At 46.6% G+C, this 57,671-nt stretch carries 54 protein-coding genes (2 of these 54 only partly in view); 42 read left to right on the forward strand and 12 right to left on the reverse strand.

What is annotated here, in order from left to right; genetic code table 11:
• The 4 genes from qcrB to FHS17_RS01540 form a co-directional block, all read left to right on the forward strand.
• Window positions 1–505, forward strand: partial view of a menaquinol-cytochrome c reductase cytochrome b subunit gene (qcrB, locus tag FHS17_RS01525; protein ID WP_015844031.1) — the 3' portion only. It extends 167 nt beyond the left edge of the window; the window shows 505 of its 672 coding nt (coding positions 168–672); the start codon falls outside the window, past its left edge; it ends in the stop codon at window positions 503–505.
• Window positions 506–523: 18 nt separating this feature from the next.
• On the forward strand, window positions 524–1,399 hold the full coding sequence (locus tag FHS17_RS01530) for a menaquinol-cytochrome c reductase cytochrome b/c subunit (protein ID WP_167273156.1): 876 nt from the start codon (window positions 524–526) through the stop codon (window positions 1,397–1,399).
• Between the two features lie 95 nt (window positions 1,400–1,494).
• Window positions 1,495–2,133, forward strand: coding sequence for a DUF1405 domain-containing protein (locus FHS17_RS01535; protein WP_167273160.1), 639 nt, complete (start codon window positions 1,495–1,497; stop codon window positions 2,131–2,133).
• A 396-nt stretch (window positions 2,134–2,529) separates the two neighbouring features.
• On the forward strand, window positions 2,530–3,393 hold the full coding sequence (locus tag FHS17_RS01540; protein ID WP_167273164.1) for a sporulation protein YpjB: 864 nt from the start codon (window positions 2,530–2,532) through the stop codon (window positions 3,391–3,393).
• A gap of 3 nt (window positions 3,394–3,396) precedes the next feature.
• Here the strand turns inward: FHS17_RS01540 and FHS17_RS01545 are convergent, their stop codons facing one another.
• Entirely contained in the window at window positions 3,397–4,263 is an 867-nt protein-coding gene (locus FHS17_RS01545; protein ID WP_167273168.1) for a YitT family protein, read from the reverse strand.
• Between the two features lie 144 nt (window positions 4,264–4,407).
• Between FHS17_RS01545 and FHS17_RS01550 the strand changes: the two genes are divergently transcribed.
• From FHS17_RS01550 to FHS17_RS01650, 21 genes are all read left to right on the forward strand, one after another.
• Window positions 4,408–4,743 (forward strand): nucleotide pyrophosphohydrolase, encoded by a 336-nt coding sequence (locus FHS17_RS01550; RefSeq protein WP_167273170.1) that lies wholly within the window; start codon window positions 4,408–4,410, stop codon window positions 4,741–4,743.
• Between the two features lie 54 nt (window positions 4,744–4,797).
• Window positions 4,798–5,340, forward strand: coding sequence for a tetratricopeptide repeat protein (locus tag FHS17_RS01555; protein WP_167273172.1), 543 nt, complete (start codon window positions 4,798–4,800; stop codon window positions 5,338–5,340).
• A gap of 48 nt (window positions 5,341–5,388) precedes the next feature.
• Entirely contained in the window at window positions 5,389–6,147 is a 759-nt protein-coding gene (gene dapB, locus FHS17_RS01560) for a 4-hydroxy-tetrahydrodipicolinate reductase (RefSeq protein ID WP_208420228.1), read from the forward strand.
• A gap of 35 nt (window positions 6,148–6,182) precedes the next feature.
• The gene (locus FHS17_RS01565; protein WP_167273175.1) at window positions 6,183–6,608 is read left to right on the forward strand and encodes a methylglyoxal synthase; all 426 of its coding nucleotides are present in this window, start codon (window positions 6,183–6,185) and stop codon (window positions 6,606–6,608) included.
• Window positions 6,605–7,303 (forward strand): bacillithiol biosynthesis deacetylase BshB1, encoded by a 699-nt coding sequence (gene bshB1 / locus FHS17_RS01570; protein WP_167273178.1) that lies wholly within the window; start codon window positions 6,605–6,607, stop codon window positions 7,301–7,303. The genes FHS17_RS01565 and bshB1 overlap by 4 nt, the downstream gene beginning before the upstream one ends.
• 88 nt (window positions 7,304–7,391) lie before the next feature.
• Window positions 7,392–8,555, forward strand: a complete 1,164-nt coding sequence (bshA, locus tag FHS17_RS01575) for an N-acetyl-alpha-D-glucosaminyl L-malate synthase BshA (protein ID WP_167273182.1) — start codon at window positions 7,392–7,394, stop codon at window positions 8,553–8,555.
• Window positions 8,556–8,580: 25 nt separating this feature from the next.
• Window positions 8,581–9,849 (forward strand): CCA tRNA nucleotidyltransferase, encoded by a 1,269-nt coding sequence (locus tag FHS17_RS01580; RefSeq protein ID WP_167273187.1) that lies wholly within the window; start codon window positions 8,581–8,583, stop codon window positions 9,847–9,849.
• 5 nt (window positions 9,850–9,854) lie between these two features.
• A complete protein-coding gene (locus FHS17_RS01585; protein ID WP_167273191.1) occupies window positions 9,855–10,835 on the forward strand; it encodes a biotin--[acetyl-CoA-carboxylase] ligase in 981 nt (326 codons plus the stop codon).
• Window positions 10,836–11,081: 246 nt separating this feature from the next.
• The gene (panB, locus tag FHS17_RS01590) at window positions 11,082–12,002 is read left to right on the forward strand and encodes a 3-methyl-2-oxobutanoate hydroxymethyltransferase (protein ID WP_167273196.1); all 921 of its coding nucleotides are present in this window, start codon (window positions 11,082–11,084) and stop codon (window positions 12,000–12,002) included.
• Window positions 11,977–12,876, forward strand: coding sequence for a pantoate--beta-alanine ligase (gene panC, locus FHS17_RS01595; RefSeq protein WP_167273200.1), 900 nt, complete (start codon window positions 11,977–11,979; stop codon window positions 12,874–12,876). Before panB ends, panC begins: the two co-directional genes overlap by 26 nt.
• Window positions 12,869–13,252, forward strand: a complete 384-nt coding sequence (gene panD, locus FHS17_RS01600; protein WP_167273205.1) for an aspartate 1-decarboxylase — start codon at window positions 12,869–12,871, stop codon at window positions 13,250–13,252. The genes panC and panD overlap by 8 nt, the downstream gene beginning before the upstream one ends.
• A gap of 102 nt (window positions 13,253–13,354) precedes the next feature.
• Window positions 13,355–14,161 (forward strand): tetratricopeptide repeat protein, encoded by an 807-nt coding sequence (locus FHS17_RS01605; protein WP_167273208.1) that lies wholly within the window; start codon window positions 13,355–13,357, stop codon window positions 14,159–14,161.
• A 15-nt stretch (window positions 14,162–14,176) separates the two neighbouring features.
• Window positions 14,177–17,038 carry an ATP-dependent DNA helicase DinG gene (dinG, locus tag FHS17_RS01610; protein ID WP_167273213.1) on the forward strand — a complete coding sequence of 954 codons (2,862 nt, stop codon included), beginning with the start codon at window positions 14,177–14,179 and terminating at the stop codon, window positions 17,036–17,038.
• Window positions 17,035–17,694, forward strand: a complete 660-nt coding sequence (locus FHS17_RS01615; protein WP_167273217.1) for a redox-sensing transcriptional repressor Rex — start codon at window positions 17,035–17,037, stop codon at window positions 17,692–17,694. Before dinG ends, FHS17_RS01615 begins: the two co-directional genes overlap by 4 nt.
• A complete protein-coding gene (locus tag FHS17_RS01620; protein WP_167273221.1) occupies window positions 17,675–18,976 on the forward strand; it encodes an amidohydrolase in 1,302 nt (433 codons plus the stop codon). Before FHS17_RS01615 ends, FHS17_RS01620 begins: the two co-directional genes overlap by 20 nt.
• Window positions 18,976–19,509 carry a cell wall elongation regulator TseB-like domain-containing protein gene (locus FHS17_RS01625; RefSeq protein WP_167273225.1) on the forward strand — a complete coding sequence of 178 codons (534 nt, stop codon included), beginning with the start codon at window positions 18,976–18,978 and terminating at the stop codon, window positions 19,507–19,509. The genes FHS17_RS01620 and FHS17_RS01625 overlap by 1 nt, the downstream gene beginning before the upstream one ends.
• Window positions 19,510–19,635: 126 nt before the next feature.
• On the forward strand, window positions 19,636–20,175 hold the full coding sequence (locus FHS17_RS01630) for a hypothetical protein (protein WP_167273229.1): 540 nt from the start codon (window positions 19,636–19,638) through the stop codon (window positions 20,173–20,175).
• The gene (locus FHS17_RS01635; protein ID WP_167273233.1) at window positions 20,168–21,664 is read left to right on the forward strand and encodes an AAA family ATPase; all 1,497 of its coding nucleotides are present in this window, start codon (window positions 20,168–20,170) and stop codon (window positions 21,662–21,664) included. The genes FHS17_RS01630 and FHS17_RS01635 overlap by 8 nt, the downstream gene beginning before the upstream one ends.
• Window positions 21,665–21,869: 205 nt before the next feature.
• Window positions 21,870–22,742: a 3-hydroxyacyl-CoA dehydrogenase family protein gene (locus FHS17_RS01640; protein ID WP_167273237.1), complete on the forward strand. Its 873-nt coding sequence runs from the start codon at window positions 21,870–21,872 to the stop codon at window positions 22,740–22,742.
• Window positions 22,742–23,950, forward strand: a complete 1,209-nt coding sequence (locus tag FHS17_RS01645) for an acetate/propionate family kinase (RefSeq protein WP_167273240.1) — start codon at window positions 22,742–22,744, stop codon at window positions 23,948–23,950. Before FHS17_RS01640 ends, FHS17_RS01645 begins: the two co-directional genes overlap by 1 nt.
• Before the next feature lie 37 nt (window positions 23,951–23,987).
• Window positions 23,988–24,668 carry a DnaD domain protein gene (locus FHS17_RS01650; protein ID WP_167273245.1) on the forward strand — a complete coding sequence of 227 codons (681 nt, stop codon included), beginning with the start codon at window positions 23,988–23,990 and terminating at the stop codon, window positions 24,666–24,668.
• Window positions 24,669–24,745: 77 nt separating this feature from the next.
• On the opposite strand, the gene FHS17_RS01655 is transcribed toward FHS17_RS01650, so the two are convergent.
• Together FHS17_RS01655 and FHS17_RS01660 are read right to left on the reverse strand one after the other, a co-directional pair.
• On the reverse strand, window positions 24,746–25,483 hold the full coding sequence (locus FHS17_RS01655) for a hypothetical protein (protein ID WP_167273248.1): 738 nt from the start codon (window positions 25,481–25,483) through the stop codon (window positions 24,746–24,748).
• Window positions 25,484–25,509: 26 nt separating this feature from the next.
• Window positions 25,510–26,376: a helix-turn-helix domain-containing protein gene (locus FHS17_RS01660; RefSeq protein ID WP_167273252.1), complete on the reverse strand. Its 867-nt coding sequence runs from the start codon at window positions 26,374–26,376 to the stop codon at window positions 25,510–25,512.
• Between the two features lie 137 nt (window positions 26,377–26,513).
• Here FHS17_RS01660 and FHS17_RS01665 point away from each other — a divergent pair, with 137 nt between their 5' ends.
• From FHS17_RS01665 to FHS17_RS01700, 7 genes are all read left to right on the forward strand, one after another.
• The gene (locus tag FHS17_RS01665) at window positions 26,514–28,487 is read left to right on the forward strand and encodes a glycoside hydrolase family 127 protein (RefSeq protein WP_167273256.1); all 1,974 of its coding nucleotides are present in this window, start codon (window positions 26,514–26,516) and stop codon (window positions 28,485–28,487) included.
• Window positions 28,488–28,800: 313 nt separating this feature from the next.
• Window positions 28,801–30,198, forward strand: coding sequence for an ADP-ribosylglycohydrolase family protein (locus FHS17_RS01670; protein ID WP_167273260.1), 1,398 nt, complete (start codon window positions 28,801–28,803; stop codon window positions 30,196–30,198).
• Between the two features lie 105 nt (window positions 30,199–30,303).
• Window positions 30,304–31,155, forward strand: coding sequence for an AraC family transcriptional regulator (locus tag FHS17_RS01675; protein ID WP_167273264.1), 852 nt, complete (start codon window positions 30,304–30,306; stop codon window positions 31,153–31,155).
• A gap of 819 nt (window positions 31,156–31,974) precedes the next feature.
• The gene (locus tag FHS17_RS01685) at window positions 31,975–32,448 is read left to right on the forward strand and encodes a DUF1572 family protein (RefSeq protein WP_167273268.1); all 474 of its coding nucleotides are present in this window, start codon (window positions 31,975–31,977) and stop codon (window positions 32,446–32,448) included.
• 13 nt (window positions 32,449–32,461) lie between these two features.
• The gene (locus FHS17_RS01690) at window positions 32,462–32,911 is read left to right on the forward strand and encodes an NUDIX hydrolase (protein ID WP_167273272.1); all 450 of its coding nucleotides are present in this window, start codon (window positions 32,462–32,464) and stop codon (window positions 32,909–32,911) included.
• Window positions 32,912–32,967: 56 nt separating this feature from the next.
• Complete coding sequence (gene pyrE / locus FHS17_RS01695) at window positions 32,968–33,504, forward strand: orotate phosphoribosyltransferase (RefSeq protein WP_167273276.1); 537 nt, start codon at window positions 32,968–32,970, stop codon at window positions 33,502–33,504.
• Window positions 33,505–33,624: 120 nt separating this feature from the next.
• Window positions 33,625–34,368: a hypothetical protein gene (locus FHS17_RS01700; RefSeq protein ID WP_167273280.1), complete on the forward strand. Its 744-nt coding sequence runs from the start codon at window positions 33,625–33,627 to the stop codon at window positions 34,366–34,368.
• Window positions 34,369–34,429: 61 nt separating this feature from the next.
• On the opposite strand, the gene mtnB is transcribed toward FHS17_RS01700, so the two are convergent.
• The 8 genes from mtnB to FHS17_RS01740 all read right to left on the reverse strand — a co-directional run bounded on the left by mtnB (window position 34,430) and on the right by FHS17_RS01740 (window position 42,559).
• Entirely contained in the window at window positions 34,430–35,080 is a 651-nt protein-coding gene (gene mtnB / locus FHS17_RS01705; protein ID WP_167273283.1) for a methylthioribulose 1-phosphate dehydratase, read from the reverse strand.
• A 1-nt stretch (window position 35,081) separates the two neighbouring features.
• A complete protein-coding gene (locus tag FHS17_RS01710; protein WP_167273287.1) occupies window positions 35,082–35,750 on the reverse strand; it encodes a 2-hydroxy-3-keto-5-methylthiopentenyl-1-phosphate phosphatase in 669 nt (222 codons plus the stop codon).
• A complete protein-coding gene (locus FHS17_RS01715; RefSeq protein ID WP_167273290.1) occupies window positions 35,750–36,970 on the reverse strand; it encodes a 2,3-diketo-5-methylthiopentyl-1-phosphate enolase in 1,221 nt (406 codons plus the stop codon). Before FHS17_RS01715 ends, FHS17_RS01710 begins: the two co-directional genes overlap by 1 nt.
• The gene (gene proC, locus FHS17_RS01720; protein ID WP_167273295.1) at window positions 36,970–37,851 is read right to left on the reverse strand and encodes a pyrroline-5-carboxylate reductase; all 882 of its coding nucleotides are present in this window, start codon (window positions 37,849–37,851) and stop codon (window positions 36,970–36,972) included. Before proC ends, FHS17_RS01715 begins: the two co-directional genes overlap by 1 nt.
• A 31-nt stretch (window positions 37,852–37,882) precedes the next feature.
• Window positions 37,883–39,133, reverse strand: coding sequence for a glutamate-5-semialdehyde dehydrogenase (locus tag FHS17_RS01725; protein ID WP_167273299.1), 1,251 nt, complete (start codon window positions 39,131–39,133; stop codon window positions 37,883–37,885).
• A gap of 85 nt (window positions 39,134–39,218) precedes the next feature.
• Window positions 39,219–40,325: a glutamate 5-kinase gene (proB, locus tag FHS17_RS01730; RefSeq protein ID WP_167273303.1), complete on the reverse strand. Its 1,107-nt coding sequence runs from the start codon at window positions 40,323–40,325 to the stop codon at window positions 39,219–39,221.
• Window positions 40,326–40,690: 365 nt separating this feature from the next.
• On the reverse strand, window positions 40,691–41,881 hold the full coding sequence (locus FHS17_RS01735) for a pyridoxal phosphate-dependent aminotransferase (RefSeq protein ID WP_167273306.1): 1,191 nt from the start codon (window positions 41,879–41,881) through the stop codon (window positions 40,691–40,693).
• Window positions 41,882–42,112: 231 nt separating this feature from the next.
• Complete coding sequence (locus FHS17_RS01740; RefSeq protein WP_167273309.1) at window positions 42,113–42,559, reverse strand: hypothetical protein; 447 nt, start codon at window positions 42,557–42,559, stop codon at window positions 42,113–42,115.
• 135 nt (window positions 42,560–42,694) lie between these two features.
• On the opposite strand from FHS17_RS01740, the gene FHS17_RS01745 reads away from it, so the two are divergent.
• Window positions 42,695–43,489 (forward strand): carbon-nitrogen family hydrolase, encoded by a 795-nt coding sequence (locus FHS17_RS01745; RefSeq protein WP_167273314.1) that lies wholly within the window; start codon window positions 42,695–42,697, stop codon window positions 43,487–43,489.
• Between the two features lie 11 nt (window positions 43,490–43,500).
• Here the strand turns inward: FHS17_RS01745 and FHS17_RS01750 are convergent, their stop codons facing one another.
• The gene (locus FHS17_RS01750; protein WP_167273317.1) at window positions 43,501–44,394 is read right to left on the reverse strand and encodes a LysR family transcriptional regulator; all 894 of its coding nucleotides are present in this window, start codon (window positions 44,392–44,394) and stop codon (window positions 43,501–43,503) included.
• A 168-nt stretch (window positions 44,395–44,562) separates the two neighbouring features.
• On the opposite strand from FHS17_RS01750, the gene leuC reads away from it, so the two are divergent.
• The 9 genes from leuC to FHS17_RS01795 form a co-directional block, all read left to right on the forward strand.
• The gene (leuC, locus tag FHS17_RS01755; protein WP_167273320.1) at window positions 44,563–45,978 is read left to right on the forward strand and encodes a 3-isopropylmalate dehydratase large subunit; all 1,416 of its coding nucleotides are present in this window, start codon (window positions 44,563–44,565) and stop codon (window positions 45,976–45,978) included.
• 30 nt (window positions 45,979–46,008) lie between these two features.
• Complete coding sequence (gene leuD, locus FHS17_RS01760; protein WP_167273323.1) at window positions 46,009–46,608, forward strand: 3-isopropylmalate dehydratase small subunit; 600 nt, start codon at window positions 46,009–46,011, stop codon at window positions 46,606–46,608.
• Between the two features lie 159 nt (window positions 46,609–46,767).
• On the forward strand, window positions 46,768–48,195 hold the full coding sequence (locus FHS17_RS01765; RefSeq protein WP_167273327.1) for an N-acetylmuramoyl-L-alanine amidase family protein: 1,428 nt from the start codon (window positions 46,768–46,770) through the stop codon (window positions 48,193–48,195).
• A gap of 19 nt (window positions 48,196–48,214) precedes the next feature.
• The gene (locus FHS17_RS01770; RefSeq protein ID WP_167273330.1) at window positions 48,215–48,826 is read left to right on the forward strand and encodes a GerMN domain-containing protein; all 612 of its coding nucleotides are present in this window, start codon (window positions 48,215–48,217) and stop codon (window positions 48,824–48,826) included.
• 27 nt (window positions 48,827–48,853) lie between these two features.
• Window positions 48,854–51,337 (forward strand): S-layer homology domain-containing protein, encoded by a 2,484-nt coding sequence (locus FHS17_RS01775; RefSeq protein ID WP_167273335.1) that lies wholly within the window; start codon window positions 48,854–48,856, stop codon window positions 51,335–51,337.
• Window positions 51,338–51,492: 155 nt separating this feature from the next.
• Window positions 51,493–52,194: an endonuclease III gene (gene nth / locus FHS17_RS01780; protein ID WP_167273337.1), complete on the forward strand. Its 702-nt coding sequence runs from the start codon at window positions 51,493–51,495 to the stop codon at window positions 52,192–52,194.
• Between the two features lie 6 nt (window positions 52,195–52,200).
• Entirely contained in the window at window positions 52,201–52,470 is a 270-nt protein-coding gene (locus tag FHS17_RS01785; protein ID WP_167273340.1) for an NAD/NADP transhydrogenase alpha subunit, read from the forward strand.
• 3 nt (window positions 52,471–52,473) lie between these two features.
• On the forward strand, window positions 52,474–56,148 hold the full coding sequence (locus tag FHS17_RS01790) for a dynamin family protein (RefSeq protein ID WP_167273343.1): 3,675 nt from the start codon (window positions 52,474–52,476) through the stop codon (window positions 56,146–56,148).
• Between the two features lie 368 nt (window positions 56,149–56,516).
• Window positions 56,517–57,671, forward strand: the 5' end (the start) of a protein-coding gene (locus FHS17_RS01795; protein ID WP_167273347.1) for a rhamnogalacturonan lyase. Its footprint extends 1,413 nt past the window's final position; 1,155 of the gene's 2,568 nt are visible here — the first part of the coding sequence; the start codon lies at window positions 56,517–56,519; its stop codon lies beyond the right edge, outside the window.

Genomic DNA, 57,671 nt, shown 5'->3' on the forward strand with positions numbered 1-57,671 from the left:
TTTGTCCGGCATGTTCCTTACCATGTACTATGTACCGGACATCATCAATGCTTATGCAAGTGTTGACTATTTGAACCATAAAGTAGCATTTGGCGGGATTGTTCGCGGGATGCATCACTTTGGAGCAAGTTTAGTTATCGTTATGATGTTTTTACATACCTTGCGTGTATTCTTCACCGGTTCGTATAAAGCTCCGCGTGAAATGAACTGGGTCGTAGGGATGCTGATTTTCTTCATTATGTTAGGCCTCGGCTTTACAGGTTACCTGCTGCCTTGGGATAACAAAGCTTACTTCGCGACGAAGGTTGGCGTACAGATTGCAGAATCTGTTCCGTATATCGGACCTTATATCGGTGAATTCCTGTACGGCGGCGACATCGTTGGCGCGCAAACGCTAACACGGTTCTTCGCGATTCACGTATTCTTCTTGCCTGGCGCTCTGATCGCAATGCTCGCAGCGCATTTCCTGATGATCCGGAAGCAAGGCATCTCTGGACCACTTTAAGCGAAGGGAGGATTTATTATGGCGCACGGTCATAAATCGAACGAGAAGGTCGTTTATGTTGGCGACTCACGGGTGAAGAAAAGCAATCATCCAAACATTCCGCCAGATTATACGTCCTACCCCGGTAAATCGGAAGCGTTCATACCGAACTTCCTGCTTAAGGAATGGATGGTCGGATGTGTCGTTCTAGTCGGGTTCCTGACATGGACAATTGCTGAGGGTGCACCGCTTGGTTATCCAGCGGATCCTACAAACGCAGCTTTTATCCCAATGCCAGACTGGTATTTCTTGTTCCTGTATCAGTTCCTGAAATATCCATGGGTATCTGGTGACTATATCGTACTTGGTACAATGGGTGTTCCAGCTGTTATGTTCGGCGGTTTACTGCTTGCTCCATTCCTGGATACAGGTAAAGAGCGCCGCTTCTATCGTCGTCCAATTGCTTCATCTCTTATGTTCCTGTCATTAATTTCCTGTGTGTATTTGACCGTTATTTCTTGGAATCACTACACGCATGAAATGGAAGCTACGAACTCGATCCCTGAGCATCATGTTCGTGAAGAGAAAGCACGTGAGGCCCACGAAAAAGGCCAAGAAGTACCAAGCGCAACGAAGCAGGAAGATAAGGCTGTTGCACTTGTTGATGCTAATGATCCAGCGATGGATATTGCAAAGAAAGCGCAATGTGTAACTTGTCACGCAGCTGATCTGAAAGGCAATCCACCGCAAATCCCAGCTTTGACTGGTGTTGGCGATCGTTTGTCGAAGGAAGAACTAGTTGAGACGGTTACGAATGGTCGCGGCGGCATGCCATCCTTCAAAGGCACACTGACTGCAGAAGAGATTGACCAATTAACAACTTGGCTGTCGAAGCAAAAAGCGCCAGCTGAATAATAGCAGCACCTTGAAAACCTGATCGTATTTATGCGATCAGGTTTTTTTCGAAGTTTTCCTTACTATATGGGTAAAATGGAGGGACGTACATTCCAATGGGGTTACCGATATCTTGGTTTTGGAGCAGATCGTTTCTGTTGAATCGCCTTTTTTTATGGCTGATGTTTATTTGTAATTTCCTTGGTACCGTATATGGGTACATTTGGTATGGAAATCAAATTGAAGATACTCTCAGCAACCATCCGCTATGGCAAATTGTTTTTGTGCCGGATAGTCCGACGGCAAGCTTGTTTTTCACTATCACCTTACTGTATTGGCTGTTTCCACCGCGTGGTAACTCCAAATTTGTTAATGGCGCAAGGATGATAATTGAGGGTCTGGCGGTCGTTACCTCTATTAAATATGGGATCTGGGCTGTATCCATGATTGTTGCGGGCAGTATGCAGGGAGATCCGCTGCATTGGGAGCATTGGATGTTAATGTGTTCTCATTCGGCAATGGCTATTGAGGTGCTTTTATACGCTAGGTTTATGAAGGCTAGAGTAGGGGCTGCTGTTATCGGTACCTTATGGCTTTTGCTTAATGATACGGTGGATTATACATATGATGTCTTCCCATGGCTGTCAGATTCCCTCATGGATAACTTGACACAGGTGAAGTGGTTTACGTATAGCTTAACGATCTTCAGTTTTATTGTTGGAGGTTTAGCTTTAAAGGCAAAAAAACAGACATAAGGATGGACATCCCTTCATAAAGTGGTCATAGCAGATGCTTACGAAGTAAGAATCACCGCATGAGCCAAGCTGGACTTGGCCCATTGTGCGGCAATTCTTAAGCAGATGCTTACGATGTAAGAATCACCGCATGAGCCAAGCTGGACTTGCCCATTGTGCGGCAATTCTTAAGTAGATGCTTACGAAGTAAGAATCACCACATGAGCCAAGCTGGACTTGCCCATTGTGCGGCAATTCTTAAGTAGATGCTTACGAAGTAAGAATCACCGCATGGGCAAGCTGGACTTGGCCCATTGTGCGGCAATTCTTAAGTAGATGCTTACGAAGTAAGAATCACCGCATGGGCAAGCTGGACTTGGCCCATTGTGCGGCAATTCTTTGTAGGAGGGGATGTCCATGAAGATACGAATTGTACTGCCCTTATTCTTATGTATCGTCATGACCGTCTGTTCGGTTACGGTTGCTAAAGCCTTTCCTTCGGAACTGATTGGGACTGGCCATGCTAACGAGTCACGGAGTGAGCTGATTCGTCTGGACGAGACGGCGACAGCTTTATACGAAGCTGCTTACAAGAACAATCGCCAAGCTGGCTATAAATATGTGCAGCAGCTCGCCAAGCTTGTGGACAAACAAGAAGTTCGGCAAGCCGGACAAGCTGCTGGATGGATGTTGATGGAGGATAGTATCTCTTCTATCGCATTCACGCTAAAGAACGGTAAGATGACTTCGGATTGGTTAACAGCTTCGGCGCGTATCCATCTCACAACTGATGCGCTGCTGCGTCCGGAACATGCCTTATGGCTGCAGTATGAGAAAGTAATGCTGGAGGATTTGGAGCGTGTAAACCGTTCATGGAACAGACAGACAGATGACGGTGCTACTGCAGCCCGCGCTGCGATGAACAGCTTCAATGAACACCTGCTGCGGATTGAAGTTGCTGCTTCGATGCAGCGGCCGGCGGATCGGATTGAGGAATTAAGGGAACGCATGCATTATACCAATGTCCTTCTTGAAGCGGGGATGAAAGGTCAGACAAAGCAGGACTGGACGGACAATTCGATTCAGGATTTGGAATATTCTCTAAATCGGTTATTCGATAACGGTCATTCTGAAGAAGAAGAACCGGTCATCGCCCCACCAGGTGAGGCGAATCCGATTAGCTGGATCTTGCTGCTAGGCGCGATCATTATGGCCGTTCTTACGTACATAGGCTGGCGCAAATATAAGCAGCAGCCATATGGCGTAAAGCCGCTCTCCTAAATCTCATTCTTCTTTGAAGCCTTCACCAAGTACATCATGAACTTCGCTAATTACAGTAAAAGCTCTGGGGTCGATACGGCGTATAATGTTCTTAAGCCGGCGCATTTCTTGCCGCTGAACAACGCAGTAGACGACCTCTTTTGATTGCCCGGAAAAAGCGCCGAGTGCTGGCATTAAAGTAACACCTCGGTCAAGCTCGGATGTGATCTGGGCAGCCATTTCCTTGCCATGCTCGGTAATAATCGAGAAAGATTTGGCCGCATAAGCGCCATCTTGAATAAAGTCGATCAGCTTGGATGCGACAAAGACAGTAACAAGGGTGTACAGTACTTTCTCAATCGGAATATAGAAAAGGGAGATGCCAATGATAATGGCATCAGTAAGTAAAATAAACTGCCCCATACTGAAAGCTTTACGTCGGGAAGCAATTCTGGCGATGATATCGACGCCTCCGGTTGTTCCTCCTGCCCGAAAGACGATACCTAATCCGCCGCCTAACGTCACACCTGCATAAAGAGCAGCTAGCAGGTAGTCGTGGGAATTGCTTAGCGTAACGATCCAGCCCTTGTCAATCAACCATTCCATCAATGCAAGGAAACCGGATAGTGAGATAACACCAACAAGGGTATAGGCCATTTCGCCAAGGCCTAGCTTCCTCCAGCCAATCACAAAGAGCGGAATATTCAGAATCAGGGTTGAGATTGAGAGCGGCCAGCCGGCAGCGTAGTTTAGCAGGACGGCGATCCCGGTCACGCCGCCTTCCATCAGTTGGTTTGGTATCACGAAATAATGAAGCCCAAAGGCATAGATGGCTGTACCCAATAGAATGGGTAATATGGTTCGAAGTTGAAGCATGTATTTCCGCGGCATATGAGGAACTCCTTTTAGGTTCATGAACAAGCTATTTAAGTATTATAGCTTAATGAACGGCTCAAAAAACATTGTTTTCAGTGCTTCTTTACGTTAACATAGGTGATATTAGCGTTATACATAAGAAAGAAAGGGTCATCAGCAATGACAGATAAATCGTTAGCCGATATCCAGCGCGAAGTAGATGCCTATATCGGTCAATTTAAAGAAGGCTATTTCAGCCCATTAGCTCTTATGGCGCGAATAAGTGAAGAAGTAGGCGAGCTCGCCAGAGAAGTGAATCACTATTATGGTGAGAAGCCGAAAAAGCCCAATGAAGAAGAAAACTCCATTGAGATGGAGCTTGGCGATATTTTATTTATTTTGTCCTGCTTTGCGAATTCCCTCAACATTGATCTGACGGAAGCGCATAACAAAGTCATGAATAAATTCAATACTCGGGACGCTGATCGCTGGACTAGAAAAAACGCCGAACAGTAGAACACCCTCCTACATATGCTGTACCATCAACCTGTGTACAAGGAGGATGGGCATATGGACGGGGAAAGCTGCGTGAAGAAGGCGTATGAGTTTATTCTAAATAGTGATTTCGAACAGGCGATTTATTGGTTCGAGCAAGCGATAGCGGCAGAACCTCTAAATGCGAGCTATCAACATAAATGTGCGGTTTCATGCGCCAGAAGCGGCAAATGGAGCAAAGCGCATCAATATGCGAAGCAAGCAATAGAGCTTGAAGGTAATCATCCCGAATATTTATACCATCTGCATACGATTGAGTCGAAACTCTTGGTATCCTCGGCAGAGCTTAAGCTTGCTGAAGAGCCATCGCGGTACCTGGATGCACTGCCCCTGCTTCAACAGGCGGCTGAGCTTGATCCACTTAGCTTCGAGGCCTTTTATTTACTTGCCTTGACATACTCGGAGATAGGCCGTATTGAAGATTCGGTGGTTAATGCCAGAGAAGCAATTAGACTAGATCCCGGACATTCCGCAGCGCGGAGATTGTTCGCTGATGTAAATCGGAAGCGCAGAATGATGCGCAGACGGGTGATGGGCAAACAACAACAGAAAGATTAGGTGATCTTGGTGGCTATTAAGGTAGCAGTAATCGGAGCAAGCGGCCGAATGGGCCGTGAAGTTGTGAAAATGGTGCTGGAGGACGAGGCGCTTGAGCTCGTTGCTGCCGTCGCTCCTTCAGCAGGTCCTGTGGACGCTGGACTATTTGCAGGAAAATCAAATACAGGAGTTACCGTTAGCGCAACGATTGAAGAAGCACTAAGCGGCGCAAAGGCAGATGTACTTGTTGATTTTACAGTGCCTGCGTTAGCTTATCAGCATACAAAGGTCGCGATTGAATATGGCGTCCGGCCTATTATGGGTACAACAGGCTTTACGCCTGAACAAATCGAAGAGCTGGACAAGCTTTGCCAGGAGAAAGGGCTGGGTGGCTTGATTGCCCCGAATTTCTCCATTGGCGCCATTCTGATGATGAAATTCGCAGCAGAGGCATCCAAATACTTGCCGCATGTCGAGATTATTGAGTATCACGGCGATCAGAAATTGGATGCACCATCGGGTACATCCATTAAGACTGCTGAACTGATCTCACAAGTACGCGAAGAGCTTCGTCAAGGTAACCCAAATGAAGAAGAAGTTATTGAAGGAGCTCGCGGAGGTTATTATAATGGCTTCCGTATACATAGTGTAAGGCTGCCAGGCGTATTTGCTCAGCAAGAGGTTGTATTTGGCGGCTATGGTCAAACGCTGAAAATTCGTCATGACTCTTATGATCGCGCTGGTTACATGCCAGGTGTTAATGTTGCGATCAAAAAAATCATGACTTACAGTGGTTTGATTTATGGTTTCGAACATGTAATGGACTAATTTCTTATACAGCGTAGAAAGAGTGGGGATTGTAGATGTTGAAAATTGCTTTTATCGCGCATGACCGCAAAAAAGAAGAAATGGTTAACTTTGTAACGGCTTATGAAAGCGTGTTTGCTCCCCATGAATTATACTCCACGGGTACAACAGGTACTCGGATCATGGAACAAACAAGCCTTAAAATACATCGCTTTATGTCCGGTCCTCTTGGTGGTGACCAGCAGATCGGTGCAATGGTTGCTCAAAATGAGATGGACCTTATCATCTTCTTGCGTGATCCACTTATGGCGCAGCCTCACGAACCGGACATCATTGCTTTGCTTCGTCTTTGTGACGTGCAGGGTATTCCGGTTGCAACCAATGTGGCTACGGCAGAGCTGCTCGTAAGAGCACTTGCACGTGGAGACTTTGCTTGGCGCGAGCTTGTACACAAATATAAACCAGGCATTGATCAGCCATGAGTGAGCCATTAGATCTTCTTGTCTTTGGTGCACATGCGGATGATGCAGAGATCGGAATGGGCGGCACAATTGCAAAATATACGGCTGCTGGTAAACGGGTTGGAATTTGTGATTTGACCGAAGCGGAAATGTCTTCAAACGGCACCGTGGAGCTTAGGAAGCAGGAAGCTTCCAACGCTTCCTCGGTGCTTGGTCTATATACCCGTACGAATCTGGGACTGCCAGATCGTGGTCTGGAAATGACAAAATCACATATTGATGCAATCGTCGCAGAAATTCGTCGTACGAGGCCGCGGATAGTATTCGCCCCTTACTGGGTAGACCGTCATCCCGATCATATCGTTTGCAGCAAGCTAGTGGAGGAAGCCGTATTTAATGCCAAGCTTCGCCGTTATATGCCAGAGCTGCCGGCTGTTCAAGTGGAGCAATTGATTTATTATTACATAAATGATGTTGATAACGTTTCGCTTATGGTAGATGTGTCTAATTATTATGATGAGAAGAGACAGTCTCTTATGGCTTATCAGTCGCAATTCCAGACAGCTGCACCAGGTGAAGACCGTGTCTCAACACCGCTGACAGATCGATATATCGAACGGGTTGAGGCTCGCGACAGCCTGCTTGGTCAAACACGAGGCTGGAAGTATGCGGAAGGATTCGCGATTAAGCGTCCGCATGCGGTGGAATATTTTTAACAAAAGGTAAAAAGTAAAGGACGACATAACACAGAACATTGTCGAATATATAGATTATCATCATGTTATGAAAGGGCGGACGACCAATATGGCACGTAAACTTAAAATTGGAATCACGTGTTATCCTACCCTGGGGGGTTCCGGCGTCGTTGCAACGGAACTTGGAAAATTAATGGCTGAGCGCGGCCATGAGATACATTTTATTACGCACAGCATACCTTTCCGTCTCGGGAAATTTCATAAAAACATTTTCTTTCATGAAGTAGAAGTCAATGATTATTACGTCTTCCGTTATCCGCCATATGATTTATCCTTGGCAAGTAAAATGGCACAGGTTGCAAAGATGGAAAAGCTGGATCTGCTGCATGTTCATTATGCCGTTCCACATGCCGTTTGTGCTCATCTTGCGAAACAAATGCTTGGAGATGGCTTTAAGACCGTAACGACCCTCCATGGTACGGATATTACCGTGCTGGCACAAGATGAGTCGCTGAAGGACTTGATTCGTCTTGCCATTAACCAGAGTGATGCTGTAACAGCTGTGTCACAGGATTTGATCAATGAAACAAGACAGCTTCTTGATATTACTCGTCCCATTGATCTAACGTATAATTTCGTCGATAAACGGGTGTATTACCCACGGGATGCCGTATCTCTTCGCGCCGATTACGCGGAGCCACACGAGAAGATTATGATGCATATTTCCAACTTCCGTCCTGTTAAGCGTGTAAGTGACGTTGTAGAAATATTTGAACGCGTGTCCAAACAACTTCCTGCTAAGCTGCTTCTTGTAGGCGAAGGCCCTGAACTGTCCAAGATTCAGTGCAAGATCAGACAAATGGGCTTGGAAGACCGTGTTCATTTCCTTGGCAAACAAGAAGATGTCGCACAGGTTATTTCAATGGCTGATCTATTGCTGCTTCCTTCGGAGAAAGAGAGCTTTGGTCTAGTTGCCCTTGAAGCAATGGCATGCGGCGTACCTACGGTTGGTTCGAATGCCGGTGGTATTCCGGAGCTTGTCACTCATGGAGAGACTGGCTACTTATGTCCGATTGGCGATGTGGAAGGGATGGCAGGCTTTGCAGCGCAGCTGCTTAAGGATGAGAAGCTTCATAACTCCTTCAAGGAAGCGTGCCTATTCCGTGCGCGCAATGAGTTCTGTAACGATGTGATTACGACTCAATATGAGCAAATATATTACCGGGTTTTAGGGATTGAAGCCGATCTTCCAATTCCGGTATGCGAAGCTTAGAAAAGGAAGGGGAGTGCCGAAACATATGGGGATACGCTTCAATTTGCCGACCATCATGCAGCAGGCAATACCCGTACTCGAAAAGCTTGGGGAGCAAGGCTATGAAGCAGTATTTGTTGGTGGCTGCGTCAGGGATACGGTTATGGGGCTTTCAATCAAGGATGTAGATATTGCTACATCGGCGAGACCAGAGCAGGTATTGGCTTTATTTCCCCGCTGTATTCCGACCGGACTCCAGCATGGCACAGTGACTGTCCTGCATAATGGCATTCCTTATGAAGTGACGACCTACCGGACAGAATCAGAATATGAGAAGCACCGCCGTCCAGCGCAAGTCGAGTTTATCGACCGTCTGGACGGCGATTTGCTGCGCAGGGATTTAACGATTAATGCCATGGCGATGTATGCTGATGGTGAGCTCTATGATCCATTTCAGGGTATAGAGGATCTGCGACACAAGGTGATTCGCTGTGTAGGTGATGCGGACGCGAGATTCCAGGAGGATGCGCTCAGGATGCTGCGAACGATCCGGTTCGCTTCCCAATTCGGATTCTCCATTGCTCATCAGACTTGGAGAGCCTTAATTAAACATCGTGAGCTGCTTCAATTCATCGCTATGGAGCGTGTATTTGCAGAGCTTGACCGTATGGTGAGCGGAGCTGCCCCGCAGCATGCGTTACACCTGCTTTCAGTAAGCAGACTGTTGCTGTATTGCGGTACACCGCTAGCTGCAGCGGACAAGCTTGGGGAAGCTTATCTGGCTAATCCAGATAGTTTTAAGCCTTTCACTCAAATACACAAGCTTCAACATCCAGATATGCGTTATGCTGCAATGCTAATGGTTGATTATTTAACGACTATAGAGGCAGATGAGACATTAAAGGCATTACGTCTGCCAACAGCTCGCGTGAACTCGATTATGGCCGTCCTGCACATGCATTCACAATTGATTATGAAGCAGGATGAAGATTTGCGGCTCACATGGACAAATGCTGTTATTCAATATGGTGAAACAGCGGCTCGTGGGTGGTTATCCATTGCACAATGGGATCCGCATCAAGTTCTTCATCCCTATGCGAACCTCTTCATGGAATGGTTAGACAACATGCCGGCTCTAAATTTAAAGCAGTTAAAGCTGAATGGCAAACAGCTCGCAGGAGGCTTAAATCAAGAGCCTGGAACATGGATGGGACGGATGCTGCAGCGGCTCCTCCTGCAAGTTGCATTAGGTAAGCTGCCGAATGAACAAGAAGCGTTACTTGCGCAAGCTCAAATATGGAATATCGAGGATTGATAAAGATGTCAACCAACCGATTGCTTGAATTGTTTGAACAAAATCCTGGCGAGTATGTTTCTGGAGAATTAATCAGTCAGCAGCTTGGCGTCAGCCGTACGGCTGTTTGGAAGCAAATTAAAAAATTGGAGTCGATTGGCTATCAGTTTGACGCTTCGCGTCGGTTAGGATACAAACTGATCTCTTCGCCAGATACCTTATCGGTACCTGAGCTGCTCAGTCAAATGAAATCGAAAATATTTGGCAGCTCGATCCATTGGTTCGAGTCCGTAGATTCTACGCAAAATATAGCGCAGAAGTTGGCGGAGGAAGGTGCGCCGGAAGGTACACTCGTCATAGCGGAGCAACAGCAGAATGGCCGCGGTCGAATGGGGCGTGGCTGGGTATCCCCACAAGGAAAAGGGATCTGGATGAGCATGATCCTTCGTCCTTCGACTCCGATTCATTTTGCACCGCAGCTTACACTGCTTACTGCAGTTGCGTTATGCCGCAGCTTGCGAAGAGTGACAGAATTACCAATAGGTATCAAATGGCCCAATGATTTGTTAATCGAAGGCAAGAAAATCAGCGGGATTTTGCTGGAATCCACAGCGGAGGATGAGAGACTACGCTATGTTATCGCAGGAATTGGCATCAGTGTCAATCTGGAGAAGACGGATTATCCGGACGAAATGCTGAATAAGGTTACCTCGCTTCGTATTGCCAATGGCGGCGACGGCTTTGATCGGACGACGATTATTACCGATTTTTTGCATGAATGGGAGCAGCTTTATTTGCTTTATTGTGAAAAAGGCTTTGGTCCAATTATTACGTTATGGGAAGCGTTATCGGTATCTCTGAACCAACCTGCACGACTTATAACCCCTCAAGGTACAATTGACGGCGTTCCGATTGGTCTTGATGCCAGCGGTGCATTAACTGTACGCAAGGAAGACGGAAGCACGGTTATTGTGTTTTCTGCAGAAATGGGCGAGCCCGTACGCTAAGGGGCGTTTACGGGCACTCCTTTTTTTGTTACTATAAAAGAAGCAGGCGGTATCTGGTAAGAGCTGCACTGCTGTGGGTAATAGATGTAGTGGATTAGCAAGGCAAACTCTGCTCTGAGCCGTAGGGACCGAGACAGAAGGAAGCAAAGACTTAGCATACGTTTCCTTTTTAGTTCGGGAACCTTTTTAGCAGCGGCTAAAAGGTTTTTTTGTGTTTATCCTAAAACTTAAAGGGGATGAAGCGAAATGAGGAAGCGTCTGACAATTACCAACCTCAAGAAAATGAAGCAGGACAAAAATCCAATCTCGATGCTGACCGCGTACGATTACCCATCTGCCTTATTGGCGGAAGAGGCTGGACTAGATGTTATTCTGGTCGGCGATTCATTAGGGAATGTTGTACTCGGTTACGATACGACGATTCCGGTCACGCTCGAAGATATGATTTACCATACACGCGCCGTAGCACGAGGTGCCAAGAATACGTTTATTGTTACGGATATGCCTTTCATGACTTACGGCATCGGTCGGGAATCTACGCTGCGTAATGCAGCAAGGCTGATGCAGGAAGGCGGAGCTCAAGCTCTTAAGCTGGAAGGCGGTACGGATATTGCCTCTGAAGTAGAGGCTTTGGTTAAAGCCGGGATCCCTGTAATGGGTCATATCGGTTTAACTCCACAATCGGTTCATCAGCTTGGCGGCTACAAGGTACAGGGCAAGCTCGAACGCGAAGCAGAAAAACTGATGGAAGATGCCAAGGCGCTTGAAGCTGCCGGAGCATTTGCTATCGTGCTGGAGCTCGTTACGGAGCCTTTAGCAGAAGCCATCAGCAAAGAATTGTCGATCCCAACCATTGGCATCGGCGCAGGACGTGGCTGTGATGGTCAGGTACTGGTTTATCATGATATATTGCAATATTCATCACCTTATATCGAGAAGAAAATGGTCAAAACGTATGCAGATATCGGATCAACAATCCGTAATGCTATTAGCAGCTACGTAAGCGAAGTGAAAGCTGGCGCTTTTCCTGCGGAGGAGCATTCCTTTGGCGCTAAGTCGGCAGCCATCAATCATCTATATGGTGCTGGAGAAGCTGCAAATAACAGCAGTAATCAAGCAAGCGGAGAGGAGTCCCCCAAGCGTGATTTTGTGTCGAACCATAGCTGAGCTAAAAAACGAACTTATTAAAATCAAACAATCATCCAATGATCCAACTATCGGGCTTGTACCAACAATGGGGTTTCTTCACGAAGGTCATGCAAGCTTAATGCGTCAATCGGTGGCTGAGAACACAGCCTCGGTATTATCTATATTTGTAAATCCTATGCAATTTGGCCCTAATGAAGATTTTGAACGTTATCCGCGGGATGAGGAAAGAGATCTTGCGATTGCGAAAGAGAACGGCATCGACATTGTCTTTATGCCAGAAGTGAAGGAAATGTATCCTGTGAAGCCTCGTACTTCAGTTATCGTAAGTCAGCTTACGGAACGATTATGTGGTGCTTCAAGACCTGGACATTTCGACGGCGTTGGGCTTGTTGTGAGCAAGCTTTTCCATCTCGTTCAGCCTGATCGAGCATACTTCGGTATGAAGGACGCTCAGCAGATTGCGGTTATTCAGCAAATGACAGACGATCTGAATTTCCCGGTGGAAATCATTCCTTGTCCAATTGTAAGGGAACCAGATGGACTTGCGCTTAGCTCGCGTAATGTTTATTTAACAGCCGAGAATCGGCAGCAAGCGGTTGTATTGTCGCAGTCTTTGGCTCTTGCGAAGCAATGGGCGAATGAACCTGGTATTACATCTGAAGAGCTGGTATCACGCGTAAAAGCGAAAATCAACGAAGCAGGTCAAGCGGAGATTGATTATGTGGAATGGTTGATTTATCCTTCTTTGGAGCAGCCTTCTTGGAATGAGCCGATTGAGCTTGAAGAAAGCAAATATATTCTGGCACTTGCCGTAAAATTTGGTTCGACTCGATTAATTGATAATACCTTATTTGTACCAAATGTAGTCGCAGAGGTGAAGGATCATGTATAGAACAATGATGAAATCAAAGCTTCATCGGGCAACCGTAACAGAAGCAAATTTAAACTATGTAGGCAGCATTACGATTGATGAGGATTTAATGGATGCTGCAGACATTTGGGAAAATGAGAAAGTTCAGATTGTAAATAACAATAATGGTGCACGGTTTGAGACGTATGTCATCACGGGGCAGCGCGGATCAGGTGTTATTTGTCTTAATGGCGCTGCAGCTCGCCAAGTTCAGCCCGGAGACCAAGTTATTATCATTTCTTATGCATCCATGACCGACGAGGAAGCAAGAGTGCATAAGCCGATTGTAACCATTCTGGACAGTGATAACCGACCACTCAAAAGTCTGTCTGAGGAAATACACGCGACGGTTCTTTAACGCTTCAGTTCCAGCACTATGTAACGATTGGCACGGGGTATGAAAAGCCCTGCCGAAACAAAGAATGAGCATAACACTCCTCAATTCTTTGGTGAAGGCGGGATGCGTAAAATGTTTCAGCAAATGTTCGAAGCCATGAATGAAATGCTTGACCATCTGATCGAGGTGTATCCAACTGCAACTGGTGATCAAAAGCTTCAATATGACGAGCAAATGGCAACGCTCAAAAAAATGAGCGATTCCCTTGTCGAGCAATGGATTGATTTCGAAGAAAAGTTTTCTTGTTTTGTGGAGCAGCAATCAGGATCACCTGAAGTTGCTCCATCGAAAATAACACCGCCGCCTTCCATGGCCATGGAGAGCAGCACAGAGTTAGGCGAGACCCAAGCGGCATCATCGTCAGTGCCTTCGGTACCTGAAACAGTCAAGCAGACAGAGAAGCCAGAACCTGCTGCAGCCGAAGAAGCTTATAACGCTGAGCTTGATATGGAAGTTCCGTATGAGTACGCCATGATGATTTCGAAAGGGCAGGGATATTATAAATTATTTATGTTTTCCGATGCTGCCACTCATTTTCAATCAGCGGTCTCAACTCTTCCGGAATGCAATCTGGCGAGGCTGTATCTGGCGATGACCAACATGCATCTTCAAAACTGGAGTGAGGCGCAAAGACATTTCCAATTGCTGATTTCATTAACGGACTATCCGAAATGGCGTGCTTTAGGCTATAATGCCCTTGGGTGCATTCAAGCGATCTATATGAATATGGAGCAGGCAGAACGTTTTTTCCTGAAGGCATATGAAACTTGCCCAAGCTTTAAAGACCCGTTAAACAATTTGAAATGTTGTAAAGAAACGCCGCAGCAATTATCCTTATTTTTCGGCAGTACCGAGCTTTGCTGCTTATGAGGGGATAGAAAATTAATGAAATTTGCAGTATTGGATTTAGAGACGACAGGACATGGCGTTGGTGACGATATCCTTCAGGTCGGTTTAGCCGTGCTGAATGAAGACCTTGAAATTGAGGAAACGTTTAGTTCCTTCGTTCGTCCTACAATAGAAATTCCGACATTTATTACTCAGTTAACGGGTATCGATGCTGCTATGGTAGCGGACGCTCCTGAGCTGGATGAGGTGCTTATGCAGCTCATCCCTCATTTAGAGGATGCCGTACTTGTTGCTCATAACGTAAACTTCGATGCAGGCTTCCTGAATCAAGCGCTCGACCGATGCGGGTATCATCCCTTTATCGGTCGCAGGCTTGATACGATTGAGCTGCTTAGAGTTCTGTATCCTTCGATTACTACGTATCAGCTTGGCGCTGTAACGGAGCTGTTTGGCATTACCCATGAACAGCATCATCGGGCAGACAGTGACGCGGTAGCTACAGCGCAGTTATTTGCCCAATCGGTACGAAAGCTCAGACAATTGCCGCTGCTTACTTTGCAGCGGCTATCCTTTCTTATAGACAACGGAAGCGATCTAAGCTGGTTTATGGCCGAAACCCAAAAGCAAGCTGAGCTTCACACCTCCATTGATATGAATACTTATCAGTATTTCAATCAGTTTGCCTTGAAGGCTGGCGAATGGACCGAAGAGCAGCCAGCACGTGCAGACCAGGAAGCGGATCAGCTCAAGGATATGTCTTTTGAGCAGTATTTGGATGGCATCAAGCAGCGATTTATGGAGAAGTACCCGAATTATGAGGAACGGGAAGCGCAGACGACGATGTTTCATGAGGTATATGACTCGCTCTGTAATGACCGGCATCTGCTCATTGAAGCGGGAACAGGTACCGGCAAATCACTTGGTTATTTGATTCCTTCCCTGTACTACGGAATTAAGCAGGAAAGCAAAATTGTTGTCAGCACCCATACTATCAATTTGCAGGAGCAGTTGAGGCATCGAGATGTACCGCTTCTTCGTGAAATTCTGCCCTTTGATTTCCGTGCCTCCATCTTTAAAGGAAGAGGCAATTATTTATGTCTGCGGAAATTTGAAAGCAAAATTAATGCGAAAGATCTAGTTGCTCCCATTGATGATGCGATTACTGCTTCTCAAATGGTGGTCTGGCTCAGCGAGACTGAGACCGGAGATCAAGAGGAACTCAACTTTGGCAATAAAGGATCTGACTTCTGGTCGACGGTGGCCAGTGACGCGGATTCCTGTTTAAATCGGCAATGTCCATGGTTTAAGCGTTGTTATTATCACCGCGCGAAGCATGAGGCCAATATTGCTGATGTATGCATCACGAATCATTCCATGCTGTTTACGGATGTTCAAGCGGATCATAGGCTTCTTCCGTCGTATAGCCACTTAATTATTGATGAGGCTCATCATGTAGAAGAGGTAGCCGGCAAACATCTTGGCATGCAAATTAATTACTTCTCCTTAACTCATCAAACGACAAGACTATTTAAAGATAACCGTTCAGGACTCTTGCCAGCACTTAGACTACGTCTGCAGCAGGAGGATGATGAGCGGGTACAAGCATGGACGGAAACCATTGATACGGTTATTCCGATCTTCCAAGACGTCAAGGAGCATTGGGATAAGCTGTTTGAGCTCCTGTATGCCTTTGTTGGCGAGTCTGGAGAGGCCGGCAATGATAACGGTCAGGCCGTTTGTCGTTTGCGCAGTGACACCCCGCCAAAAGGCTGGGACGATGTGTTGAATATAGAGAATAATGTGCATACCGAGCTCAGCCGGGTCGTTAAGACGGTGGATAAAATGGCATCGGATATTAAAGAAAGACTCGATGACCAGACGATTCAAGGACTTATCACCGACCTCAATGGCGTTGTTCGTGATTTAACGAGAGTGAAGGATGATCTGCGTACCTTCCTCAAAATGGAGCAAAATTCGGAAGTATATTGGATCGAAGCGAGTATGGCTTACCGCTATCGGTCTGTCCATCTTTATGCCGTACCGGTGGATGTCAGCAAACAGCTTCAGCAATATTTCTTTGATGTGAAGGACAGCATTGTGTTAACTTCTGCAACATTGTCTGTTCATAAATCGTTCCAGTATGCGGAGGAGCAGCTTGGCCTGGAAGGGTTTGAAGAAAATAACAGGCTCAAGACCGTTCAGCTTCCCTCGCCGTTTAATTATCGCGAGCAGGCTCTGGTTATTATTCCGCGTAATTTCCCAACCTTGAAAGGTGCTGGGGGCGATCAGCAGTTTACTTCTATGCTGGTAGACTCGCTAGCGGATGCAGCAGTAGAGACAAAAGGACGCATGCTTGTGCTCTTTACTTCATATCGGATGCTGAAGCAGGTCTATGAGCCGCTTAAAGAAGCTTTGGCAGGTTCGGGTATTCAGGTGCTTGGACAAGGCATAGACAGCGGAAACCGGACAAAGCTTACGAGACGGTTCACCCAGTCACCTGAAACGGTTCTGCTTGGCACGAGCAGCTTCTGGGAAGGGGTAGACATTCCAGGTGAGGCTTTAACCTGTCTTGCCATCGTCCGTCTGCCGTTCCAGCCGCCGAATCATCCGCTTGTTGAAGCGAAGTCGGAGCTGCTGCAGAAGCAAAAGCAAAATCCGTTTATGAAGCTGTCTATCCCACAAGCGGTTATCCGCTTCAAACAGGGCTTCGGAAGACTTGTTCGTACGACGAAGGACAAGGGGATTGTTATTATCTACGATACGCGAGTCATTGATACGTATTATGGCAAACATTTCCTCTATTCATTACCTGGTCCAAAGATTGAAACCATGCATACGGATCAGATGGTAGCGCGAATGCGGGAATGGCTGCAATCGGAAGAGGGGGCAAATGGGTGAAGCAGGCGAAAATATCAGAGGCCGTCGTCAGACGGCTGCCCATCTATCTGCAGGTGTTAAACGAATTGTACAATCGTGAAGTACAAACCGTTTCCTCGCAAGAGCTGGGACTCAAGCTAGACCTCAATCCCGCCCAAATTCGGAAGGACCTTGCTTATTTCGGTGATTTCGGCCGCAAGGGTATCGGGTATGACGTCTCCTATTTGATTGAGAAGATTCAACAAATCCTAAAGCTGGACCAGCGGATTAATGTTGCACTCGTTGGTGCAGGTAACCTAGGACATGCTTTATGTAATTACAATAAGTACTCGAAAGACAATATGAAAATTGTCGCCGTATTCGATGACCATCCTAGCAAGATCGGGACGATGATTAATAATCTTCCCATTATGCCTATGGAAAAGCTGAAGGCTGTCGTAGAGGAAAATAATATCCGGATCGGCATTATTACCGTGCCCGGTCCGGAAGCACAAAATGTAGCGAATCAGTTCGTAGAAGCGGGGATTGAAGGGATCTTGAACTTTGCACCGGCTATATTACGGTTACCAGATCATATCCGGATTCACCACGCAGACTTTACAAGAGAATTACTGAGCTTGGCTTATTATTTGAACAAAGAAAGGAATGAACTTGAAGATGGCTCAAATATGGATTGAAAACGGCCTGTTCGTGACGATGAACGATACCAATTCGGTCTTCCGGGGACATATGGTAGTAACCGACGATCAGATTACATATATCGGTGAGACAGCTCCAACTGGGCTGGATGAGAAAGTAGAACGATTAGACGGCAGCAAGCTTGCTTTTATGCCGGGCCTTATTAATACACATGGTCATGCAGCTATGTCTCTGCTCCGTGGTTACTCCGACGATCAAAACCTGCAAGTATGGCTCGAACAAAAAATGTGGCCGATGGAAGGCAAATATATCGATCAAGATACTCGTGCTGGAAGCGCCTTGGCTATTGTCGAGATGCTGAAGACGGGTACAACAGCGTTTGTTGATATGTATGACAGAATGGATCAAGTGGCAGCAATGGTTGAGCAATCGGGTATTCGCGGCTGCTTGACACGTGGCGTTATTGGTCTTTGTTCCGAGGAGATCCAGCAGGCGAAGCTGACAGAAGCAATTGCATTCGCGCGGGATTGGAACGGTAAAGCAGATGGACGTATTACGACCATGATTTCACCACATGCCCCTTATACTTGCCCGCCTGATTACATTGAGAAGTTTGTCCAAGCTGCTCATGATTATGATCTGCCCGTTCATACACATATGTCGGAGACACTTGCTGAAGTGGAGCAAAATGTCCGGGATTACGGTACTCGCCCTGTCGAGCATCTGGATAAGCTGGGCTTTTTCTCGCGGCCGGCACTTGTTGCCCATGCGGTACATTTGAATGATGAAGAGATTGCATTGCTGGCTGACCGTAAGGTAGCCGTATCCCATAATCCTGTCAGCAATCTGAAGCTGGCAAGCGGCGTAGCTCGTGTACCTGAACTGCTGCGTGCAGGCGTTACTGTGTCGCTTGGTACGGATAGTGTTGCGAGCAATAACAATTTGGATCTGTTTAAAGAAATCAAATTTGCTGCTTTGCTGCACAAAGGAGTATCCGGTGATCCAACCGTTATCCCTGCTATGGAGGCATTACGCATGGGTACGGTTTATGGTGCACGTTCCATATGGCAGGAAGAAAAAATTGGCCAATTGGTTGAAGGCAAGAAAGCAGACTTCATTGCAATCGATATAGAACAGCCTCATTATTATCCCCTGACAGATGTCGTATCGCATCTTGTTTATTCCGGTTCGGGAAGAGATGTTAAGCATGTGTGGGTGAATGGACGTAAAGTTGTTCATAATGGCGAGTGTACGTTAATGGATGAAGAGAAAATCCGTTACGAGGCACAAGCAAGCTTCGAGCGGCTGCTGCAAGCATAATGAGAGCGACAATTAAAAAACGTTCTTCGGTCATGAGTCCGAAGCGCTGGCTGGCCGTGATTCTTGTTGCCTTGTTGGCTGTTATCGCAATTGTAATCATGTACTACAATACGATTCAACAGCCATTCTGGGACTCAGAGAATCCGATCCGCAAGCAAGCTAAGGAAGCAGCAAACTTGACCAAAGTAACGTCCATCACGAAGCAGGTATGGGATACGACTTCTTGGATCGTGAAGGGCGAGAATGACGCGGATGAAGTGATTTATGTATGGTTGATTGGCCCGGATAAGACCGTGCAGATTGTTAAGGAAACTGAAGGTGTACTTAAAGCCTCAATCAAACAAGCTGTGCTGGAAGCCAAACCGGATGCAGAATTAAAACGGATTCAACCGGGAACGTTAAATGGACAGCTTGTGTGGGAAGTCTTCTATTCAGAAGGCCATAATCCCGAGAAATACAGCTACGCATTCTATGATTTCCGTACAGGAACGTATGTGACGGAATATCATCTTCCTGCCAAAACAGCGAGCTAGCCGCGTAAGCGGCTGGCTCCTTTTCCTGTTTTTACACCGTCTCTTTGATGTCGATATATGATATACTTTCGTATAGCAGAGATGATATACGGAATTTTATATATTGCTTAAAGAGGAGGAGTAAGAATGAAACTTCGCATTATCCCATTCGTGTTGTCCGCTGTAGCTACAGCATTGCTGCTGTTTGGCGGGTGGATGTTATATAAGCAATTTGCTGTCGTTTCTCCTTTTCAGAAGTCTATTGGACAAGTTGAAGGTGTCGCCTCGGCGAATGCTCCTACTATAGATCAAGATCATGTGTCAGTACAGGTTACGCTTGAGCCGGATGCGAAATTAAAAGATGTCTATGAAAACATTGCTAAAGAAGGCAAGGATGCTATTGGTGACCGCGATTTGCAGCTTGATATTACTAATGCAGTTCCTAGTAGTCAATTAGATAAAGTATGGTCTTCGGTGTTATTTAATGTTGCAGAAGCGATGGAGAAGAAGAACTATTCCGAAATTCCGAATGCTCTTCAAAAAGCAGCTGCTGCGAATGCAGGTGTCCATTATGAAACAGCACTTGATGACAATAATGTCTATATCACACTAAAGGATGATACCTCAACGAAGTATGTTGTACTTCCGCGCGTTCCTGCACAGCTGGAGGTGTCAACTTATGCGTAAATACGGGATTGAGATCGCAGCTGGCTTTGGCTTGATGCTGTTTATTTTCCTGGCTTTTGAAGGAGTTAATGTGATGCCCGTCTTGTTACTAGCTGCTTTAGGAGCGGGGGTATGGTTCACTACGCGCGGCAAAGGCCGGATGATGGCTAGTTCAGGTGCGAAACGCAGCAAAGAGCTTCGTCTGGAATCGATGAGCTTTGACCAGATTGGCGGTCAGGATCGAGCAAAACAAGAGTTAATTGAAGCCCTTGATTTTCTCGTTAAACAAGAGGAGATTGCTAAGCTGGGTATCCGTCCGATGAAAGGGATTTTGCTCACGGGCCCTCCGGGTACTGGTAAAACCCTACTTGCGAAGGCCGCAGCTCATTATACCGATTCGATTTATTTGGCTGCCTCAGGCAGTGAGTTTGTTGAGATGTATGTGGGTGTAGGTGCAGGACGGATTCGTGATTTGTTCAAGGAAGCAAGGGAGAAAGCGAAAAAAGCCGGTAAGAAAAGTGCCGTTATCTTTATTGACGAGATTGATGTCATCGGTGGTAAAAGGGACGGCGGTCAGCATAAAGAATATGATCAGACATTGAACCAGCTGCTCACAGAGATGGACGGTATTCATTCTGATGAGGCACCACGTATTCTTATTATTGCAGCAACGAACCGGAAAGAAATACTCGACAGCGCTTTGCTGCGTCCGGGTCGATTCGACCGTCATATTGGAGTTGAACTGCCGGATAAAAAAGGGCGCCTTCATATTTTGCGTCTGCATGCGGCGAACAAACCGCTTAATGAAGGTATTAATCTGGAACGTATTGCTTCTGAATCCTTTGGTTTTTCAGGTGCTCAGCTGGAGAGTGTAATGAACGAAGGTGCGATCTACGCTATGCGTGAGAACAGTGAGACCATTCTGGAGTCACATCTGGCAATGGCGATTGATAAAGTGATGATGGGTGAGAAAACAGACCGGGAATCAACAGCTGAGGAACGCGAACGCGTGGCGCTTCATGAACTAGGCCATGCCATTTCTGCAGAGCTGGTACGTCCAGGCAGCGTCTCGCAGGTTGCTTTATCCCCGCGTGGTCAGGCGCTTGGTTATGTTCGTCATAACCCGCAGCAGGATCGATATTTGTACACGAAGGATTTTCTGGAAAGCCAAATCATGATCGCGCTTGGCGGAGCTGCAGCGGAAGAAATTTTCTATGGCGGCCGCAGCACAGGCTCTCGTGGTGACTTTGATCAAGCAATGAACATTGTTCGGACAATGGTCGAATCTGGGCTCACTGAGCTTGGTATTATTGATGCGAACATGATGACCCCGGATAAATGGGCAAGTATTACGAGCTCCATTCTGGATGAACTGATGGTGAAGACGAAAGCAATGCTGGAAGCAAGAAAAGAAGTGTTTACTGAGTCGCTGGACGTTCTGATTCGAGAAGAAACGCTTAGCGGTGATGAGTTCCGGACCTTACTAAGTCAGCTGTCAAAAAGCGCATAAGAATAAGGCTTTTTAGCTTGGCTAGATATACAAACGAACGGCAGGGTGTTAGACCTGCCGCTCGTTTTGCTGTTCACCAAATCATCACCAGTTACCTTCTTTATTTGTGTAAAAAAGGTTATAATGGATTTGATCGATAGGTAAAGAGAATGATTCTCAATGCCGCAAAAAAGAGAATAGTTACAAGGAGAGAAACAAAAGAATTATGGTTATTAAAAAGATTGGTGTCATCGGCGCCGGAACAATGGGTCAAGGAATTGCAGAAATGCTTGCTTCTAAAGGGCTGGATGTGTATTTAATCGAAAGCTCTGAGGAACGCTTAACATACGGTATGCAAATGATTGAGCTCAACTTAGAGAAGCAAATTGAGAAATGGGCTCTAACGCAAGCTGAGAAAAAACTGATCCTGAATCGCATTCATCCTTGCCAGACATATAACGAACTGGCAGACTGCGAACTGGTCATTGAATCCATAACAGAAGATCTGGAAAGCAAGAAGCTCGTGTTTAAACAGCTGGATGAGATTTGTGATGAGTCAGTAATTATTGCAAGCAATACCTCCACGTTAAGCTTAACGGAGCTGGCAAGTGTAACCAGCCATCCGGAGCGTGTCATTGGCCTCCACTTTATTTATCCCGTATCCAAGATCGACCTGGTCGAGATTGTGCGTGGTTTGAAAACCTCCGATGCAACATTTGATTCGATGAAAGAATTCGTTGATGAAGTCATCCAGAAAAAAGGGATCATGGTGTTCGAGTCTCCAGGCTTTGTGACGACTCGTCTTATTTGTTTGTTCATTAATGAGGCCCTTCATGTACTTGAAGAAGGCGTTGCATCAGCTGAAGATATCGATAATGCAATGCGAATCGGTTATTCTTTCCAAAATGGCCCGTTCGAGATGGCTGACCGATTTGGACTTGATTCCATCCTTGCTGCACTAGAGCGTATGTTCCGGGAATACGGGGAGCTGAAATACCGTCCGTCCATTGTATTGAAGAAAATGGTACGCGCTGGGCATCTTGGTGTGAAGTCTGGCGTAGGATTTTTCAAATATGACAAGGATGGGGACCGTATCTAATGAAAGTACTCGTAATTAATGCAGGAAGTTCCTCGCTGAAATATCAGCTTTATAATATGGAGACGGAAGAAGTGCTTGCAAGCGGGCGTGTAGAGCGGATCGGCATGGATTCTTCGATCGTTACTCATGAGCCTCCGGGTAAACCGGATGTCACACAAGTTAGTGAGATTCTTGATCATGTCACAGCGGTTAAAAAAGTTGTCGATATGCTGATTCATCCCGAACATGGCGTTGTCAAATCAATGGAAGAGATTGATGCTGTTGGTCATCGTGTTGTCCACGGCGGCGAAGTGTTCAAGAGCTCGGCACTTGTTACCGCTGATGTAAAGCAGGAGATCCGCAAGCTGTTTGATCTTGCTCCACTTCATAACCCGGCCCATATGATGGGGATTAGCGCGGTAGAAGCAAATATGCCAAATGTGCCGCAGGTTGTTGTATTTGATACCGCCTTCCATCAATCGATGCCTAATACTTCTTACCTGTATCCAATTCCTAAAGTGCTGTATCGTCGTCATAAAGTACGTCGTTATGGCTTCCACGGGACATCGCATCAATATGTAAGCCAGCAGGCTGCTGACTTCCTTGGCAAGCCGCTTGAATCGCTGAAGATGATCTCTTGTCATATCGGTAATGGCGCGAGTTGTACGGCGATTCTGGATGGCAAGTCTTTTGATACAAGTATGGGTATGACACCACTTGAAGGTTTGATGATGGGTACACGCAGCGGTGATCTTGATCCGGCTATCGTTCCATATGTCATGAACAAAGAGGATTTAACCTTAAACGAAGTAAATTCCATGCTTAATAAACATAGCGGCATGCTTGCGATCTCTGGGATCAGCAGCGACATGCGTGAGATTGTAGAAGCAATGGGTGAAGGTGATACAAATGCCAAGCTGGCATTTGATATGTATACGTATCGCGTACGGAAATACATTGGTGCCTATGCTGCGGCGATGAACGGTGTAGACATTATTTTGTTCACAGCAGGCGTTGGCGAGAACTCGAATGTTCTGCGTAAAGCGGTATGTGAAGGCATCTCGTTCCTAGGTGTTGAGCTGGACGAAGAGCGTAATAATGTACGCAGCAAAGAAGTCCGTCAAATCTCGACGGATACATCACGTGTGAAAGTTCTTGTTGTTCCAACGAACGAAGAGCTGCTGATTGCCCGTGATACGTATACGATTGTTAAAGGCGATTCGAAATAATCGAATAGAGTAGTAAGCTTCGGAGGGATCGGTAATTATGAGCAACGAAGACATGTGGAAAGCCTATTCGCGCGGCATGGCGGCCGTAATGAATGAGGGCGGAGTGCATGTGTCCGCACTGCTGCTCCGCTCATACCGCCACTTGAATCTTTCTGAGGCTGAAGTGATGCTGCTCTTACAGCTGATGCTGTTCCGTGAATCGGAAGGCATTGAGTTCCCAACGATGGAGCAGCTCGCAGAACGGACAGGCTCTACAGAACGAGTTGTTGAAACAACCATTGGTCGGCTGATGAAGGAAGGCTTCCTTACGATTGATGAGCAAATTGATTCCATGTCGGGCATCCAGTCGGAGACGTATAACTGGAGCGGATGGATGCTGAAGGCTGCAGAATGGGCAGCAGAAGAGAAGCGGGAGTCGAGGAAGGCAGAGCGCCGAACGGTGAAGCGGGCGCCTGATCCTAGTAATATATTCTCCGTCTTCGAGCAGGAATTTGGCCGGCTGTTATCACCGATGGAATGTGAGACGATTACAGGATGGGTGGATCAGGACCGGTATCAGGATGAGTTGATCCGTTTCGCCTTGAAGGAAGCCGTCTTTGCCGGCAAGCTTAACTTCCGGTACATCGACCGTATTTTAATTGAGTGGAGCCGCAATCGGGTGACGAATGTGGATGAAGCTCGCGCACATTCTCAGAAATTCCGTGGACCACGCGGGTAGCCATTATAACGTTTATAACAAGTAAAAGCCTTGTATTCTCTTTTGGAGAGTACAAGGCTTTTTTTTCGTTCCTGTGCTTATCCGGCTTGACCTAAGAAATAGAAAACGGCACCTAAGACGACCGTCAATATAAGTGATTGCAGGACATGGCGAGGTGATGGTCGTGGACCATCTCGCAATACCTTTACTCCAAGCGGCACAAGCGCTATACAAAGACCTGCAGCTCCAATGATGGAGAACATGGTTGTACCTTTCAGGACTCCTAGGGGAAGTGCTGACATAAGTGCTAAAGCAATAGATCGGAGTAATCCAAGCGTCTTGGATCTATAAGCGCCGATGGCAAGTACAATCCATCCGAACAGAATTGCTGGGTTAAGAAAACTGAAGATATGATAGGCGCCATAAGTTTCGGCTACAGACTTGGTCGCAGACTCGAGACCTTCAATACGAACCAATTGATAGGCTAAGTGATCGACCCCCGCATGGAATATCCGGGCAATCAGACCAAATATAACGAGTAAGCCTCCCCATTTGGCTAAGCCTGGTTTTGTCTGTTGAATCATCCTTACAACGGTTAATATGGCAGGCCACAGGAGCAGAATGCCAGCGTTAAACGCACTGAATGACCAAAACATTAATCTCGGATGCTCTTCAAAAGCCTTCAACTGATCGGGAAAGAAGAAATGGAATCGGCTTCGTAACAGTACCCCGACTAGAAAGAGAATTGGTCCTGCCATTAATGTGATACCGCCAATATATCGGCCAGGGAACCAGCTAGTGTTTGCTGCATTGGCATTGTTCGGAGACGGATGCATCTTCTTATAACTCCTTTGTGGGCTGATTATGGTGAGAATTGCTTGCGATATCGCAGCGGCGAAATGCCCGCATAGGTTTTAAAGCAGTTCGAAAAATAAGGCTGGTGACGAAAGCCGGTTTTGTCTGCAATGTCAGCAATTGACCATTCTGTCTTGATCAAGAGCAGCTTGGCCTGCTCTAACCGGTATCGATGCAAATACTCCATTGGAGAGCAGTGATAGATTTCTTTCATACATCTGACGATATAGTTGGGATGAAAATGTAGAGCTTCCGCCAGCACCACATTGGTTAGATCGGATTGGTAATGCTGACGGATATAAGCCTCGGTTTTATTGGCAAGCTTCATGGCTGGTGAATCCGCATTAGAACGATCTTGTCTTTCCTCTAATAACCCAATCAGCTCGATAAATAATTGCTGCTCCAGCCAATAGACACCTCTTTGATGCTCATTGGAATAGGCTAATAGCTGGTTGAGATGCCGTTCTGCTAAAGCAAATTCTGGTGGTGCGGCATACTGGGGAAGATGAATGAGATATGGATTTTCCCAAGATTGACGAATGGGCAGCGGCATACTGGCTGGATCTGATTCATGCTGGGTCCATTCTCCCTTGAAGTCGAAGTGAATCCAATAAAAGTTGGTGTCACTATCACAAGGCTTGACGGAATAGTGATACTTGTTAGGCAATAAGAGCAGTGTTTCTCCTGCCTTAACCTCCCACTGCTTGTTTTCTTCGCCGATGTACAAGGTTCCTTTGACCACCCACAACAGATCAAACATGCCTAGATTCCTACGATCAGGATGCTGGTCGCCAGGCTTGTACTCCGATAGTCCAGTTGTAATGTAATAAGGGATAGGAGGCAGTTGTAAGGAAATATAGGAGGTATCAATCATATGGGAAGCCACTCCTCCGGCAGTGTGATATTTTATATAAAATAGGGTCGTTTTATAGGTAGTTTCCTTATCCTTTCAAGAATAAACTAGAAATCAGTATGAATCAAATTTTTAATATTCGATCAGGAGGAACATTCATGGCAAAGCAAATAAACGGACAGCTGGGAAGCAGTGAGGTACATATTAAGGATGCATTTTGGAACCGCTTTACCGAATTGGTACGTGAGACGGTTATTCCCTATCAATGGGATGCACTGAATGACCGAATTGCGGATGCAGAGCCAAGTTATGCGATTCGTAATTTCCGCGTAGCGGCAGGGCTTGAAGAGCAGCCTTATGGCGGCATGGTGTTCCAGGACAGTGATGTTGCGAAATGGCTGGAGGCCGTTGGTTATTCTCTAGCGAGTCATCCTGATGCAGAACTGGAGCGTACGGCGGACGAAGTTATCGATCTCATTGCGATGGCGCAACATGAGAATGGGTATTTAAATACGTATTTTACAATTAAAGACCCGGGCAAACAGTGGACAAATCTCTATGAAGCACATGAACTGTACTGTGCAGGGCATATGATCGAGGCTGCAGTTGCCTATTATGACGCAACGGGCAAACGCAAGCTGCTTGATGTGATGTGTAAGTTTGCCGATTATATTGATTCGTTATTTGGTATAGAGCCCGGCAAAATGAGAGGGTATGACGGCCATCAGGAGATTGAGCTGGCTTTAGTGAAGCTTTATCAGACGACAGGAGAAGACCGTTACCTCAAGCTTGCTCAATTCTTTATTGATGAGCGTGGGGCGGAACCGAATTTCCTGATTGAAGATATTAAACAGCGTGATGGGCTCAGTCTATGGACAGGAAGAAATATGCCTATTCCGAAGGTAGAGCAATTAGCTTATAACCAGGCGCATAAGCCGGTACGTGAGCAGGATGTGGCGGTAGGCCATTCCGTCCGAGCAGTCTATATGTACACGGCAATGGCTGATCTGGCAAGACTAACAGGTGACATGCAGCTTCTTGAGGCATGCCAGCGTTTGTGGAATAACATGACCAGAAAGCAGATGTATATTACAGGAGGGATTGGTTCCACTCATCACGGCGAAGCCTTTTCCTTCGATTACGATCTGCCTAATGATACGGTGTATGCAGAGACTTGTGCATCCATCGGCCTTATCTTCTTCGCCCAGCGGATGTTGAAGCTGGAAGCAAAGAGCGAGTACGCAGATATCATGGAGCGGGCGTTATTTAACAATGTAGTAGGCAGTATGTCGCAGGATGGCAAGCATTATTTCTATGTTAATCCACTTGAAGTATGGCCGAAGGCTTCCGAGAAAAATCCGGGTCGTCATCATGTGAAAGCTGAGCGCCAGAAATGGTTCGGCTGCTCTTGCTGCCCTCCGAATGTGGCACGTCTGCTTAGTTCATTAAACGATTACATTTATACCGTAACTGCCGCAACAAATACGATCTATACGCATCTGTTTATTGGGAGCATAGCTCAGTTTGAGCTTGATGCCGGCTCTGTAACCTTGAAGCAAGAGTCAGAGCTGCCTTGGAAAGGGAATGTCCGTTTCGAGTTTACGGAAGTCCCGGGTGCAACAGTAACGCTAGCCCTTCGTATTCCTTCCTGGTGCAGGGAGAAAGCAGTGCTCCGTATTAACGGCGAAACAGCGGATTACAAAACTGAGAATGGATACGCTCTTGTTAATCGGAATTGGCAGCAAGGAGATGTTGTAGAATGGGAGCCAGCTATGGAAGCGCAGCTGACAGCTGCTCATCCGGAGATTCGGGCAAATGCAGGTAAGGTTGCCATTGAACGTGGACCACTTGTCTACTGTCTGGAGGAAATCGACAACGCTAGTCCTCTTGCAGCCGTTTCCCTTGTGACCTCCTCCGCTCTGGCAGTAAACTTCGATTCACAGCTGCTTGGTGGAGCGATAGTCATTGAAGCGGAAGGCCGCTTGGATGAACAAGGGTCCTGGCAGGAAGAAACGCCATATCGTCCTTATGGGCTGCAACAGGCATCGCTGCCGGTTAAATTGAAAGCTGTGCCTTACTATTTGTGGGGCAATCGTCAACGTGGCGAAATGACCGTTTGGATTCGAGCGTAGAGTTAAGGTGGAATAGTCCGTTTCACGAAATACCAGACTTTGTTGGCAGCATGGCTTTTGAAATCTGCATGATGGTGGGATTCAATTGTTCATGCCTCTATATTTGAACAAACATAACTAACAATTTGATGAATAGGTACAGGGTTCGAGCGTATGAATGCGTCAATCTCTGCTTTGCTTGGAATGCTGTGCCTTTGATGCTCTTTAATGGATTCACAAGAAATGAGAATAAGGCGCATATTTTGGGAAGAAATTTAGTCCATTCTCCAATAGACTTGAATCAAGATATAAATATACTATTGGAGGTACTTAGATGGCTGGATGGGCTGGGCTAAAGGATCTATTGATCGCGGAAGTGAAGCAGCGCAGTGACGAGGCATGTTTGGTAGATGGATTTCTGGAGCGAATTGAGGTATCCAGTGAAAGCCAAACGGAGCTAATGAAGATTTATGAAGAATTGTGTGCTTTGGAGCCAAAGCATCCTAATCATGATGAACCTGATGAATTGGAGGAAATCCGGCGGCTTCGCCCAAACGGACCTCGTCATTTGGACAAAGAACTTAGCCATGACGAATGGTCAGACAAATTCTATGGCGCATGGCTCGGGAGAGCAATTGGCTGTGCGTTAGGCAAACCGCTCGAGTGGCCCAATTTTATGGCTGGCTCGCATGGGAGAGCAGGCTGGGAGAACGTGCACTTATGGTTCAAAGGAGCAGATGCTTGGCCGATTAACGGTTATACCCCGGGCCATTCCTCAGCTAAGGATGAATTTGGGATCGAGCTTGCTTTCTGGGGTTCTGCGAGCACAAGAGAACGTATTTCCTATATGGAAACAGATGATGATATTCGTTACACCGTGCTTGGTTTAATGATGCTTGAAAGAAAAGGTCTCGATTGGGAATCCTGGGACATAGGTAAGCTCTGGCACGAGGTCTTGTCCTATAACCAGGTTTGTACGGCTGAAACGCAGTCCTATCTGAATTTCGCTCATGTCACGTATCATTATGGGGAACAAGGCCGGCCGGCGGATTGGAAGCAGAAGAAAGAATGGGTACGTACTTATTTGAATCCATACCGTGAGTTTATCGGTGCACAAATTCGTGCAGACGGCTTCGCCTATGGAGCAGCTGGTCAGCCTGAACTGGCAGCAGATTTCGCTTGGCGGGATGCCTCCTTCTCTCATGTTCGTAACGGCATTTATGGTGAAATGTTCGTGGCTGCCATGATTGCGGCCGCATTTGTGGAATCAGATGCGGAAAGAATTATAGAAATTGGGCTAAGTGAAATCCCTGCAAATTGCCGTTTGGCACAAGATATTCATAAAGCAGTAGAAATCGCTCGGAGTACAGAGGATCAGCTCGCATTAGTTAAGAAGATTTGGGATGCCTTCAATCACTACGATCCCGTGCATACGAATAATAATGCAGCTCTGGTAGCAGCATCTCTGATATTTGCGAAAGGTGATTTTAATAAGGCGATTTCTACATCGGTTCTAGGTGGATGGGATACAGATTGTAATGGGGCCACAGTAGGTTCAATTATGGGCGCCTCACTTGGTGCTAAGCACTTGCCAAGCCATTGGGTAGAACCTCTCCATGATACCTTGTATTCGGCGGTTATTGGCTTCCACCCGATTACCATTTCAGAGTGCGCCAGAAGAAGTCACGAAGTCTATTTGAAATTGAAGGAGCAGCAGAAAGCAGGTCATTAATGCGATAAGATTGACGTCCGAGTGAGGGAGCATGATTCCTCATTCGGGCGTTTTTCAGTTACAATGAGTAGAAAAGCTGATTCTTATCTTAGGAAGGTACGGCATATGATACTGCACATTACATATGAGGATAATGAACTTCCCATTAATAGTTTCAAATGGACACCAAGCTTCGAGCTGGAGACGCAGCATCATCATCAAAGCTTTGAAATGGGCTTATGTCTTTCTGGGAGCGGGCAGTTCTATTTTGGCAGCACCGTTTATCCCGTAGTCCCAGGCGATATTTTTGTTGTGAATATACTGGAGAATCATATCGCCCAATCGGATCAAGGCTTTCCTTGCGAGTTTTTATTCCTTAACTTTGATTCGGGGCTGCTTGCCAAGGAAGAGCCTGAGCTGATGGTGCCTTTTCGCTATTATCCGTTTCATTTTCAGAACCGGTTACACGGTAACACCGATAGTATGGAACGTCTGCGGACAATGATAAAGCAGATTTTTGTGGAGAAAGAAGAGCGAGCTCCAGGTTATCGGACAGCGGTCAAAAGCCTGCTGATGACCATATGCGTAGAGCTTCTTCGAATGTCCAAGGAAGAGATCAGCAATACGACATGGATGGATGGCATGCGAAATTATGAGCATATCAGGCCAGTGCTGCATTATATGGATCAAAATTACCAGAGAGAAATTAACTTATCTCAATTGGCCTCGATATTTCATATAAGCGAATCTCATTTATCCAGATTAATATTGGAAGCAACAGGGAGAAAGTTCAAAAGCTACATGTCCACCCTTCGCATACAACATGCCAAGCGATTATTAGCTTCTACCATTATACCGGTTACTGAAATATGCTACGAATGCGGGTTCCAAAGCATGGCTACCTTTTATCGCAATTTTAAGCAATTTGTTGAAATGTCACCTGAAGATTATAGGCGCGTCATGCTGACCAAGGTGTGACAGTCATAACAAACAGCCGCAGAAGTATAGCTCCTGCGGCTGTTTGTTATGACTGTATCCTTAATTAGTGTATGCTGCCCGATGCATCCCGGTATTCCTGAGATGTCATTCCGAAAAATTGGGTTTCCTGTTCAGCTTGTCCTCAGTCCCCGATTATAAACTGACCCGGGATTCCATTCGACGACCCACGCATTCATGTGGAAGTATACGTTGACAGGCGAAGGAGCTCGATTATGAAGCATATGATAGAAGTTCGGGAATCATAGGCAAATCGAGACAAAACAGCCCTCTATTTCTGTCTGGATAAACGACATCTTGTAGAAACAGGCTTAAGTAATCTAATGTTGCATTACATTCACTTGTCAAAATCCCGATCAGTAATCCTGATCGGGATTTTTTTTGTTTTGCCTCCGCTATAAGATATGCAGGCATCGCTAAAATATTGGAAGCATTTAAAATGAAGCCGAAGGGGTCGCTATAGAATGATTTTAAACGCGCACTGCTTCACGTTGGGTTATCATTGTATAAAATTAAAGTGTCTAGTTAATATGGACATTATTGGGAATTGTCGATACACTTAATATGAGTTTCTGAATTATATGACTTATGAAGTGTACATCTATTAAAAAGTTTATAAACCTTGATTTATACTGGTTTTGAATAGGATGGACACTGTTCTAGTTAGCACAAACGCTGGGTTGTTCTTCGCAACATTAGAAGGGCGAGGCTCCGTTTATATCCAATCGCTGCGGTTCAGCCAGTTGGCGACATTTTTAACATGCTGAAAGGCGATTAATACGAACTATTGAGGTGATCTCCATGCATTATGATTTTAACCGGATATGGTTAACGAACAAATTCGGAGAAATCGAGCGGCGTACCCTAAAAGCACTGGATCAGCTTAATGATGAGCAGGTGAACTGGAGCCCGAATTCAGGAAGCTTTAGTATTTCGACCTTGATCAGGCATATGGAAGGCAACATTTTGGAACGGGTTAATAAAGGGATTCTTTTTCAAGATTTTGTGCGCGATCGGGAAGCCGAATTAAAGCCTGTCTTTATAAAGAGTGAAGAGCTAGTGTTCATATTCCGCACACGAATGCAGGTTGTTATGGATACCATTCAAACGATGACGGATGAGCAATTTGAAAGAACACAGACTATTCGGGGCAAGGAACGAACAAATCTGGATATACTGCATCAATGTGCGGCACATTTTTCTGAGCATATGGGACAAATCCTTTATATTGCGAAACAGCAATTGAAAGAAGACTATAAATCGACTTCAATCTAAGAGGAGCATGGCGATGCAAAGACATACTCATCTTGGGGTATATGGCGTATTGATTAGAGATAATAAAGTACTTCTAATAAAGAAAAGCAGGGGACCTCACACGGGCAAATGGGATTTACCGGGAGGTTCTATTGAGTTTGGAGAGGAGCCTTATCAGACACTTCTGAGAGAATTTGAAGAGGAGACTGGGCTTACTGATGTGCAGGGATCGATACTCGATTCTTTATCCTATACCCTCATTTATCCTTATCGCGAGAATGTTATGGAGGAGCTTCACCATATCGGTATCCTATATGAGGTGCGATTGCTGAAGAATGACGTGGAGCTCAAAACAGATGGGGATGGTCAAGACTCCCTGGGTGCAGCCTGGATCGATCTAAATGAAATTCGACAATTCCCAGTAACTCCATTTGTAGAAAAAACTCTCTTTAGCCGCATAGACAATTCGGAAAAGTTTTGCTAAACTGTTCGACGGTGCAATTTTATGGTATCCAACTTTCATGGAGAAGGGGACTATATATGGACAGAACAGAACTTGCAAGAGAGATTATCCAGACGTCAAGACTGACGGGAGAATTCAAGCTTCGTTCAGGAAAAACATCGAATCATTACTTCGATAAATACTTGTTCGAATCCAATCCCGTAATTCTAGCTGCGATTGCTGAACAGCTTGCACCCCTAGTTCCTGAAGGAACAGAAGTATTAGCGGGACTTGAGATGGGCGGTATTCCGATCGCCACAGCACTTTCCCTAAAGACGGGTATTCCAGTAGTCTTCGTCCGAAAGAGAGCGAAGGAGTATGGAACCAGCAAATTAGCAGAAGGAATGGATATTACAGGCAAGAAGGTCTGTATTATTGAGGATGTGATCACAACCGGTGGTCAAGTACTGCTAAGTGCTGCAGATTTGCTCACTCATGACGCGGAGCTGAAAGAAGTATTATGTGTCATTGAGAGGGACCCGGCCGGAAGAGCCAACCTCGAAGAAGCGGAATTCGTGGTTCACTCCTTATTCAAGATGGAAGAGTTATTTGAGTCTGAGGAAATAAGCCTATAAATAAAGAACTGGTCCTACTCGTTACGAACGAGAGGACCAGTTTTTTTATTAAAGAGTAAGGGGATATTAACAAACAAGGCATTTCCACTTATTTGTTTCATGAAGAAAGGGTGCTCATGTTTGGTCCTTCAAATAGGTATATGTAGTTTACTCTTAACGCTACCTGCGCCTAGCGTAAATGATGTTGATCAAGCCAATATCTTGATACAGTCCATTCAATTTTCCTCTCCGGATCTGACAGGAATACATAAAGCTGAACTATTTACTTCAAGTCCAAAAAAACATCAAAATTTGACTCTAAAGATTGATAATAAAACGGTTCAGCAAAATATCTATTGGAACAGTAAAATCATGATCGGTGATGTAGATGATGATCGTTCTAATGAGATTTTCTTGTACGAATATTCTGTAGGTAGTGCGGGGGCTATGAGACTAACTGTGTTTGGTAGGGTCCATAATCAGTGGGCCCGTATTTTCACCGATCCCAGAATAAATGAGGAAGGAGTAGAGCAGCGATTTTCAAACAAGTATCTTGGAAAGAATCAACTGCAGTTCTACGATAATCTAACCCAACTTTCAGGAAAATTGGATATGTCGCGCTATGATTATTCACAAGAGCAGTTGAAAAAGATGAGGCTCCAAACGGATCCCATCTCAGAATATATTATTCATTATGAAAATATAGGATGCCAAATCGAGACTATGCGCTGGATATTTGCTAATTCTCATCCTACATCTGTTTTATCTGTTCATGATTATTATCATTATCGCTTCAGAGATCATTCGTTTAGCCTCTACGAGACTAAAATCCTCGAGAATGACACGGTGTTAGGCGTTAAGAAATATGCTTTAAATGAGTCTTGATCATACAAAAATTAAGCTGCCCCTGACCATTCTTGCGAATGGCCGTTAGGGCAGCTCTTTTTTATTTTTTACCGTTCAGCATTTCCCAGCGGTACACATATTCGAACAGGAATTCGAATGCTTCAATATGGCGTTTCGCTTCGAATGCATTTGCACCCCAGGCGTAGATGCCATGTTTGCGAAGGATAATGCCCGGGATCCGCTTGTCGAGGCGCTCCGTTACTTCAGGAACGATACGAGGAATTTCTGCAAAGTTAGTTACAATTGGAATATCGATATGAGCTTCCTCATCCCAGATGTTCAGTCCCTTGATCAGCTCAACGCCGTCTACGGGAACCGCACGGCGTTCCCAGAACCACTCAGACATTACAGCACTATAAACGGAATGAACGTGGAAAATGGCACCTGCACCTGTTAAACGATAAATCTCATTATGGATCAACGTTTCAGCGGAAGGCTTAAGGTTTGTTGCTTCGCAAGCTTTGCCGTTCTTGTCTACGAACAGATAATCCTCTGGCGTATGTACGGTTTTGTCTTTGCCGCTTGCTGTAATGGCGAAATAGAATTCATCCGGCGTAAAGTCACCTACACGTACTGACAGGTTGCCGCTAGTTCCGGCAAACCAGCCGCGGGAGGCGAATAATTCTTTAACGCTGCGCAGGTCGGCGAGCGCCTGTTGTTTGTGTTCCAGCTTAATATCTGTAAAAGCCATATTAGACCGCCCTTTCTTTCTTCAGCTCATGCACAATATCATGGAAGGTTGTGAATTCGGTATGCGGGAGTCCAAGCTCCTTGCATTTTTCGGTAAGGTACGCACGTGAGAAGACAACTTCGGCAAGCTTTGCACCCTCAAAATCCGTCACGCTGTCCCCGATAATGATACGCTCGTAATGACCATTTGCGAAACGGCGCATGATGGTTGTTTTACACATCCCGCAATCATTCGTACAATGTCCGTCACAAGGATGCGGCCATGTAATCTCGATCTGTTCACCGCTGAAATCACTGCCGTTGCAGTAAATATGATCCTCAGGTATACCAAAGCGGGCGAGAACCGGGAAGACAAAGAAGTCGATGCCGCCGCTTGTCACGTAAAACTCAATTTGTTCATCCTTACAATATTGAAGCAGCTCCGCGAAGCCGTCACGAATCTGAACATTGTTAATGCCATATTCGATAACTTCCTGTTGTTTGGAAGTGGGGAGAAGGCGGAACATTTGGCCAACGCCATCGCGGATCGAGATTTTTTGAGAAAGTACACTAGTTGCAATCTCTTCCCAGCCCGGCGGGTTGAAATGCTTAATAATCGCTACGATATTATCGTTGACGGTGATGGTTCCGTCAAAGTCACAGAAGATGATACGTTTCTTAGCTGTTGTCATTATTCTTTACTCCCCCATGCATCAATCGCTGCTTGAAGTGCTTCATTGCCTGGCTGCGCTGCAGCTTCGCGAAGTGGTACTCCGTTCATTGCTGCCGTAATCGCACTGCGGAAAGCTTGTCCGCCAGCAGCAGTTCCCATTGGATGACCGTGGATGCCTCCGCCTGCATTGACGACAACATCGGTTCCGAAGTCACGCAGAATAAGTGGTACAAGTCCAGGGTGAATGCCTGCCGATGGTACAGGGAAGCTTGTACGAAGCGTTGAGGACGGCGCGAGCAGCGCATCCTTAACAGCCAGATTCTCTTCCTTCGGCATAACAACGGAGCCATACGGAGAAGGGAAGAGAACTAGATCAGCCCCAGCAAGACGCATCAGCTTGCCAAGCAGCACGGAAGCGCCGATTCCGTAATGTGGTGACGGATAGAAGGCACCTGCAAGTGCAGGGTGAGCTGCGATTGGCACATTAATCTCTGGATCTTTGCTCAGCTCATGCAGAACATCATAACCATAAGACAAAACGTTAAACAGCAGGGCATTGGCGCCTGCGGCAATCGCTTTGCGGGCCTGGTTTGCCAGCTGTGAAGTAGGGCCAGTCAGGTTAACGGCATAAAGCAGCTTTTGTCCCGTTTCCTGTTGTGCTTTACGAGCAGCCTCCATACACACTTCTACACGCTTCTCAAGTGGAGTGAGTGGATTCTCGAACAGAATCTCATCATCCTTGATCAGATCAACGCCGCCAAGCGCCTGCTTGTAGAACTGTTCCTGCAGATTTGGCAGGTCATGGCCAACTACGGATTTGAAAATACTCATCAGAAGTGGACGGTCATGAACTCCAAGCAGCTGACGTACTCCTTCCAGACCAAATTTCGGGCCAGGGAAGGCTGATTGGAACTCTTCCGACACATCAAGGTCAATCAGCTTGATTTTGCCGTCCATTGACAGCTTGCCGAAGATGGTCACGAGCAGGGCAGGGATGTCTCGGCTGAAGTTGATATCCGGATAAGCGATTCGAATATCGGCATACCGTTCGCCGCATGCTGGTTCATGAACATCAACGGATAATACTTTGCCCAGATGCTTTTCCATCTCAGCTTTGCGAGCTTCAGGAAGCTCTGTCCAGCTGCCAACGGTCAAGCCAACAGCGATGGATAATGCTTTTTTATCAAAATCCGCTTTCTCGTCATAGCTGCGGTAAGTTGCAACACACATTTGATTCATTAGGATAACGTACTCCTTTCGATATCCGCTCCGATTTCACCAGCGCGTTCAGCGGAACGCAGCATGCCGCGTACGACAGCTTCTGTCAGTCCGCCTTCTGCCATCGATTCAATTGCCGCTTGTGTCGTACCGTTCGGGGACGTTACTTTACGTCTTAAGTCAGCTGGTTCTTCACCTGTTGTACGCACCATCTCGGCTGCGCCTAGAACAGTCTGTACGATCAGATCTTTGGCTTGATTGGCAGGAAGGCCAAGCTTAGCTGCAGCTTCCATCATTGCTTCCATGAAATAATAAACATAAGCAGGACCACTGCCCGATACACCAACGATGGAATCCTGCAGGGATTCTTCAACGACCGCGTTGATGCCGATTGATGCGAACATCGTTTCTGCCAGCTGACGCTGCTCGACCGATACAGATCCCGAATAGCTGATGCCTGTAACACCAAGGCCAATTGTGCTTGACGTGTTTGGCATTGTCCGTACAATGGCTGCTGGTCTGCCAAGAACACGCTCCATGGAGGAGATCGAGAATCCGGCAATGACGGATACGATCAGCTGATTGTTCGAGAGCAAATGTTTGATGGATGAAATCGCTGTAACGGCATCTTTTGGCTTCATGGCCAGAAAAATAATATCTGCATCTTGGAGGAACTGTTCGTTACTCGAGCCGTTTAATACGGTTTGAACGCCGTACTTTGACGACAGCTCATTCAAGCGATCGGCATTTTGCCTGTTCAGCATAGAAATTTGTTCAGGCTTTGTAAGCTTCTGATTAATAAGACCACGTACAATTGCTTCTGCCATTGAGCCAGCACCATAGAAGCTGATTTTCAAAGCCTCGACATTCGCGCTGGCATTTGTTTTTTCCATAGATAACATATCGTTTCCCTCCAACCTATTCACTGTATCTTTAACCCCGGATTTGTCCGTTGCCGTAAACCCGGAATTTCGTTGATGTTAGAGCAGGCAAGCCCATTGGGCCGCGAGCATGGAGCTTCTGTGTACTGATGCCAATCTCTGCACCAAAGCCAAATTCGAATCCATCTGTAAAGCGGGTAGAGGCGTTATGATAAACAGCTGCCGCATCGACTTCCATCAGGAACCGCTCAGCATGAGCAGCGTCTTCGGTTACGATACATTCCGAATGTTTTGTACTAAACTTACGTATATGGTCAAGTGCTTCATCTAAGTTTGCTACAATACGAATATTTAAAACATAATCGTTATATTCCGTCGCAAAATCTTGTTCCGTCACAAGCTTCACCTGAGTAATGCGCTCGAAGGTTTGTTGATCACCACGTAATTCAACATTTGCAGCAAGGAAACGATTAGTAATTTGGGCCAAATGTCGTTCTGCAAAAGCTTCATGCAGCAGAAGCGTCTCCATCGAGTTGCATACGGAAGGGCGCTGTACCTTTGCATTAAAGGCAATTTGTTCTGCCATATTATAATCGGCGCTTTCGTCCACAAATGTATGACAGATGCCTGCGCCAGTCTCGATCACTGGCACCGTTGCATTCTCAACTACGTTGCGGATCAGAGCCGCGCCGCCGCGTGGGATAACCACATCAAGCAATCCGTTCAGCTTCAGCATTTCGTTAACAGACGCACGATCTGAATCTTCGATGAGCTGAATAGCATCTTGAGGCAAATCCGTTGTTGTGAGTGCATGACGCAATACTTCAACAATACGGCGGTTCGATTCAAGGGCAGCAGAGCCGCCTCGAAGTACAACGCAGTTGCCAGTTTTGAGACATAGGCCAACCGCGTCAACCGTCACATTCGGACGAGCCTCATAAATCATTCCGATTACACCAAGTGGTACACGTGTTTTCTCTACACGAAGGCCATTCGGACGATCGAATTGCTCGAGCAGCTCGCCAACAGGGTCAGGAAGGTCAACCACTTGCCGCAAGCCTTCAGCAATTCCAGCAACCCGTTCTTCATTCAAAGCTAGACGGTCAAGCAGGGAAGGACTAGTGCCAAGCTCCCGTCCGCGTTCCAGATCTTTACCATTTGCTTCAATAATAGAAACTTGATTTTCAATAAGGGCATTAGCCATCGCTGCAAGAGCTGTGTTTTTCTGCTCGGTTGTCATTTTGTTCATGACACTTGCCGCTGTTTGCGCTAGTGTTGCTTTTTGTCTCACTTCGCTAGTCATCGTAAATTCCTCCTCAAAAGAATTAACACCCAGTGAGCCGAGCACCGGCTCATTGTGATGATTCTTACTTCGTAAGCTTAATCGATTATCGCAGCGATACCCACTCATCACGATGGATGACTTCAATCCTGCCAACATCAACCCTGCGCTTTACTTCTTCGGTACTAAGTCCGGCGACCGCCTGGATCTGCCAAGCTTCATAGTTGACGACTCCACGACCAATTGTTTCTCCCGTAAGGCTGGTTACTTCAACGACATCCCCGGAGTGGAAATCACCTTGAATCTCACGAATGCCTGCTGGCAGAAGACTTTTACCACCAACAAGCAATGCATGTTCAGCGCCATCGTCAACTACAATGCGTCCATGAGGCATGGAGTGGAAGCCAAGCCATTGTTTCTTCATCGGGAGACTATGTAACTGAGTATCAAAATAAGTGCCTTTACCAACGCCATCAATAGCTGACTGTAGATCGCCAGGCTGTTGAACTTTCCCGATAAAAGCTCTGACGCCGCCGCGCATGGAGATGCGTGCAGCCTCAATCTTGGAACGCATGCCGCCGGTACCAACGGCAGATCCTGCCCCGCCTGCAAGCTGCATAATCTCTTCTGAGATTTGATCTACCCGTTCGATCTTAACGGCTTGTGGATTTTTACGAGGATCTTCTGTATATAAGCCGTCCATGTCTGTAATCATGACCAGCTTGCTAGCTTTCGTCATGGCAGCAACTAATGCTGAAAGCTTATCATTATCACCAAACTTCAGCTCAAGCTCATCGGTAGCAACCGTATCATTTTCATTAATAATCGGAATAATGTGCAGGCGAAGCAATTCTTCAATTGTCTTGAGTGCATTTTGGATTCGTTTCCGGTTGGAAAAGTCTGCCCGTGTCAGAAGGATTTGAGCGACACCAATGCCGTACTCTCCAAAGGCTTCTTGATAAGCTTGCATGAGGAGCGCCTGGCCTACTGCAGCAGCAGCTTGCTTCTCATGAACGAGTTTTGGCCTTGAAGCGTATCCGATTTGGCGGAACCCCGCAGCTACTGCACCGGAGGTTACGAGGATAAGAGGACATCCTTGCTTATGAAGCGCAGCGAGTTCAGCAGCGAAATAGGTGATTTGCTCGCGGTTAAGGCCGCCTTCTTCTGAGGTTAAGGAGCTGCTACCGATTTTGACAACGATTCGTTCCGACATGTTCTCATCCCATTTCATGGCAAAATAAAAAGACCTTCGTCCTGTAAAGGACGAAAGTCTATAGCTTCCGCGATACCACCTTTGTTGACCGAGATAACACACTCGATCCATCTCAAGCCTCATAACAGGAGGCGCTGTCCAGCTCTCGCCGGCCGCTCGGGGGTTGGATTCAGCAAGGAGCCGAGGCAAATCTTGCAGCCTAATGAATTTGCTCTCTGTTCACGGCCATTCTCGCTTACTAGTCCCGTCATCACGTTACATCTTTAATTAGTGTTAGCATATCATGATCAAAGATTGCTGTAAAGCAAGGCAAACGCTGTATAAACAGGCAGCAGACCGGGGGTTAGCCGATCTGCTGTTCCTCATTAAAAGATGCCTAGTTTGCCAATCCGTTCGATGGCTTCAATTAACCGTTCTTCACTTGTTAACAGGCCTAAACGGACGTAACCTTCACCATGTGTGCCAAAACCATTACCTGGCGCAACAACAACGTCTGCCTGCTCAAGAACTAGATCCGCAAAAGATTCGGAAGTATAACCTTCCGGTACAGGGAGCCAACAGAAGAAGGAACCGCCAGGGCGATCCGCTTTCCAGCCGATTCGATCGAGGGCGCCAAACACCGCTTCACGGCGGCTTTCATATCTCGCTGTAAGCTCAGTAACACAATCCTGAGGACCTGTAAGCGCAAGTGCTGCCGCTTCTTGAATGCCGCCAAACAGACTGCAGTAGTAATGATCCTGAATCAGGTTAATCAGCGATACAACCTTTGCATTACCAATCGCAAAGCCTACACGCCAGCCTGCCATGTTATAAGTTTTTGATAAGGTGTAGAATTCAACGCCAACTTCCTTCGCTCCAGGCGTTTGCAGGAAGCTGACCGGTTTCTTGCCGTCAAAGCCGATAGCGCCATAAGCAAAATCGCTTGCTACAACAACGCCCGTACGGCGTGCAAATTGCACCGTTTCTTCATAAAAGTCCGAATCAGCAATGGCACCAGTAGGGTTATTCGGATAATTAATAAACATCAGCTTTGCACGTTTCAGCGCTTCTTCATCTATTACTGAGTAGTCAGGCAAGAAGCGATTGTCCGCCGTAAGCGGCATGAAGCTCATCTCTGCACCAGAGAGAGCTACACCAGACCAATAGTCCGGATAACCTGGATCTGGAACGAGACAGACATCACCAGGGTTAAGAAGACATTGGCTGATTTCGACCAATCCTGTTTTACCGCCAAAGAGGATAGCGACTTCAGTAGCAGGATCAACGTCAACACCGTAATCTTCCTTGTAACGCGCAGCTACTGCTTCCTTTAAGAAGGAATAACCGCTGAAAGGCGGATACCGGTGATACATTGGATTAGCCGAAGCCTCTTGCATCCTGGCCACAATATGGGGAGGGGTAGGCTGATCGGGATTGCCTTGCCCCAAATTGATTACATCACGGCCTTTGGCTGCCTGTGCATTTGCTTTGCCAACAAGTTTGGCAAAAAATTGAGTTGGCAGAACCGTCATGCGGTCTGCTGGTTTTATTACATGTTCATTAGTTTGAGTCTCCATTTGCTCACACTCCACCATAAATGCTCTCTAATCGTATAACGACATTAGATTAAATGTAGCATGACAAAAGTGTTTATGTCGAGCAAGGCGAAACGGCACTGCTGGCTATCGGCAGCAGTGCGCGTTTCGTTCCGGAGAATTCTAAGCGAAATTAATAGGACATAACTTATTAATTCTTAGAATTTGAATTAGTCGGGATAGAGCGATGCAATGGCGTTAGCCCAAAATACCCTATGTTGCAGGAATACCGACCTTCTTAATAAATGGTGCAATATCTTCTTTGAACAGAAGGAGATATGGTCTGCGCTGCTCATCAAATACAAGAAGAAGCGGAGGCTTGCCATCACAATAGAATAAGAAAACATCGTCAGCAACCAGCTTTGTTCCGTTAACAGCAATCGTAACGGGCTTCTCCAGAGGTACACGATAAACATAATTGCAGCTGTCATCATTCGTAAGCTGCGGGGCGAGGCCAGTTATGGAAGCAATCCATTTGTTTGCAAATTCTTGATATTGCTTGTCGTTAGGCGTTGAAAGTACAACTTTACCTGCTTTCACATCAAACACTTGAACAGGCTTAAATGGCTGATCCTCTGGTGCTGCAGCGAAGGCAGAGGATGCGTATACAAACATTAAAGATAGTACGAGCAGCAGGGCTGCTAATCGTTTCTGGCGCATATTTGTTCTCTCCTTTAACGGGAATGATTAACCTCTTCTCCATTAATCTGTCCATCTTGACACAGAACCATGAGAAGTTATCATTAGGGAAAAGCATTTTAAGTGATATTTTATATAAGAAAGGACCTGACACAAATGACACAACCATTAAGAATTGCGTTATTGCAAATGAACATAGAGGTAGGACAGCCGGAAGCGAATTTTGCCAAGCTGGCGGCGATGCTGGAGGAAGCAGCTTCCCAGACGAATAAGCCTGATGTTATTGTCTTTCCAGAAATGTGGAATACGGGGTATGCCTTGACGGAGATCACTAAGCTTGCTGACCCTTATGGTGAACGTACAATTACATACTTGTCGGAGTTCAGCCGTCAGCACAGCATTAATATTATTGCTGGTTCGATTGCGGAAGGTCGAGAAGATGGTGTATACAATACGATCTTTGCCTTTGACCGGGAAGGTAATCAGATCGGGGATTATTCGAAAATTCACTTGTTCCGCTTGATGGATGAGGAAAAATATTTGGCAGCAGGGGATAAGCTGGGCAAGCTGGAGATAGAGGGTGCAGGTGCTGGTATGATGATCTGTTATGACATCCGGTTCCCGGAACTTGCACGGAAGCTTGCGCTTGATGGCGCAAAGCTGCTATTTGTCCCGGCCGAGTGGCCGCATCCACGGCTGCACCACTGGCGGACACTTCTTACTGCTAGAGCAATCGAGAACCAAATGTTTGTTATTGCCTGCAACCGCGTAGGTATTAGTGGAGAAACTCATTTCTTCGGCCATTCGATGGTCCTTGACCCATGGGGCGAAGCAATCGCAGAAGCGGGCGAAGAGGAGACCATCGTCTATGCGGAGATCGATTTATCTCTGGTAGATACCGTACGCGGTAAAATCCCCGTATTTGAGGATCGCAGACCTTCCTTATATTAAAGGAGAAAAGTTTATTTATATTGACTGATTGTCTTTGTCATTGTTTCAATAAACGCCACGGCCGCTTTGGACAAATAACGTCCTTTGCGGCTGGCAATAATCAGCGTACGCGTGGGATGACTCTTCAGCGAAAGATAGACGGGAACAAATTCTCCGCCTGCACTCCGGGTCAGCATCTTTGGAACAAAAGTGATGCCCATCCCGCCAGCTATAAGAGACTGAACGGTCTCGATATTACTGCTCTCAAATACGATATTTGGAGTAAAGCCGCCTTGCTGGCACAGATTAACTAATATTTGCCTGAAACCCTGGCCTTTCTTCAAGCCTACAAACGACTCGTCTCGAAGCTCTTCGATTGAAATCTCATCTTCCCGGCTGGCCAGAGGATGGTTAGGCGGTACCGCAAGGCAAATTTCCTCTTCCATTAAGGGTTCCCATTCCAGCGACTGGTCCACCAAAGGCAGTGTAAGCAAACTGATATCTGTTCCTCCACTTGCCGTCAGTTGCTCCAGCTTAACAGTCGTATCCTCTACCAATACCACATCAATCTGCGGATACAGCTCACCAAAGACAGGAAGAACTAGCGGCAATATATGCGAGCCTGTAATAGGCAAAGTGCCCACAACGAGACGGCCGCGTTTCATTTGTGCCATATCATCCATTTCCTGCTTTAATTGTTCAACCTCATCAAGGATCGACTGCGCTTTATCCACGAATACCTGACCCGCCTGCGTTAATTCAACAGAGTTGGTGGTGCGTCGGAATAATAGAACGCCGAGTTCCTGCTCCAGTTTGGATAACTGCTGGCTCAAAGAAGGCTGTGCAATATGCAGCTTCTCAGCAGCACGGGAAAAGTTTTTCTCAATTGCAATTTGTATCACATATTGTAGTTGTCTAAGTTCCATTACCATCATTCCCCTTATAGTCCAAATGAGAATAGTTATCGTTATTTTATAGTTATTGCCTATAATCATTATAGATATTATATCTTGGTTCAATCAATACGGAAATGCTATGCTAAGAACATCTAATAGAGCAAAGCGATGATTCGCTTGAACGATGGGGTGAGTATAATGACGAAAAGAACACTATTTGAGAAAATCTGGGATAATCACGTCATTCATCAGGAAGAGGGCAAGCCGAGCATTATTTATATCGACCTGCAGCTGGTGCATGAAGTAACATCGCCGCAAGCATTCGAAGGTCTTCGTATGACTGGCCGTAAAGTACGCCGTCCTGACCTGACGTTCGCAACGATGGATCACAACGTTCCAACGAAGGACCGTTTCAATATTAAAGACCCAATCTCCAAACAACAAATTGACACACTGACGCAGAACTGTAAAGACTTCGGCGTTAAACTGTTTGACCTTGATAATATCGACCAAGGTGTAGTACACGTTATGGGTCCTGAGATCGGTCTGACACATCCAGGCAAAACAATTGTTTGCGGCGACAGCCACACATCGACACACGGTGCGTTTGGTGCACTTGCTTTCGGTATCGGTACTTCCGAAGTTGAGCACGTAATGGCTACACAATGTTTGCAACAAGCAAAACCAAAAACAATGGAAGTTCGTTTCAACGGCAGCCGTAAACCAGGCGTAACAGCTAAGGACTTGATTCTTGGCGTTATCGCAAAATACGGTACTGACTTTGCAACTGGCTACGTTATCGAATATACAGGCGAAGCAATCCGTACCCTGACAATGGAAGAGCGTATGACTGTCTGCAACATGTCGATCGAAGGCGGCGCACGTGCTGGTCTGATCGCACCGGACGAAACAACATTTGAATACCTGAAAGGCCGCGAGTACTCGCCAGCTAACTATGAGGAAGCGGTACAAGCATGGAAACAACTGACTACAGATGAAGGCGCAACATACGATACTATCGTTGATTTCGATGTTGATTCCTTGATCCCGCAAGTAACTTGGGGCACTAGCCCAGGCATGGGTACGGACATCACTTCTTCCGTTCCATTCCCGCAATCTCTGCCAACTGAGAACGAGCGCAAAGCAGCAGAAAAAGCGCTTGAATATATGGATCTGAAACCAGGTACGCCAATGACAGAAATCGAAATCGATTATGTCTTTATCGGTTCTTGTACGAATGGCCGTATCGAAGACCTTCGTGCAGCTGCTGAGATCGCTCGCGGCTACCAAGTAAGTGAGAAAGTTACAGCTATCGTTGTTCCAGGTTCGGGCCGCGTTAAGCTGCAAGCCGAAAAAGAAGGCCTCGATAAAGTATTCACAGAAGCTGGATTCGAATGGCGTGAAGCAGGCTGCTCGATGTGTCTTGCGATGAACCCTGACGTTCTGGAACCAGGACAACGTTGTGCATCGACATCGAACCGTAACTTTGAAGGCCGTCAAGGTCGTGACGGACGTACGCATCTGGTATCGCCAGCAATGGCAGCTGCCGCAGCAATTAAAGGCCGCTTTACAGATGTACGTGACTGGAATGTTAAATCCGAAGTGTTGAACTAATTGAACGTGTGAGAGAGGGGTATTACCGATATGGAAGAATTTAAACAACTGACGGGCATCGTTGCCCCGGTCGACCGCGTAAACGTCGACACGGACGCTATCATCCCTAAACAATTTTTGAAACGCATCGAGCGCAGCGGCTTTGGCCAATTCTTGTTCTACGAATGGCGTTTCCACAGAAACGGCGACGTAAACGTTGATTTTGAACCAAACAAACCACGTTACCAAGGCGCTTCCGTCTTGATCTCCCGTGCGAACTTTGGCTGCGGATCTTCCCGTGAGCATGCACCTTGGGCGATTCTTGACTACGGCTTCAAAGTCGTTATCGCACCATCGTATGCAGATATTTTCTACAACAACTGCTTCCAAAACGGCATTCTGCCAATCAAGCTGAGCGAAGAGCAAGTCGAAGACCTGTTCCAACGCACAGCGCAGCATGAAGGATACCAATTGACGGTTGATCTTGAGAACAAAAAGCTGACAGACGAATACGGTCTGGATCTTGCGTTCGATATCGATGAGCACCGCCGCCAGTTCCTGCTTCAAGGTCTGGATAATATCGGCCTGACACTGCAGCACGAAGATAAAATTACAGCTTATGAACAAAAGCGTCCTGCCTATCTCGGTTAATAGATAGCAAAGGAAAGAGGGCAGCTCTTCATTAAAAGAAGAGTTGCCCTCTTTTTTCCTCTATACGCAACTTTTTCTGACAAGAAGCGTCTATTATTTCGTCTAGCAAAGTCGAATGAGCACATTCGATGCAGGCAATTTCAGTCATCGAGGTGGAAAATGAAAAAGAAGTTTGTGCCTATTTTGTTGTTTATGTCGGTTTTGTTTTCTTTATTCTCTGGAGTGGGTCAAGCTGCTACTGCAAAACCGGTTGTACCCAAGCTTTATCTGAATGATCAATTACTTTCCCCAACTGATGATCCCCAGATCGTAAAGGATGTAACTCTTGTTCCTATCCGGGTCGTGTCGGAAAATATGGGGTATAAGGTGGATTGGTCGTCAGCCACGAAGAAAGTTACCATACATAACGGACAAAACGAAATTATCCTTACTATTGACGACAACACCGCACTCGTAAATAACAACAAGGTGCAAATGGACATGTCCCCAAAACTTCAAAACGGAAGAACGACATTAATTCCCGTTCGTTTTGTAAGTGAGCAGCTTGGTGTCACAGTGAAGTGGGAGCAAAGTACAAGGTCTGTCTTTTTGTACAAAACCGTTGAACCGGAACAGCCAGTGGAAACACCTGATCCTGTTGAGACAAGCACAATTACGTCCATCCAGTATGACAGCAATTTCGGCATTATTATTAATTATACCGGTAAGATAACGGCAAATAATCCTTTTAAGCTCGACAATCCGAAACGTATCGTAATCGACTTCCCGAATACAACTTATTCAGATATGCTTTCCTCGCAATTCATGGGGGCAGAAGTACGTGTTAGTGTTACAGATAATCCGTATTTAGCAATGTTCCGATATTCGGTGTTTTCTACGACTCCTGCAACAGCTAGACTAGTGCTCGACTTGAATACCGATATAGATGCAGATGCTACGGTTCAAGATGACGGTGCTGGTGTACTAACCATTAATCTCACAGAGCCAACGACGACTACCCCAACAACGCCGGTAGACCCGACGCCTCCAGTTACTACGCCTGGGGACAAAGTATATAACGTCGTTATTGATGCAGGCCATGGCGGCACAGATCCTGGCGCACATAGTATTAATGGACGTTGGGAGAAGGAAGCAAATCTTAGCCTTTCTCTCAAAGTAAAAGCATTGCTGGACAAAGAAAAGTATATTAAGCCGCTGCTCAGCAGACCGGAAGATAAATTTGTCACACTAGCGGGCCGCGTTACGTTCGCTAAGAACAATAAAGCGGATTTGTTTATATCCATCCATGCCAACAGTAACCCGACAGCAAGCGTTACGGGTACCGAGACGTATTATACACGCGACAGCAGCAAGGCGCTTGCGAATGTCATTCATAAGCATCTTGTAAAAGCAACCGGCTTGAAAGACCGTGGTGTGAAGTACGGTAACCTGCATGTAACAAGAGAAACAACAATGCCTGCCATTTTGCTTGAAACCGGCTTTTTATCTAACAAAGGTGATTCCGATATTTTGTACAATGACGCTGCACAGAACAAGATGGCAGCCGAAATCGTAGCAGGGATTAAAGAATATCTGAAACTTTCTTAAGAGAGCGGGGGATTCAAAATTGCGTAAACCGGCATTCATCATTCTGTTATTCATTGTTATGTTAACAGCTGCAGCTTGTGGAAATACGAATAAGCCTGACGAGCAGACGGGCGGAAGTAGTAATACTAATGCCAATGTGCCGTCACCAAGTCCAACCGAAGAAGCGGCCGCAACAGTAGAGCCAACGGCAACTCCTGTTACAGCTGAGGAACCAGTCTTCACCTCAGAGCTTGTTAATCCCATCGAAATCTATTACGCGGATACGGAATTAGAAAAGTTGATTGTTAAAGAAGTCAATTTATCTTTTGAATCTGGTCAGGATCTGGTGAAGAAAACCCTGGAGGCCTTACAGGAGGATGGACCAGAAGGAAGCGTTGCATTATGGAAGAAGATAGAGTTCAAAACGATAACGTTAGATGATAATAACGCGGTCACAATCGATATTCATCTTCCAGACGAAGCTAGACTTGGGTCGTCTGGCGAACAGATGCTGCTGGATTCGCTTCAGAAAACCTTGTTCCAATTCGATTTTGTACAATCTTATGATCTCTTAGTAGATGGACAAGCCTTGGAGAGCCTGATGGGCCACTTCGATCTTGATCATCCAACGGTGCGATCAACTAATAATTAGTCATTTTCTAAGGAGGATTATTCATCTATGCCTATGCATTCGTCCCGTTCTAAACTTATTGCCGGCGTATTAGCTTTCTCCTTGCTTGCCGGAGGCACATCCATCGCAATTCCAAGTCAACAGGCTTATGCTGCTGCAGTTTCCAACACTCCATTCAAAGATTCCATTCCTGCTTGGGCGGAGAAGCATGTTGCTAAGCTCGCGCTGCAGGGTATAGTGAATGGTTACAATGTCACAGGAGGGGCGGAATTCCGTCCTTTGAAAAGCGTTACACAGGAAGAGGCCGTTGTAATGGCTCTTCGTTTCGCAGGTCTTGCGGATGAAGTCAAAGCAGATGATATTATTGCATACCCGGATTCTTTCAAGGTAAGCAATTTCTTCAAGCCTTATATTCTGCTGGCCTTTAAGAAGGGCTTACTTGATCAAAATGAAGAATATGCTAGCGCCGCTGCCAATCCTAAGCTGGCGTGGGGCTCAACTCCTGCATCACGGGAATGGGTAACGAAGCTGATGGTTAAAGCCATTGATAAAAAAGAATTAGCGGATGATCTTAGCAAGACTGCCTCTACCTTTGCTGACGGCAACCAGATTACTCCGAAGTATTTGGGTTATGTGAATGCAGCGGTGTCGCTCGAACTGGTGAAAGGCGTTTCCGCTACAAAGTTTGATCCAAAAGCACCGGTCAACAGAGCGAGTCTAGCGACATTGTTCAGCCGTGCTGAAAAGCAGTATCAGGTACCGTACGAAGGTCAAGTGAGCGGCATCGTTACTGCTCAAACGGCGACGTCCATTACTTTGTACAGCGAAGGGAAAGAAACCAATTACACGCTGGATTCAAGTTCCTTGTTCTATACGGCGGACAGCGACAATCCAATTAAGGCTGGTGATATCAAGCTTTACACCGATATCACGCTTATTGGCAAATCGGGCAAAGCATTGTATGTAGAATCACAAGGTACCGAGCAGCATGTTAAGACGATAACGGCAAAGCTGGACCGTGTAAATACAACGGACCGTTACTTCTATGCTTGGGTAAATGATGAGCCGGTAAAATTCCCATACAGCAGCGCAGTAACGATAAAGGACAGCACAGGAAAGACGCTGACAGTTTCCGATCTGAAGCGTGATACCAATCTGACGATTGTCGAAGATACATTCCGTACTACTCCTCAAGTTGTTTCTATAACAGCTGAGGCACAAACGGTTGCTAACACGGCGACAGGTCAATTTTATTCAGCGGGCAGCGGCCTGATTAATTACCTGGTAGATGGCAACCTGCAGTCCAAGTTCCTGGCTGATAATGCGGAAGTTATCATTAATGGTATTGAAGAGCCTACCGTCAGTGATCTGCTGAAAGGAATCGATAATATTAAGCTCACCTTGAATGATGAGCAGGAAGTTACGCGTATCGAAGTGGTTAACCGGAATGTCTCGACACTTGATTCTGCAACGGTTGTGAACTACAGCGGCGATAACAAACTGCTTACGGTGGTTGATCCTGTCACGACGAATGCAAGTGCATTGTTCCTGACGGATTCTAGTAAAATTGATTACAATGGATCGTCCATTACGGCTAGCCAAGCGAGGGCGTATCTCGTTGCGAACAGAAAAGTTAAGATCACATACTCGGGAAAAAATATTATCTCGTTAAGCTTTATCTATAAACAGACTGGCACACTTGTTTCGGTAAATTCAACTGACAAGTTACTGTCAGTTAAGCTTGATACAGGTGAGAAGGTAAGCATTCCTTATACATCGCCGCTCCTTCAAATTCCTGGTGTTTCGGTGCCGACATTATCCACCTTGCAAGCAGGAGATACAATTACTGTGCTGCTTGATGCAAATCAAGAGAAAGCAGCAACTATTCAAGTGCACAAGACGCTGCAATATCAAGTTACAGCCGTTAATACATCGACTAAGCTTGTCTCTGTGAAGACCGCTGATAACGCGTCAAAAGATATTTCGCTTGTGAATGTTCCGATTACGGATGAGAATGGTACTGCCGTAACGATAAGTGCGCTAACGAACGGTACGATTATTAATGTCCCTTACATCGGCAGCACGATTGTGTCCGTTAAGCTGATCAATATGAGATATGGCACAGTATCTTCCGTTTCTGCAAGTAGTTTGTCTGTCACAGAAGCGAATGGCACAACTAGCACGGTATCCCTGTCTAAAGGGGTTAAAGTCATTAAAGGCACTCAAACGACGTATACTACCTCCTCAATTGCAGCAGGCGATATCATTCAAGTGTATAAGGACGAGAATGAGCAAGCGATCGTAACGGTTGCTGTGGGCGAGAAGCGTACGTATTGGAAATATGATGCTCCTAATGCAACAATCTGGACATACAAGACAACTTCGGAAGATAACGGCAACTTCAGTTATATTACTTCTGACACGAAGATTTTGTATAATAACGCAGCCATTCAAGTTACGGCATTGAAGGATGGCGATTCGATTACCATTTACTCCTTCAACAATAAAGCTCTCAAAATTGTAAAATCTTAATGAAAAAAGAGTTGAAAGTAGTCTAAATTCTTATATTTTGTGAAAAAACCATCCAATAGGGCGGTTTTTTCTTTTTTTCAGGCGTAATAAGGTTGCGCCGCGTGACAAATTTCGCTACACTTTGAACGATAGTGTTTGGGATTAGGAGAGAGACGATGAATGCGAAGCAGAAGATGCGACATATATTGGATACGTTAGCGGAGATGTTCCCCGATGCACATTGTGAATTGCATCATAGCAATCCGTTCGAACTGACCCTAGCGGTCCTGCTGTCGGCGCAATGCACGGATGAGACGGTGAATAAAGTAACTGTCAATCTGTTTCAGAAATACAAACGGCCGGAAGACTATTTATCGGTGCCGCTGGAAGAGCTGGAGCAAGATATTCGCCGAATTGGGCTATTCCGCAGCAAGGCATCCAATATTCAAAAGCTATGCCGCATCCTAATCGATAAATATGAAGGGGAAGTTCCTTCGGGGCATGAACAGTTAACGGAGCTGCCTGGCGTTGGACGTAAAACCGCTAACGTTGTTGTCTCGAATGCGTTTGGCGTTCCAGCGATTGCCGTAGATACGCATGTCGATAGGGTATCGAAACGCCTTGGCGTGGCTAAGCTGGATGATACCGTTCTCGAAGTTGAAAAGAAGCTGATGAAGCTTGTGCCTCGTGAGGAATGGACGCTTACCCATCACCGGCTTATATTTTTCGGCCGCTATCACTGCAAAGCACAAAACCCGCAATGTCCAATATGCCCGTTACTTGATTTATGCAAAGAAGGAAAGCAGCGTATGAAGCCGGGCGGACAAACGAAAACTAAAATTAAGACAACGAAACCGAAAAAAGCCAGTGAAGGATGATGACAAATGAAATGTATTTCCGTGTATACGAATAATTTTGAGCTGTTCTCTGATATTTATGAGCAAGTCCTGGAGTCACCACCACAAGAAAACGAAGATATTCTGGTAGAGGGCGTAACGGTTAGCGGTTCCGGCGACGTACCTGACCAGTATATCGAGCGTATGCGTGCAAAGCCTGAAGTTGTAGTTATGAAAGAGAAAGAACGTAACATTATGATTTTGCAGCATGGTAATGTATTTGAAATTTGCCTGCCTGCTGAAGAGGAAGCTGTATAGACAATGATGGAAACGACAGTACGAGGCATGACGGATGCGCTGCTCTTGACCGCTTCAGAGATGCAAGCGGCAGGCGACAGTCTGCACGAAAAGCAAGTATTGGAGTTAAACAGTAAGCTGGCCGAGGGCCGGCTTACTGTTGCATTTTGCGGGCATTTTTCCGCGGGGAAATCAACGTTAGTTAACCGTTTGTGCGGCGCTCAGCTGCTGCCATCCAGCCCGATTCCGACGAGTGCCAATGTTGTTGCGATTCGCGGTGGAGAGACAGCTAAGGCCAGCGTGGTCAGCATCAAGAATGGTGAACATGTTAGTGTAGATATTCCGCTCGATCAATTAGACGCGTATTGCAAGGATGGCGAAAATATCGAGTCTGTCTCAATTTTCTATCCAACAGAGCGTCTTGGCAATCATACGGTACTTCTTGACACCCCGGGTATTGATTCAACGGATGATGCGCACAGAATGTCGACCGAGTCGGCACTCCATTTGGCGGATGTAGTTTTTTATGTGATGGATTATAACCATGTCCAATCCGAGATTAACTTCGCATTTGCGAAGCAATTGAAGGACTGGGGCAAGCCCTTATATTTTATTGTTAATCAGATCGATAAACATCGTGATCGTGAATTATCATTCGAGCAATACCGGAAGAGTGTGGAGGAAGCGTTTCAAGCTTGGCATTTGGAGCCAGCTGGAATCGTTTATTTGTCGTTGCGCCAGCCGGACCATCCTCATCAAGAGTGGGAACAGCTGGAGCTGCTGCTGTCTCAATTGGCAACGGAGAAAGTGCCTTTAGCTGCTTACAGCGTGGATGCTTCGCTGCGGCATCTTGTTGTTGAACACGAGAAATGGTGGGATATGCGGGATGAGCCGGAGCGGGAACGTCTAATTGCCGAGGCAGGTGGAGAAGAAGCGGCTGCCAAGGTGAAGGAAGAGATGGCTCAGCTTGAAGCGGAGAAGCAAAGACTTGCGGCAGAGCCAGATCGTATTCGGATGGAGCTCCGGCGGAGCATACAGTCGCTGCTCGACAATGCAATTATTACGCCTGCTCCACTTCGGGATAAAGCTCATGTCTTCCTCGAGAGCCGGAAGCCTGGATTTAAGACAGGGCTTCTATTCGCCGGGGCAAAGACAGCTGCGGAGCAAGAGCGCAGACTGGAAACGTTCCGGACTGAATTTGGCTCGCAGGTTAATGCAGCAGTAGATTGGCATGTGAAGGATATGCTGCGCAAAGCAGCGGAGAAGGTTGGCTATCCAGTCGAGCGGATCGAGCAAGAGCTGATCGCAACCTTGTCATGGCAGCCTGAACCTCAATGGCTGGTAGATAACGTGAATACCGGTGCTACTTTCGGCAATGAGTATACGATGGTATATACCCGCGAGCTAGCCGCGGAAGTGAAATTGATCTACCGCAAGCACGCGTTCGATATTATCGACGTGCTTGTGGAGTATGTTACCGCTGCGAGCAAGACCGCAGCGGATGAGGCTGCAGCGCAGCTAGCTGCGTTAGGCTCGCAAGCAGGCGCGCTTGCGCAGCTTGCCGCGCTGACGCAGCGCGCTGCCGCGCATGCGGCGCAGCTCGCCGCTGCGCTGCCGCCGCGCGTGCAGCGCCCGGCGCTGCCGGCGCCACGCGCCGCAAGCGCGCCAGCGGCGAGCGCCGCGGCTGCGCCAAGCGGCAGCGCCGCAAGCGCCGGCGCGCCAGCGCAGCCACGCGCTGCAGGCGCCCGCGCAGCTGCGCCGCAGGCAGGCGCCGCACTAGCGGGCGGCGCAGCGCTCGCGCAGCAGCATGGCGCTGCTTCGCGGCTAGAGCGCGCGGCTTCGCTGCTCGCGCCTTACGCGCCGCTGTCCGCCTCTGCGGACGCGATGCGCGACAAAGCGAACCGGCTGCGTGATAGCCGGTTCACCATCGCGCTGTTTGGTGCATTCAGCGCGGGTAAATCTTCGCTCGCGAACGCTTTGCTCGGCGAGCCGGTACTGCCGGTTTCGCCGAATCCGACGACCGCAGCGATCAACCGTCTCGTGCCGCCTACGGCAGAGCACGAGCATGGCACAGCTCTTGTCGTCATGAAGTCTCATGACGCCATTGTAAAAGACTTGCGCTATTCGCTTGCTTTGCTTGGCGAGGACGCATCTGTTGCAGCACTGCCGAATGCATCGGCTATCATGCTGGCGATTGATATGTTAACGCCAGATGCTATTCATGCCGGCGGACGGCCGCACTACAGCTTCCTTCGTGCAGCACGTAAAGGCTGGGAGACGCATGAAGCGCTGCTTGGCACACAAATTTCTGTATCGCAAGAGGAATACGAGAAATTTGTTGCTGAGGAATCCCGTTCCTGCTTTGTCAGCGAGATCGAGCTTCATTATGACTGCCCGCTGACACGTCAGGGCATCGTACTCGTAGATACACCAGGGGCCGACTCTGTTAATGCCCGTCATACAGGTGTTGCTTTCAACTATATTAAAAACGCGGACGCCGTTCTGTTCGTTACCTATTACAACCATGCCTTCTCGCAAGCGGACCGTCAGTTCCTGATGCAGCTTGGACGGGTGAAGGATCAGTTCGAACTGGATAAAATGTTCTTCCTAGTTAACGCTGCCGACCTAGCAGCTGATGCTGAGGAGCTCACAGGTGTGCTGAGCCATGTGGAGACCAATCTGCTCCAGCACGGCATTCGAAATCCTCGTTTGTTCCCGGTATCCAGCCTTCAAGGACTGGATGGGAAGGTGGAAGGCAATGCAGAGCTGCTTGAGCAGTCTGGGATTGAGGCCTTTGAGCAATCGTTCCTCGGCTTCGTACAGAATGATCTAGGTAAGCTGGCTGTTGATGCTGCTGAGCAGGAAATTACGAGAGCATCTTCTACCGTTTCAGGATGGCTGAAAAGCGCAACAGGCGATGCAGCTTCCCGTCTGGCCGAGAGTGAGCGGCTTGGGAAACTCCAAGTGGAGGCCAATAGCAATATTGCAGCATTCCAGGAAAATGATCCGCCAGCACAGCTGCTTCAGGAGCTTAATGAGCTTCTGTATTATGTCATTCAGCGGATTCAGCTTCGTTTTGGTGAGTTTTATAACTATGCATTTAACCCTTCAACCCTACAGGATGACGGTCGTGATTTGCGTAAAATGATCTGGACGGCTTGGCTTGAGCTTCAGCGCCAGGTACAAATGGAACTGTCGCAAGAGCTGCAGGCTACTACGCTTCGCGTGGATCGCAAATTAAACAGTCTTCTGAAGAAGCAATATGCTGCTCTGACTGAACAACTGGAATCATTGATCGATGGCTACAGCAGCGCTGCTTATACAGCCAAAGATCTCCCAACGCCAGATGCTGCTTCTGAATGGCAGATGACGGGTGTGGATGCCAAATGGTTGTGGGCTCGCTTTAAATCGCCTCGTCATTTCTTTGAGGGAGAAGGTAAAGCGGTACTTCGCAAAGAGCTGGAGACGTCTATTTCTCCAGCGCTTCAACAATGGATGAATGAGCATATCGACAGCTGGTCGGGCTTATACACGGGCTTATGGAGACAATCAGCGGATGAGACGGGTGCTGCCTTAGCAGAGGATCTGTCCCGCTATGTATCCGGTATGCAAAGATCATTATCCAACGAAGCGGATACGGAGCAGCTTCGTCAGCTTCATGAGGAGATTCTCGTCCTTCAATCGTCAACAATAGCTTAATGTCTAACGCATTTATCTCTTATTGCCCACAATGGCTAGTGAAGCCGTTGTGGGCTTTTTCTTTTATTCCAGCTGGTTCTTTGGATGCTGACCCAACACATTACATTGGAACCACTTCGTCAGAAGACAATCCAACGTTGGTGGGGGAGTGCTTTCATATGTAGACATTAACCAGGGATACGCACGGATATAGTCGGGTTTTTGACCGAAAAACACTGTTTTTTTAATGGGATTTTACACACGCTCTCATATAATGAAGGGGTCAATTGCCATTTCTTTACTTTAATAGGAACAAAGGAGGAGGCTTAGTTTCGTTAGCTTTTGTAAGCGTTTTTATCACCACATTTGCGCTAGGAGGAAGAAGTTAAATGACGAAGCGATTAAACGGTGAAAAAGCATTGCGTAAAGTAATGACAGGTGTCTTAGCCATATCACTTACGATGTCAGGAGCTGCGTCTGTATCGGCCCAAGGTTCGGATTCCAATCATCAGTCGGAGGGGGGCAAGGGACGCGTGCAATTAGAATATTTGGACCGTGGGCTTGTAGCTGCAACGACATCTCAAGGTGTCTTTGTCAGCTGGAGGCTGTTATCTAATGAGGTAACGGGAAGCACAGAGAAAGGACTTACAGGCCCAGCCTTTAACGTGTATCGTGATAGGAAAAAGATTGCTACGGTGACGGACAGCACGAACTATTTGGACACTGCTGGTACAGCTTCTTCCAAGTATTACGTGTCGGCTGTTACGGCTGGGGCGGAGACGGACCAGAGTGCTGCCGTAAAGCCATGGGCTGATGCCTATTATGATCTAAAGCTGAACAAGCCTGCGGATGGTGTAACGCCAAAAGGCGAAGCTTACACGTACTCGGCTAACGATATGAGCGTAGGTGATGTTGACGGCGACGGACGATATGAGTTTTTCGTCAAATGGGATCCGTCCAACTCCAAAGATGTCTCGCAACGGGGTTACACCGGCAAAACCTATATCGATTGTTATACATTTGAAGGGAAGCTGCTCTATCGGATCGATCTTGGTGTAAATATTCGCTCGGGAGCGCATTATACCCAGTTTCTCGTCTATGATTTTGATGGAGACGGCAAATCCGAAATGATGTTTAAGACGGCACCAGGCACTAAGATAATTAATTACGGCAACGATGGAAAAGTCGTATCCGAAAAATATATTACGATGCCGAAATCAGATATTAAAGCCGGCTATAGCAATGAAGACGATTATCGCTTGAGCGCCGATGGCTATTATGATCACGTCGTGGACATGTTCATGGGCTGGAGCGATCGGGAAGAAGTGAAGAACGGCAGCTGGCCGAAGACGTTGGAAGAATGTTTTGGCATAGCGCCGAAATACAGTTATCCGTTGTCACTTGAAGATGCTCAAAGCCTGACGGACTACTTCATGGATGTGTACGCGCCAAGCCGGAGCGCCAATAATAAGCTGCGTGAATTTGAGGGCTTTATCGTAGATGGACCTGAATATTTGACCGTATTCGAAGGTGAGACGGGCAAG

It is taken from the genome of Paenibacillus lupini, assembly GCF_011761355.1.
Lineage (GTDB): Bacteria > Bacillota > Bacilli > Paenibacillales > Paenibacillaceae > Pristimantibacillus > Pristimantibacillus lupini.

Excerpts from the sequence above, each read along its gene's own strand:
- FHS17_RS01655 (WP_167273248.1), bottom strand. The coding sequence starts at position 25,483 with ATGCATCCGTCTCCGAACAATGCCAATGCAGCAAACACTAGCTGGTTC.
- FHS17_RS01640 (WP_167273237.1), top strand. The coding sequence starts at position 21,870 with ATGGTTATTAAAAAGATTGGTGTCATCGGCGCCGGAACAATGGGTCAA.
- FHS17_RS01565 (WP_167273175.1), top strand. The coding sequence starts at position 6,183 with ATGTTGAAAATTGCTTTTATCGCGCATGACCGCAAAAAAGAAGAAATG.
- FHS17_RS01530 (WP_167273156.1), top strand. The coding sequence starts at position 524 with ATGGCGCACGGTCATAAATCGAACGAGAAGGTCGTTTATGTTGGCGAC.
- FHS17_RS01690 (WP_167273272.1), top strand. The coding sequence starts at position 32,462 with ATGCAAAGACATACTCATCTTGGGGTATATGGCGTATTGATTAGAGAT.
- FHS17_RS01740 (WP_167273309.1), bottom strand. The coding sequence starts at position 42,559 with ATGCGCCAGAAACGATTAGCAGCCCTGCTGCTCGTACTATCTTTAATG.
- nth (WP_167273337.1), top strand. The coding sequence starts at position 51,493 with ATGAATGCGAAGCAGAAGATGCGACATATATTGGATACGTTAGCGGAG.
- FHS17_RS01745 (WP_167273314.1), top strand. The coding sequence starts at position 42,695 with ATGACACAACCATTAAGAATTGCGTTATTGCAAATGAACATAGAGGTA.
- mtnB (WP_167273283.1), bottom strand. The coding sequence starts at position 35,080 with ATGGCTTTTACAGATATTAAGCTGGAACACAAACAACAGGCGCTCGCC.
- FHS17_RS01710 (WP_167273287.1), bottom strand. The coding sequence starts at position 35,750 with ATGACAACAGCTAAGAAACGTATCATCTTCTGTGACTTTGACGGAACC.
- FHS17_RS01735 (WP_167273306.1), bottom strand. The coding sequence starts at position 41,881 with ATGGAGACTCAAACTAATGAACATGTAATAAAACCAGCAGACCGCATG.
- FHS17_RS01785 (WP_167273340.1), top strand. The coding sequence starts at position 52,201 with ATGAAATGTATTTCCGTGTATACGAATAATTTTGAGCTGTTCTCTGAT.
- dinG (WP_167273213.1), top strand. The coding sequence starts at position 14,177 with ATGAAATTTGCAGTATTGGATTTAGAGACGACAGGACATGGCGTTGGT.
- FHS17_RS01790 (WP_167273343.1), top strand. The coding sequence starts at position 52,474 with ATGATGGAAACGACAGTACGAGGCATGACGGATGCGCTGCTCTTGACC.
- bshA (WP_167273182.1), top strand. The coding sequence starts at position 7,392 with ATGGCACGTAAACTTAAAATTGGAATCACGTGTTATCCTACCCTGGGG.
- FHS17_RS01580 (WP_167273187.1), top strand. The coding sequence starts at position 8,581 with ATGGGGATACGCTTCAATTTGCCGACCATCATGCAGCAGGCAATACCC.
- proB (WP_167273303.1), bottom strand. The coding sequence starts at position 40,325 with ATGTCGGAACGAATCGTTGTCAAAATCGGTAGCAGCTCCTTAACCTCA.
- pyrE (WP_167273276.1), top strand. The coding sequence starts at position 32,968 with ATGGACAGAACAGAACTTGCAAGAGAGATTATCCAGACGTCAAGACTG.
- bshB1 (WP_167273178.1), top strand. The coding sequence starts at position 6,605 with ATGAGTGAGCCATTAGATCTTCTTGTCTTTGGTGCACATGCGGATGAT.
- FHS17_RS01625 (WP_167273225.1), top strand. The coding sequence starts at position 18,976 with ATGAGAGCGACAATTAAAAAACGTTCTTCGGTCATGAGTCCGAAGCGC.
- FHS17_RS01620 (WP_167273221.1), top strand. The coding sequence starts at position 17,675 with ATGGCTCAAATATGGATTGAAAACGGCCTGTTCGTGACGATGAACGAT.
- FHS17_RS01585 (WP_167273191.1), top strand. The coding sequence starts at position 9,855 with ATGTCAACCAACCGATTGCTTGAATTGTTTGAACAAAATCCTGGCGAG.
- FHS17_RS01665 (WP_167273256.1), top strand. The coding sequence starts at position 26,514 with ATGGCAAAGCAAATAAACGGACAGCTGGGAAGCAGTGAGGTACATATT.
- FHS17_RS01660 (WP_167273252.1), bottom strand. The coding sequence starts at position 26,376 with ATGATTGATACCTCCTATATTTCCTTACAACTGCCTCCTATCCCTTAT.
- FHS17_RS01635 (WP_167273233.1), top strand. The coding sequence starts at position 20,168 with ATGCGTAAATACGGGATTGAGATCGCAGCTGGCTTTGGCTTGATGCTG.
- FHS17_RS01540 (WP_167273164.1), top strand. The coding sequence starts at position 2,530 with ATGAAGATACGAATTGTACTGCCCTTATTCTTATGTATCGTCATGACC.
- dapB (WP_208420228.1), top strand. The coding sequence starts at position 5,389 with ATGGGCCGTGAAGTTGTGAAAATGGTGCTGGAGGACGAGGCGCTTGAG.
- panD (WP_167273205.1), top strand. The coding sequence starts at position 12,869 with ATGTATAGAACAATGATGAAATCAAAGCTTCATCGGGCAACCGTAACA.
- FHS17_RS01775 (WP_167273335.1), top strand. The coding sequence starts at position 48,854 with ATGCCTATGCATTCGTCCCGTTCTAAACTTATTGCCGGCGTATTAGCT.
- FHS17_RS01535 (WP_167273160.1), top strand. The coding sequence starts at position 1,495 with ATGGGGTTACCGATATCTTGGTTTTGGAGCAGATCGTTTCTGTTGAAT.
- FHS17_RS01675 (WP_167273264.1), top strand. The coding sequence starts at position 30,304 with ATGATACTGCACATTACATATGAGGATAATGAACTTCCCATTAATAGT.
- FHS17_RS01555 (WP_167273172.1), top strand. The coding sequence starts at position 4,798 with ATGGACGGGGAAAGCTGCGTGAAGAAGGCGTATGAGTTTATTCTAAAT.
- FHS17_RS01650 (WP_167273245.1), top strand. The coding sequence starts at position 23,988 with ATGAGCAACGAAGACATGTGGAAAGCCTATTCGCGCGGCATGGCGGCC.
- FHS17_RS01715 (WP_167273290.1), bottom strand. The coding sequence starts at position 36,970 with ATGAATCAAATGTGTGTTGCAACTTACCGCAGCTATGACGAGAAAGCG.
- FHS17_RS01765 (WP_167273327.1), top strand. The coding sequence starts at position 46,768 with ATGAAAAAGAAGTTTGTGCCTATTTTGTTGTTTATGTCGGTTTTGTTT.
- FHS17_RS01545 (WP_167273168.1), bottom strand. The coding sequence starts at position 4,263 with ATGCCGCGGAAATACATGCTTCAACTTCGAACCATATTACCCATTCTA.
- FHS17_RS01750 (WP_167273317.1), bottom strand. The coding sequence starts at position 44,394 with ATGGAACTTAGACAACTACAATATGTGATACAAATTGCAATTGAGAAA.
- FHS17_RS01725 (WP_167273299.1), bottom strand. The coding sequence starts at position 39,133 with ATGACTAGCGAAGTGAGACAAAAAGCAACACTAGCGCAAACAGCGGCA.
- FHS17_RS01550 (WP_167273170.1), top strand. The coding sequence starts at position 4,408 with ATGACAGATAAATCGTTAGCCGATATCCAGCGCGAAGTAGATGCCTAT.
- FHS17_RS01670 (WP_167273260.1), top strand. The coding sequence starts at position 28,801 with ATGGCTGGATGGGCTGGGCTAAAGGATCTATTGATCGCGGAAGTGAAG.
- panB (WP_167273196.1), top strand. The coding sequence starts at position 11,082 with ATGAGGAAGCGTCTGACAATTACCAACCTCAAGAAAATGAAGCAGGAC.
- proC (WP_167273295.1), bottom strand. The coding sequence starts at position 37,851 with ATGTTATCTATGGAAAAAACAAATGCCAGCGCGAATGTCGAGGCTTTG.
- leuC (WP_167273320.1), top strand. The coding sequence starts at position 44,563 with ATGACGAAAAGAACACTATTTGAGAAAATCTGGGATAATCACGTCATT.
- leuD (WP_167273323.1), top strand. The coding sequence starts at position 46,009 with ATGGAAGAATTTAAACAACTGACGGGCATCGTTGCCCCGGTCGACCGC.
- FHS17_RS01685 (WP_167273268.1), top strand. The coding sequence starts at position 31,975 with ATGCATTATGATTTTAACCGGATATGGTTAACGAACAAATTCGGAGAA.
- FHS17_RS01645 (WP_167273240.1), top strand. The coding sequence starts at position 22,742 with ATGAAAGTACTCGTAATTAATGCAGGAAGTTCCTCGCTGAAATATCAG.
- FHS17_RS01605 (WP_167273208.1), top strand. The coding sequence starts at position 13,355 with ATGCGTAAAATGTTTCAGCAAATGTTCGAAGCCATGAATGAAATGCTT.
- FHS17_RS01630 (WP_167273229.1), top strand. The coding sequence starts at position 19,636 with ATGAAACTTCGCATTATCCCATTCGTGTTGTCCGCTGTAGCTACAGCA.